The sequence below is a fragment of the Actinoplanes campanulatus genome, assembly GCF_014647795.1.
Lineage (GTDB): Bacteria > Actinomycetota > Actinomycetes > Mycobacteriales > Micromonosporaceae > Actinoplanes > Actinoplanes campanulatus.
The window spans coordinates 403,001-443,813 of the sequence record NZ_BMPW01000004.1; the positions used below are offsets into that span (position 1 = coordinate 403,001).

General features: G+C 69.4%; 36 protein-coding genes, 1 pseudogene and 1 riboswitch (1 of these 38 only partly in view). Of the genes and pseudogenes, 17 read left to right on the plus strand and 20 right to left on the minus strand.

Annotated elements, in window-relative coordinates; genetic code table 11:
- Both IEZ13_RS10550 and bglS read right to left on the minus strand, forming a co-directional pair.
- Positions 1–902, minus strand: the 5' portion of a protein-coding gene (locus tag IEZ13_RS10550) for a LacI family DNA-binding transcriptional regulator (RefSeq protein ID WP_183220704.1). 112 nt of this gene lie to the left of the window's left edge; only the first 902 of its 1,014 coding nucleotides appear in the window; its start codon is at positions 900–902; the stop codon falls past the left edge of the window.
- 189 nt (positions 903–1,091) lie between these two features.
- Positions 1,092–1,865 carry a beta-glucanase gene (gene bglS / locus IEZ13_RS10555; RefSeq protein WP_203833763.1) on the minus strand — a complete coding sequence of 258 codons (774 nt, stop codon included), beginning with the start codon at positions 1,863–1,865 and terminating at the stop codon, positions 1,092–1,094.
- A 439-nt stretch (positions 1,866–2,304) separates the two neighbouring features.
- Between bglS and IEZ13_RS10560 the strand changes: the two genes are divergently transcribed.
- Both IEZ13_RS10560 and IEZ13_RS10565 read left to right on the plus strand, forming a co-directional pair.
- The gene (locus IEZ13_RS10560; protein ID WP_183220708.1) at positions 2,305–2,829 is read left to right on the plus strand and encodes a glycoside hydrolase family 26 protein; all 525 of its coding nucleotides are present in this window, start codon (positions 2,305–2,307) and stop codon (positions 2,827–2,829) included.
- On the plus strand, positions 2,804–3,364 hold the full coding sequence (locus tag IEZ13_RS10565; RefSeq protein WP_229794612.1) for a glycosyl hydrolase: 561 nt from the start codon (positions 2,804–2,806) through the stop codon (positions 3,362–3,364). Before IEZ13_RS10560 ends, IEZ13_RS10565 begins: the two co-directional genes overlap by 26 nt.
- Positions 3,365–3,395: 31 nt before the next feature.
- Here IEZ13_RS10565 and IEZ13_RS47850 read toward each other — a convergent pair whose 3' ends face one another.
- The 3 genes from IEZ13_RS47850 to IEZ13_RS10580 form a co-directional block, all read right to left on the minus strand.
- Entirely contained in the window at positions 3,396–3,554 is a 159-nt protein-coding gene (locus IEZ13_RS47850; protein ID WP_372441859.1) for an ATP-binding protein, read from the minus strand.
- A gap of 110 nt (positions 3,555–3,664) precedes the next feature.
- On the minus strand, positions 3,665–4,735 hold the full coding sequence (locus IEZ13_RS10575) for a cellulose-binding domain-containing protein (protein ID WP_183220714.1): 1,071 nt from the start codon (positions 4,733–4,735) through the stop codon (positions 3,665–3,667).
- A gap of 440 nt (positions 4,736–5,175) precedes the next feature.
- Positions 5,176–6,831 carry a cellulose-binding domain-containing protein gene (locus IEZ13_RS10580; RefSeq protein WP_183220716.1) on the minus strand — a complete coding sequence of 552 codons (1,656 nt, stop codon included), beginning with the start codon at positions 6,829–6,831 and terminating at the stop codon, positions 5,176–5,178.
- A gap of 663 nt (positions 6,832–7,494) precedes the next feature.
- Here IEZ13_RS10580 and IEZ13_RS47455 point away from each other — a divergent pair.
- On the plus strand, positions 7,495–10,689 hold the full coding sequence (locus IEZ13_RS47455) for a tetratricopeptide repeat protein (protein ID WP_183220717.1): 3,195 nt from the start codon (positions 7,495–7,497) through the stop codon (positions 10,687–10,689).
- Positions 10,686–11,009: a hypothetical protein gene (locus tag IEZ13_RS10590; protein WP_183220719.1), complete on the plus strand. Its 324-nt coding sequence runs from the start codon at positions 10,686–10,688 to the stop codon at positions 11,007–11,009. The genes IEZ13_RS47455 and IEZ13_RS10590 overlap by 4 nt, the downstream gene beginning before the upstream one ends.
- Before the next feature lie 132 nt (positions 11,010–11,141).
- Here IEZ13_RS10590 and IEZ13_RS10595 read toward each other — a convergent pair whose 3' ends face one another.
- Positions 11,142–11,780, minus strand: a complete 639-nt coding sequence (locus IEZ13_RS10595; protein ID WP_203833764.1) for a hypothetical protein — start codon at positions 11,778–11,780, stop codon at positions 11,142–11,144.
- Between the two features lie 317 nt (positions 11,781–12,097).
- Positions 12,098–12,715, minus strand: a complete 618-nt coding sequence (locus IEZ13_RS10600; RefSeq protein WP_183220723.1) for a hypothetical protein — start codon at positions 12,713–12,715, stop codon at positions 12,098–12,100.
- Between the two features lie 216 nt (positions 12,716–12,931).
- Between IEZ13_RS10600 and IEZ13_RS10605 the strand changes: the two genes are divergently transcribed.
- From IEZ13_RS10605 to IEZ13_RS10625, 4 genes are all read left to right on the plus strand, one after another.
- On the plus strand, positions 12,932–13,363 hold the full coding sequence (locus IEZ13_RS10605) for a DUF4259 domain-containing protein (protein WP_183220725.1): 432 nt from the start codon (positions 12,932–12,934) through the stop codon (positions 13,361–13,363).
- A 635-nt stretch (positions 13,364–13,998) separates the two neighbouring features.
- On the plus strand, positions 13,999–14,382 hold the full coding sequence (locus IEZ13_RS10615) for a hypothetical protein (RefSeq protein ID WP_183220726.1): 384 nt from the start codon (positions 13,999–14,001) through the stop codon (positions 14,380–14,382).
- 40 nt (positions 14,383–14,422) lie between these two features.
- Positions 14,423–16,753, plus strand: a complete 2,331-nt coding sequence (locus IEZ13_RS10620) for a tetratricopeptide repeat protein (RefSeq protein ID WP_183220728.1) — start codon at positions 14,423–14,425, stop codon at positions 16,751–16,753.
- A 365-nt stretch (positions 16,754–17,118) separates the two neighbouring features.
- Entirely contained in the window at positions 17,119–17,502 is a 384-nt protein-coding gene (locus tag IEZ13_RS10625; RefSeq protein WP_221245503.1) for a VOC family protein, read from the plus strand.
- 174 nt (positions 17,503–17,676) lie between these two features.
- Here the strand turns inward: IEZ13_RS10625 and IEZ13_RS10630 are convergent, their stop codons facing one another.
- Positions 17,677–18,045, minus strand: a complete 369-nt coding sequence (locus IEZ13_RS10630; RefSeq protein WP_183220732.1) for a MerR family transcriptional regulator — start codon at positions 18,043–18,045, stop codon at positions 17,677–17,679.
- 115 nt (positions 18,046–18,160) lie between these two features.
- On the opposite strand from IEZ13_RS10630, the gene IEZ13_RS10635 reads away from it, so the two are divergent.
- From IEZ13_RS10635 to IEZ13_RS10645, 3 genes are all read left to right on the plus strand, one after another.
- Positions 18,161–19,234: an alkene reductase gene (locus tag IEZ13_RS10635; protein WP_183220734.1), complete on the plus strand. Its 1,074-nt coding sequence runs from the start codon at positions 18,161–18,163 to the stop codon at positions 19,232–19,234.
- 239 nt (positions 19,235–19,473) lie between these two features.
- Positions 19,474–20,523 (plus strand): PQQ-dependent sugar dehydrogenase, encoded by a 1,050-nt coding sequence (locus tag IEZ13_RS10640; protein WP_183220736.1) that lies wholly within the window; start codon positions 19,474–19,476, stop codon positions 20,521–20,523.
- Between the two features lie 493 nt (positions 20,524–21,016).
- Positions 21,017–21,370: a helix-turn-helix domain-containing protein gene (locus IEZ13_RS10645; protein ID WP_183220738.1), complete on the plus strand. Its 354-nt coding sequence runs from the start codon at positions 21,017–21,019 to the stop codon at positions 21,368–21,370.
- Here the strand turns inward: IEZ13_RS10645 and IEZ13_RS10650 are convergent, their stop codons facing one another.
- Complete coding sequence (locus IEZ13_RS10650) at positions 21,371–21,985, minus strand: ClpP family protease (RefSeq protein ID WP_183220740.1); 615 nt, start codon at positions 21,983–21,985, stop codon at positions 21,371–21,373.
- Positions 21,982–22,608 (minus strand): ClpP family protease, encoded by a 627-nt coding sequence (locus IEZ13_RS10655; RefSeq protein ID WP_183220742.1) that lies wholly within the window; start codon positions 22,606–22,608, stop codon positions 21,982–21,984. The genes IEZ13_RS10650 and IEZ13_RS10655 overlap by 4 nt, the downstream gene beginning before the upstream one ends.
- A gap of 243 nt (positions 22,609–22,851) precedes the next feature.
- On the opposite strand from IEZ13_RS10655, the gene IEZ13_RS10660 reads away from it, so the two are divergent.
- From IEZ13_RS10660 to IEZ13_RS10670, 3 genes are all read left to right on the plus strand, one after another.
- Positions 22,852–23,196 carry an ArsR/SmtB family transcription factor gene (locus IEZ13_RS10660; RefSeq protein WP_229794601.1) on the plus strand — a complete coding sequence of 115 codons (345 nt, stop codon included), beginning with the start codon at positions 22,852–22,854 and terminating at the stop codon, positions 23,194–23,196.
- Between the two features lie 55 nt (positions 23,197–23,251).
- A riboswitch (cobalamin riboswitch) is annotated at positions 23,252–23,466 on the plus strand.
- Between the two features lie 125 nt (positions 23,467–23,591).
- Positions 23,592–25,988: a ribonucleoside-diphosphate reductase subunit alpha gene (locus tag IEZ13_RS10665; protein WP_183220744.1), complete on the plus strand. Its 2,397-nt coding sequence runs from the start codon at positions 23,592–23,594 to the stop codon at positions 25,986–25,988.
- A complete protein-coding gene (locus IEZ13_RS10670; RefSeq protein ID WP_183220745.1) occupies positions 25,988–26,983 on the plus strand; it encodes a ribonucleotide-diphosphate reductase subunit beta in 996 nt (331 codons plus the stop codon). Before IEZ13_RS10665 ends, IEZ13_RS10670 begins: the two co-directional genes overlap by 1 nt.
- Positions 26,984–27,025: 42 nt before the next feature.
- On the opposite strand, the gene IEZ13_RS10675 is transcribed toward IEZ13_RS10670, so the two are convergent.
- Together IEZ13_RS10675 and gntF are read right to left on the minus strand one after the other, a co-directional pair.
- Complete coding sequence (locus tag IEZ13_RS10675; protein ID WP_183220746.1) at positions 27,026–31,882, minus strand: GAF domain-containing sensor histidine kinase; 4,857 nt, start codon at positions 31,880–31,882, stop codon at positions 27,026–27,028.
- 57 nt (positions 31,883–31,939) lie between these two features.
- A complete protein-coding gene (gntF, locus tag IEZ13_RS10680; RefSeq protein WP_183220747.1) occupies positions 31,940–33,187 on the minus strand; it encodes a guanitoxin biosynthesis pre-guanitoxin forming N-methyltransferase GntF in 1,248 nt (415 codons plus the stop codon).
- Between the two features lie 300 nt (positions 33,188–33,487).
- Here gntF and IEZ13_RS10685 point away from each other — a divergent pair, with 300 nt between their 5' ends.
- Entirely contained in the window at positions 33,488–33,862 is a 375-nt protein-coding gene (locus IEZ13_RS10685; protein ID WP_229794602.1) for a carbohydrate ABC transporter permease, read from the plus strand.
- Positions 33,863–33,969: 107 nt separating this feature from the next.
- On the opposite strand, the gene IEZ13_RS10690 is transcribed toward IEZ13_RS10685, so the two are convergent.
- The 5 genes from IEZ13_RS10690 to IEZ13_RS10710 form a co-directional block, all read right to left on the minus strand.
- Entirely contained in the window at positions 33,970–34,917 is a 948-nt protein-coding gene (locus tag IEZ13_RS10690; protein ID WP_183220749.1) for a TIGR01777 family oxidoreductase, read from the minus strand.
- 173 nt (positions 34,918–35,090) lie between these two features.
- Positions 35,091–35,582, minus strand: coding sequence for a nitroreductase family deazaflavin-dependent oxidoreductase (locus IEZ13_RS10695; protein WP_183220751.1), 492 nt, complete (start codon positions 35,580–35,582; stop codon positions 35,091–35,093).
- Between the two features lie 173 nt (positions 35,583–35,755).
- Positions 35,756–36,130, minus strand: coding sequence for an ArsC/Spx/MgsR family protein (locus IEZ13_RS10700; protein ID WP_183220753.1), 375 nt, complete (start codon positions 36,128–36,130; stop codon positions 35,756–35,758).
- Between the two features lie 69 nt (positions 36,131–36,199).
- Entirely contained in the window at positions 36,200–36,847 is a 648-nt protein-coding gene (gene folE, locus IEZ13_RS10705; protein WP_229794603.1) for a GTP cyclohydrolase I FolE, read from the minus strand.
- Positions 36,844–37,251, minus strand: coding sequence for a hypothetical protein (locus IEZ13_RS10710; protein ID WP_183220755.1), 408 nt, complete (start codon positions 37,249–37,251; stop codon positions 36,844–36,846). The genes folE and IEZ13_RS10710 overlap by 4 nt, the downstream gene beginning before the upstream one ends.
- Before the next feature lie 102 nt (positions 37,252–37,353).
- Between IEZ13_RS10710 and IEZ13_RS10715 the strand changes: the two genes are divergently transcribed.
- Entirely contained in the window at positions 37,354–38,085 is a 732-nt protein-coding gene (locus IEZ13_RS10715; RefSeq protein ID WP_183220824.1) for a helix-turn-helix transcriptional regulator, read from the plus strand.
- A gap of 254 nt (positions 38,086–38,339) precedes the next feature.
- Here the strand turns inward: IEZ13_RS10715 and IEZ13_RS46415 are convergent, their stop codons facing one another.
- Together IEZ13_RS46415 and IEZ13_RS47855 are read right to left on the minus strand one after the other, a co-directional pair.
- Positions 38,340–38,501 carry a hypothetical protein gene (locus IEZ13_RS46415; RefSeq protein WP_203833766.1) on the minus strand — a complete coding sequence of 54 codons (162 nt, stop codon included), beginning with the start codon at positions 38,499–38,501 and terminating at the stop codon, positions 38,340–38,342.
- A 5-nt stretch (positions 38,502–38,506) separates the two neighbouring features.
- The gene (locus IEZ13_RS47855) at positions 38,507–38,680 is read right to left on the minus strand and encodes a hypothetical protein (RefSeq protein ID WP_203833767.1); all 174 of its coding nucleotides are present in this window, start codon (positions 38,678–38,680) and stop codon (positions 38,507–38,509) included.
- Positions 38,681–38,732: 52 nt separating this feature from the next.
- On the opposite strand from IEZ13_RS47855, the pseudogene IEZ13_RS10725 reads away from it, so the two are divergent.
- A pseudogene (locus IEZ13_RS10725) lies at positions 38,733–39,542 on the plus strand (aldo/keto reductase); the annotation flags it as partial.
- An 82-nt stretch (positions 39,543–39,624) separates the two neighbouring features.
- On the opposite strand, the gene IEZ13_RS10730 reads toward IEZ13_RS10725, so the two are convergent.
- On the minus strand, positions 39,625–40,638 hold the full coding sequence (locus tag IEZ13_RS10730) for a sensor histidine kinase (RefSeq protein WP_183220759.1): 1,014 nt from the start codon (positions 40,636–40,638) through the stop codon (positions 39,625–39,627).
- Positions 40,639–40,813: the final 175 nt, after the last annotated feature.

Consider the following 40,813-nt stretch of genomic DNA (forward strand, 5'->3'; position numbering starts at 1 on the left):
GGCTGATGAATCGTGGTCAGTTTCGGATCGGTGTGCAACGCGATCGGCAGATCGTCGAAACCGACCACGGCGACGTCGTCGGGGACCGTGCGGCCGGCGTCGCGCAACACCCACAGCGCCCCCGCCGCCATGTTGTCGTTCGCCGCGAGCACGGCGTCGAGGTCCGGGTGCTCGCTCAGCAGCGCACGCATCGCAGCGGCGCCGCCGGCCTCCATGAAATTCCCAGGCGCGGTGGCATACGGCCGGAGCCCCGCCAGCATGTGCGCCTCGGTGTAGCCACGCCGGCGCTCCCGGCCGACCGCGGTGTCGTCCGGTCCGGTGATCATGGCGATACGGCGGCGCCCGGCACGTAGTAGGTACTCGGTGGCCGCCCGTGCCCCGCCCGCGTTGTCGGCCTCGACGTAGAACGGTGGTGTTCCGTGCATCGGCAGCCCGATGAAGACGGTGGGCAGTCCCGATCGCGCGGCGATGTCGATCAGCGGATCGTCACCGCGCAGCGCCACCAGCATCACCCCGTCGGCTCCCCGGGTCTGTAGGAAGCTCTCCAGCCGCCGCTGGCCGTGACCGGTCGTGGCCAGGCTGAGCACCAGGTGCAGGTCGGTCTTCTCCAGCGCGGTGGACGCGCCCATCATGATCTGGCCGAAGAACGGATCCGCGAACACTCCCGGCCCGTCGCCGGAGACCGCGAGCACCACCACACCGGTCTGGCGAGTCGCCAAGGCGCGCGCGGCCCTGTTCGGCGTGAACCCGAGATCGCGAATCGCCTGCTCCACCGCGTCGCGTTTCGCGCGGCTCACATTCGGCCCGTTGTTGATCACTCGGGACGCCACCGTGCGCGACACCTGGGCTCGCTCGGCGACTTCGTCGAGCGTCGGCGGACGCGACGGGACCGGCGACGACATACACGGCCCCCTCCGCTCGAACCACCACCAGGCTAGCGGGTCGTTTCCGGCGATTCGAGGTACGGCCCGGCCTCATCGCGGCGGTCGGCACACCGGGCATCGAGCCCGACAAGAAACTGCAAACCGGAGGTACGGATGAGCCGACGTGACCTGGCCGCTTGACCGGACGCCACGTCGACTCCGCGACTATCAGTATCTGGTGTACCTGGCCCAGTCATAGGTGGCGGTCAGCTTGGTGCCGGGGTATGTGAAGGGCCCCAGCCAGCTGTCGACCCCGACGCCGGGCCAGAGGTTCATCATGATGCGTTGCGGGTGCGTGGGAAGCGGTCCACGGGAGCCGTTCTCCTGGTGGACGAGCACTCCGTCGACGAACCAGTTGATGGTGCCGCCGTTCCACCACTCGAAGGCGTAGTCGTGGTAGCCGCTCGCGGCGTCGAAGCCCAGGTTGATGACGGTCTCGTGGCCGCCGACGCCGTTGGTGAAGTAGTTGACCTGCATCTGGGTGGTGTTCTTGCCGAGGATCTCTATGTCGATCTCGTCCCACGGCTGGCCGTCGCTGGGCCCGGTGTAGGTGAAGAACGAGGTCACGGTGCCGGGGTTCTTGACGGCCTTCATGCGCGCCTCGAACCGGCCGTACGTGTAGAGGTCGGTGGTGCGATATTCGCCGGCGGCGTACGGCTTGCCGGAGCAGCCGCTCGGGCAGGACTGGGTGTCCAGGTTGAGGCCCATCACGCCGCCGCTGAACCAGACGTGGTCGGCGCGCCAGCCGGCGTTGAAGACGCCGCCGTTGCTGTACCCGTCGGCCTTGTACCAGCGGCCGGTGTCGAATCCGTTGAAGTTGTCGACGAAGCTGGGGCCGATGGCGGCCGCGGCCGGCGCGGTACCGGGCGCCGTGAGGGCGGCGACGGTGCAGAGGATCGCGGCGGCCAGCGCTTTCGGGGCGCGTGATCGAGTGATGGTCACTGACGTCTCCAGTTCTACGGGTTTCGTCATACCGAGATGTCGCGTCGTGCACGACGAACGGGGATGGGGCGATACCGGATCGCAGGTGGCGCGGAAGGGGCCGTGCCGGCGGCTCGGATGGAGGGCGCCCGAGTTCGCAGCCGTGTGGGTTCCGCCGCTAGCTCCAAAGCTGAAACTGGAAGCGCTTCCAGTTCCTTAGATCCAGCGATGTCTATGACGACTTTGTAACCTTGAGGTTAACGTTTGTCAAGCATAGGACCGAACCGTCAGCGCTCTAGCTGTGGTAACCGCGCCCTCGCTGCCCGCCCTCCTGGCCGCCGGTCTTGCGTAGACGGCCCCGGGGAACCCAGGCCTTTACATCGATGAGCGTGAGTCATTATGGTTCGGACGGGAAGCGCTTCCAGTCAGTGTGGAGCGCCCTGACCCCCCGGGAGGCAACATGCGAAGGCGAGCACTGCTCGGCACGGCGGCGGCCGCGGTGGCACTGGCGACGTCCGACGCCGCCGGGCCGGCCGCAGCGGCAGCTCGCAAGGACCGGGTCCCCATCCGTTACCTGGGCATGTTCCGGCAAGAGGACCCTGCGGCGATCGCGGCGAGCGTCAAGAACCTCTACGGCGCCACCCCGGCCAGCGTGATGTGGTTCGACAGTTGGGCGAGCGGACGAGCTTTCCCGTTGGACGAAGCCAGGATGCTCTGGCGGCGCGGCATCATGCCGCACTACACCTGGGAACCGTGGAATACCGCGCTCGGCCCCAACGACCCCGGGCAGATCCACCTGACCGACGTCATCGACGGCACGTGGGACAGGTACATCAGGGCGCGCGCCGAAGAGTTCGCCGCCGTGCGGCTGCCGATCCTGGTTCGCTGGGGGCACGAGTTCAACGGCAGTTGGTACCCGTGGGGCATTGCGAACAACAACGCCGACCCCGTCGCTGTACGTGCGGGCGTACCGGCATGTCCATGACCTCGTCACGGGCGCCGGGGCACGGAACGTGCAATGGGTGTGGGCGTTCAACAACGGATCCTCGCCGGACGCACCCTACAACGACCCGGCTCACGCGTACCCCGGCGACAGGTACGTGGACTGGGTCGGCATCGACGGATATAACTGGGGCTTCGGTCCGTCGTGGGACCCGACCGGCGACCACTGGACGAGCTTCGACGCGACGTTCGCCGCCGCCTACGCCAAGGCCCGCGACGTCGCACCGAACCGTCCGGTGATGATCGGCGAGTTCGCCTCCACCGAGGACGGCGGCGACAAGGCCCGATGGATCGAGGACATGGACGCGAAGCTGAGCTCGGGCGCGTACCCCGATCTCAAACTGCTCACCTACTTCGATGTCACCAAGGAAGAGCCCTGGTCACCGACCTCGTCGCCGGCCGCACTCGCCACCTTCACGTCCTGGACGCGACAGAGGTACATGAAGGGACGCGGCCACGATCTGGCGCGCGTCGCCGGGGACTACGCCTGTTCCCGCGTCCCCACAGCGAGCTTCTAGTCGACCGCGAAGGTTTACCGGCTCTGACTGCTCAAGCGGCCCGGCCTCGCAGCCGTCGGGTCTTGCCGATCCCGGCCTCGCCGGTGACGATGGCCGTCCCCGGGCGGCCTGTCACGGCGGCTTCCAGCGCGCTTGTCAGGACATTCAGCTCACGGTCGCGTCCCACGAGGCGAAGTCGGTCGGAGGGCATTTCTCAGACTGGCACGGACTGTGGGTCGTGTGGTGTCGCCTACCCGGCTCAGGTTTCGAGTGGCCGCCGCCGGTCTCCGTGCACATCGGCGGCGGCCGTCGAGGGCGGTGTCAGGACAGGAAACCTCCGTACGGGCCGTTGAGGATGCCCTGCTTCTGTGCCTGGCTGAAGTGCGTGTTCGGGTAGCTGTAGAAGGAGGCGGACATCGGGGTGCCGTCGGTCGAGGTCGAGTCCGGCAGGCCGAACGCGTGCCCGAGTTCGTGGACCATGCCGCCGTACCATCGGTTCATCGGGCCGTTGATGCCTGCCGCGCCGTCGGCGTCGTGGCCGCTGAGGATGACCCATCCGCCGCCTCCTCCACCGCCGGAGCACGACGCCTCGGCGCTGATCTCGCCGACGTTGACCCAGCGGCTGTCCGGCGCCCGCAGGGAGAGTTTGCGCATCAGCTCCTGCTGCATGTTGAAGACGACCCACCAATAGCACTCGTTGCCGTTCGGCGTGTTCTCGTACCACGAGCGGGGGTGGTCGCCGTTGACGACCTCGACGACCGGGTTGTTGAGGGTGAACGTCTTGCCGAGCTCCTGCCGGTAGTAGCTCTGGGCCTCGCGCATCACGGTGGCGATGCCGTCGACGTACCGCTGGTCGTACGCAACGTCGGTGGGCCGCAGCCAGTAGGCGCGCACGGTGCGCTCCGGCGGTGTGGACGTCGGCGGCGACGAGGTGGGCGAGGTGCTCGGCGAGGCGGTGGGTCCCGGTGTGGTGGCGCCGGTGCAGACGACACCGTTCACAGTGAAGCTCGCCGGCACGGCGTTGCTGCTGTTGTTCCACGAGCCGTTGAAGCCGAACGTCGTCGTGCCGTTGGTGGCGAGGTTCGCATTCCAGCCGGCGTTGACGGCCGTGACCGCGGAGCCGCTCTGCGTGGCCACCGCGTTCCACGCCTGTGTCACCACCTGACCGGCGGTGAACGACCAGCGGAGGGTCCAGCCGGTGAGGGGGTCGCCGAGGTTGGTCACGGCGACGTTGGCGGTGAATCCTCCGCCCCACTGGCTGCCGACGGTGTAGCTCACCCGGCATCCCGATGCGGCGGCCTGCGCGGATGTCACCCCGCCGATCGCCGCTCCGGCGGCGACGGTGGCGAGCGCGGCCGCGACCACGACTGTACGGCGTACCCGCTGATGCATCCTGGTCTCCTTCCGGACTCCGGCCGGGTGGACGTCACGGGGCCGCTCCGAGGCGGTCGAAATCGACGACCATCCATTTGTTGCGCCCCACTCTGGCGTACGAAAACGGTTTCGGCAAGTTTCGGTCGCGCCTTGCGGCCGGCCCCGGATCGCCGCCTGCGGGCGGCGATCCGGGGCCGTTTGGCTCAGCGGTCGCAGTGGCGTCGCGGGTCCTCGGCCTCGGCGCACAGGATTCGGTGGGCGCCGTCGCTGAGCCAGAACGTTGCTCCGCCATGGTCGACAATCCGCATCCTTGCCGCACCGCGGGGCAGGACGGGTTCGATGACGTCACCTGTCTCAAGATCGAAGAGGCGTTGTCTGCCCTTCCACTCGCAGCACGTAGCGACCCGAGGAGGGCCAGACGATGACAACATCGGCCTGACCCACCCACCGGAGGCCACTTACCGGTACTGGTTGTCGAGCAGGCCGTTGATGTACTTCTCGATGTTGGTGTAGCCGGTCGCGTCGAAGTCGCCGCCGGCGTCGTTCGCGGCCGGGTTCAGCCCGTACCGCGACTCCCAGGTGTCGGGCATGCCGTCACGGTCGGTGTCGGGTTGAGCGGTTCCACCGGGGATCGTGCCGTAGCCGTTGTTGTTCAGGCCCGTCGCGGTCTGCGTGCTCCACAGGGCGCCCTTGGTGCCCAGCGACGTCACGTCCGCCACGACCAGCCTGTCCACGTCGTCGCGGGGCACGGCGCCGGCGTTGGCGATCACGTCGGCGTACCCCGCGGCGGCCGACACCGTCGGGATCCTCGCGGTGTCGGCCGAGAACGCCGAGGCGAGCTCGGTGGCGCCACCGCGGACCACGGCGGCCGCGCCGTTCAACTGGCCGTCCCGGTTGCTGTCGACCCAGTTGTCGCGGTTGTAGATCTGCTGGTTACCGGTCTGGTAGTAGTAGTTCGAGGCGCTGGTGGTGCGCGGTCCGGTGATGAAGTAGTTGCCGACGACGTCGTGCAGGAAGTGGCCGCTGGAGTTCCCGGCGGTGTAACCGGCCTGGTAGTTGTAGACGACGTTGTTCACGAACTGGGTGTTGGCCTTGGCCAGCGGGTTGCGGTTGTGGGAGTTCGCCCACAGGTTGCGCCACCACGTGTAGGGGCCGGTCTCGGTGTGCGCGCCGAACTGTTGGCCGATCGGGTTCGCGTCGATCGAATACTGGACCGTGATGTTCGACGCCCGTACCGCGTCGATGTTGTTCCAGGCCCCGAACTCGATCGAAACGTGATCGAAGATCAGATTGCTGGCGTCCAGCCAGTTGATGCCGTTGTTCTTCTGATCGGCGTCCTCGGTGCCCATCCGGAACCGGAAGTTGCGGACGATCACGTTCGTGCCGCCGTTGAACGACACCTCACCGCCCTGTACGCCGATGCCGCCGCCCGGTGCGGTCTGCCCGGCGATCGTGATGTTGCTTTTCACCAGCACCGTCGACGACAGCTTGATGTAACCGCCGACGTCGAAGACCACGATCCGGTTGTTCGCGCTGACCGCGTCGCGGAACGACCCGGTGCCCGAGTCGTTCAGGTTCGTGACGTGGTAGACGGTGCCGCCGCGGCCGCCGGTGGCCGCGGCGCCGTAGCCGACAGCGGTCGGGAACGCCTTGACCGGGCCGGCCGGCGGCGCACTGGTCGGCGAGGTGGTGCCCGGCGAGGTGGTGGTCGGTGTGGTGCCGCCGGTGCACGCGACCCCGTTGAGGCTGAACGATGCCGGGATCGCGGAGGTTCCGGTCGCGTTGAAGCCGACACCGGTGGTGGCGTTCGTGGCGAGGGCGGCGTTGTAGCCGGCGTCCCTGACGCTGACGGCAGAGCCGGACTGGGTGACGGCGCCGTTCCAGAGCTGGGAGATCGTCTGGTCGCCGGGGAAGGCGAAGGTCAGCGTCCAGCCGTTGACGGCGTCGCCCAGGTTGGTGACATCGACGGCGGCGCCGAAGCCGCCCGGCCAGGTGTTGGAGACCGTGTACTTCACCGAACATCCGGCGGCGGCCTCGGCACGCGGGGCGAGGACCAGTCCGGCGGCGGCGATGACGGCGACGGCGGACGTCGCGGCCAGCACGTTACGTTTCATCGGGAACCTTCTCGGGGATCGGGGGACGTTTCTGTCGGGGATGTCGTCTGGTAGGTGCTCCAGGCGCGGCCGGATAACACAAAGGAGAAGCACCTCGGCGGGCACGGCGTGTGCTGGTCCACATCGCGGGTGGGGCGTCCGGCAGTTCGAGGATCGACGCCCAGGCGTCGCTGTCGGTGGGATCCTCGGGATCTGCCGGCAGGTGGAAGATGTTCGGGTTGCCGGGATCGATCAGGGTGGGACCGGATGTGGTCGGCAGGTGCGGCACCCGGCTGACGGTCCCGACGGTGGATTCGTACCAAACGGCTTCCTGGCAGCCTCGCTGATCCAAGTCGTTCTTCCGCTCGCCGCCCTCGCCTGGCTGGCACATGTCCAACGCCTTTGGCGTGCCTGGCCCACACTGCTGAGCGCAACGATCTCGACCGCGACACTGAGCGCGCTGCTGCGGCAACTACTCCGGGTCGCCGCAAACCGGTTCGGCTGAACACGCGCCCGATCGGCCATGCAACGTCACTGCGACTGGCCGGGGAGCACCTCGGGGCCCAGATCCCCGGCGGCGGGGGACACCGCCAGCAGATCCGCATGAGCCGGCGACGGCGCACCATCTGACCGGCTTCGCGTCGTACGGGCCCGCTACCCTCGAACGTCTACGCGGGAGGTGCGTTGGCGCAGCGGATCGTCGTGAACCTCGACGGTGTGGCGCGGCCGCTCGGCGACGACGTGCCCGGCGAGTTGCGGTGGTATCTGGAGGAGTATCTGAGCAGGCCCTATGCGGTCTACGCCGACCGCGGCGAACGGGTCGGGTCGGCGCTCGCGGGCTGGGGCGAGCGACTGTTCGAGACACTCCTGCCGCACGGTCTGCCGGGCACCCGCGGCGACCGGCGGACGTGCGATCTCGTCCTCCGGTCGGGTGATCCGCGGGCGCTCGGCATGCCGTGGGAGCTCATGCACGAACCCGGACGCGACGTCCCGCTCGTGTGTGACGGGGGCACGCTCACCCGTACCCTGCCCGGTTTTGGCCCTCTCGGTGTCCACGATGTCCCGGTGGCCCGGTTGCGGGTCCTCATGGTGATCTCCCGCCCGGCCGGCGCCGCCGACGTCGACTACCGGATGGTCGCCCGGCCGCTGCTGGACCGGCTCGCCTCCGTCGCGGCCGGTGTGGACCTCGTGGTGCTGCGCCCGCCCACCCTGCAACGGCTGGCCGAGGTCCTCGCCGCGGCCCGCGACAGCGGCCGGCCGTTTCAGATCGTCCACTTCGACGGGCACGGTGTTCGGCCGGTGCCCGGCCGGTCACCGGGACTGCTGCTGTTCGAGAAGAGCACCGGCGGCCCGGACCGGGTGCCCACCGAGGCCGTCGGCCGGATCCTGGCCGACGCCGGAGTTCCGGTCGTGGTGCTCAACGCCTGCCACTCCGGGGCGGTCGACGGCGAGTTGGAGGCCACCGTCGCGACCCGGCTGCTTCGTGACGGCGTCATGTCGGTCGTCGCGATGGCCTATGCGGTGTACGCCGTGGCGGCCGCCGAGTTCATGACGGCCTTCTACGCCCGGATCGCGGCCGGAGATCTGATCAGCGCGGCCATGCGGGCCGGCCGTGAACGGCTGCGCGACCATCCGACCCGGCCGACACCGGCGGGCCCGATGCCGCTGGCCGACTGGCTGGTCCCGGTGCACTACGCCCGCCACGATGTTCGTTTCCGCTGCTCACTCGGCTACCGGCCGGCTCCGGACGGGCCGGGGGACGACTTCGTCGGGCGCGACGCGCTCTTTCAGGCCATCGAGTCGGCGTTGCACCGTGACCGGGCGGTCCTGTTGCACGGGATACGCGGGATCGGCAAGAGCGCGCTGGTCCGGGCGTACGCCCGCTGGTGGGTGAACACCGGCGGCTCCACCCACCCGGACCCGGTCGTGTGGCACGCCCGTGGCGAGTGGCCGGTGATCGCCGGCCGCCTGGTGATCTGGGACGGTTTCCGGACCGGCGACGGCGAGGTCCGGCGGCTGGCCCGGGCCGCCCGCGAACACGGCGGATGGTTGATCGTCACCGGCTGGACCTTCCCCGAGACGCTCACCGGGACCCTGCCGGGCATGCGTGTGGGTGGCCTCGACCCGGCCGAGCGGATCGAACTCGCCACCCGGCTGCTCGGCGGCTCCGGCTGGGACACACCACAGACTCTGGCACTCGTCGACGAACTCGACGGGCACCCGCACAGCATGCGGGTGCTGCTCCCGCAGACCGCCGCCACACCCGCCGGCGAGCTGCTGGCCCGGCTCCGTGGCGGGCCGCCCCCGCCGGAGCTGGCCGCAGACGTCGCCACCGGCTGCGCCACACTGTCCGCCGTCGGCCAGCGGCTGCTCACCATTCTCGGCCTCCAGCCGCGGACAGCCGACGTCGCGGTGCTGCGCACCTTCTCCAACCTCGCCGAGACGCCATCCCCGTACGCCAAGGTGTCGGGGTGGCGATGGGCCTGGATCATGGACCAGGCCGCCCGGGCCGGCCTGGTCTCCTTCCTCAGCGGCGACCTGTACGCGGTGCACCCCGCACTGCCCGGCCATCTCGCCGCCGCATGGCCGGCGCCGGACCGTGAGGCCTGCCGCCGCAGCATGCTCAACTCGGTGGCCCGCTACGCCGAGTGGATGATCGGTGAGAACCGCGGCGGGGACGCCGCCTTCGTCCGGGAACTCCTCGCCGAACAGCACCGGGACCTCGACGAGATGCTCGTGTACGCCGCCGAACACGGCCTGTGGCTGCATGTCCTGGCGATCGGCGAGCCACTTCTCGGCTTCTACTCGGCATCCGGGATGGTGGGCAAGGTCCGCGCCCTGGCCCACCGGGTGCACGCCCTGATCGCCGCCGAGCCGGAGCCGCTGCCCGGTCTCGCCCCGACCCGCCGCATGGTGGCCGTCCTTGTCGACCAGCACGACACCGACCACCCGGCCGCCCCCGCCGACATCACCGCCGCCCGGGAACGTCACGAGGCCAACACCACCGGCCCCGCCGACCCGCTCACCACCGCGATGGCCGAGTGTCACCTCGCCGGCCTGGCCCGCCAGCAGGGCCGTCTCGACGACGCGGCCCGTCTGGGCGCTCGTTCACTGGATGCGTTCGAGAAACTGGGTGTCCCGGACGCACTGGCCACGGCCTACCACACGATGGGCATGATCCGTGTCGATCAGGGCCGCTACGACGAGGCCGAGGAATGCTATCGGAAGGCGATCGACCTCGGCGGGGGCGCGGTCACCTGGCACGAGGCCGGCGCCCTTGCCCAGCGGCAGGGCCGCTACGACGAGGCGGAGAGCCGTTACCTGCGCGCGCTGGCGGCCAACACTGACGGCGGCCATCATTCCCGGGCGGTGGGGAACTGCCTGCAACTCGGTCACCTGGCCCTGCAACGGGACCGGGTCGACGTGGCCGAGCAGCACTACCAGCGGGTCCTCGACCTGGCCGAACGAACCAGCGACCAGCCGTCCCAGGCGCGCGCCTACCAGGGTCTCGGCAACGTGGCGCTGCTGCACGACCGCCTCGACGAGGCCGAGCAGTGGATGGGCCGGGCGATGACGATCTTCCAGGAGTTCGGCGACCGCTACGCGATCGCGATGACTCACGGCGCGCTCGGCACCATCGCCGAGGAGCGCGGCGAGATCGGCGAGGCGTTGCGGCACCTGATCCGCGCGGTGAGCCTTTTCGGTCCCTTCCCCGATCCCGCCTCCGGGATCCTGCCGGCCGGTCTACTCCGCTATGCGGTCCTGGCCGGCCGCCGGGACCTGACGGCCGCATGGCGCGAAGTGACCGGAGCCGATCCGCCCGCCGAGATCTGGGACCTGCTGACACAAGCCAAGAACCATGAGAGGGGTACGGCATGAGCGCACCGGAACGGGACATCGCCAGAGCCGCGGGCAAACGCCTTGACGCAGCCGTCGACGTGGAGCTGGCCCTGCTGCCACGCGACGACCCGAACCAGTACGCGGACCCGATCGCCATCGGCGGCCTGATCGTCAGCGCCGCCGGCCTGGCCTGGACCATCGCCGTCGACCTCCGCTCACGCCGCCCCCGCCCACCGGCCGTGGAGATCCACCGCACGATCGTGATCCGCCTGCAGGAGTCCGTAGCGGGCGACGACCCCACACCGGTCATCGAGGCCGTCGCCGAGGAGACGATCCGCCGAGCCGAACTCGACGACTGACATCGCGAGCCCCCGGTCCTCACCGGACTGCGTCGCCAGCGCGGCCGGGCTGCCCCTTGCCGTGGGGAAGGGCTGTCGACGGGTGGAGTCATTGTCATGCCGATGAGAGTGCGTAAGAGCGGATGGAGGCATTCAACCCCGATTGTCATTGCTAGACGAGTCAGAGACCGATGGCGGTTGCCCGTAGATGCCGAGTGCTGTCACGGTGTCGTCGTCGATCGCGCTCGGGTCGATGCTCCAGCGACTGGCCATTGCCATAACGTCGGTTTCGGACGGCGTTGTTTCGTACCAGGCTGTCCACTCATCATCCGACCACTGTTCCCACCCGGGCTCTGCACCGCGAATGCCGATGCCCAATTCGATCTCGTCGGCTGTCGGGGCGCCGACGAACAGCGGCACCTCGCCTCGCTCGCCGATGAAGCAGTAGGCGCGCAACAGCTCACCGTCTACGGCCCGCGCCCAAGCGTGATAGTCCGGAACCCGTTCATTGGCGAAGAACTGCACCTCGCCCAGCTGCCGACTCAGCATTCTAAGCCAGTCAGGGAAGGGCGGCTCCGTCGCATCGAAACCCGTTGGTACATGCAGCCGGCCGTGGGCGAGCGTCCAGCCTGGCACCGGCGCGGCTACGTAGACGCCGTGCTGGTAGGCCCGGTCGGTGCCGGTGCCCCAGTCGAGGAGTTCACGGTCGTGCAAACCAAGTGCGTCGGCGACCTCGCCAGGGGCCCGGCCTCGGACAGCCAGCCACGACGTCTTATAACTGAAGCCTGCCACGCTACCCATGATCCCAAGAGTCTGTTCCGCGGCTGCCCATAGGCATCCGGTTCTGGCAACAGCGTGCAACGTCGGCATGGCGCACTTTCCCATCTGCTTTCACCCGGCGCGCGAGGAGAGGTTAGCCAACGCCGTACATGCCAAGCGAGCGACATCCCGGGACGCACTGTTCTGTAGCCGCATACAAGGTGCGGGCCGGTTCGGCGCCACCCTCACAGGCACGGTCACCAACACTCACCGTAGTTGCCCTCGGTGGTACAGCGGGGCGACCCGACCCGTGACGGAGGTTGAACGGCAAGCTGAGCCGTGAGCCGCGGTCACGGATTCTCGGCGAGGCGGGCCAGCGACGTTCGGGTGCTCTCGACCAGGGCGTCGCTGAGCGCCTCCAGGTCGTCGCAGGGGCGCGACGGCAGGTCGGCGTCGGCGCCGAGGCTGGTGCTGAGCCTCAGGTTTGAGTCGAGCACGTCCAGGTACACAAAGCAGACCGCGTTCCCCTCGAGATTCCTCGCTTGCGAGGCGAGGCGCGCGGATCGTCCCAGATTCGCGACGTCCCGTAGGTTTCCTTCGGTTTCGTTGTATCGCCACCCGATCCACGTGACGGCCGCGTTCGCGCCGTACGTGAACTGCACGGTGCCGTAGCTTCCCCAGGAGCCGTCCTCATTCTCAACGACGTAGGCGCAGGCGCCGGGGTTGGCCGACGGCTGCGGTCGCAGCGCGGGATCGCCGATGCGGGTAGCGACGGCCGAGAGGTCGAGACGGGAACAAGCGTCGGCTGTCTCACGGTAGCGTTCGTCGTTCCATGCGTAAGCGACCACACCGCCCGCGGCGACGAGCGCGAGGATCATCGCGGATGAGAGGGACGCGCCGATCCGTGCCGGCGCGAGGCTGGGCCGGGACGGCGGCGGGTCCCAGAACTCAGTCGAGGTATCGATCACTGCGAAACGGTATGCCATGGGGCAGCGGCGTGTGGACCGGCCTCGACTTCGTCCAAGCGCACAGCGTAGCGACCTTCCAATCGGCCCGCAGCAATCACCTCTCATGCCGCCGAGAAGGCGTGTGATGTCGCCATCCGGGTTCTGCGGGCGGTGCCGAACCGCCTCGGGCCAGCCGTTGTGCGACGATCACTCCGTCGATGCGGAGGTCAGCGACCAATGGGCACCTGGGATGTCGGGCCGTTCGACAACGACGACGCCGCAGACTTCGCCGATGCTCTTGACGACGCGCTGGCACACGTCCGCATAGAGATGATCGGCGCAGTCCTCGAACGCGTCGCCGACCCCGCCGACGACGACTCTCGGCTCTCCGACGCCCCGCGCGCCGTCGCCGCTGCAGCGCTGATCGCGGCCCAATGCCCAGGCGGTGTCCCCGTCGACTCAGGCTACGGCCCGCATACACCCATGCCACAGTTCCCTGCGTACCTCCGCGACCTCGCCATCAAGGCCTTGGACGGCCTCATTGCAAAGCCGACATGGCTTGCTGATGCCTGGAACGCGAGCCCCGACGGCAGCAAATGGCGCCGGACCATCGTCGACCTGCGTGCCGTACTGGACCCGCCACAGCAAGAGACACTCTTCGTTTCTTAATGCGGGGTGTTGACCTCATTTGCCGCCGATAATGTGTTGCGCTTGGCGGGCGCTGCCCGGAAGGGGCGTCAGGGTCGGCTACGCCGCGTGGTACAGGGCGCGATCCCCGGCTCTCACCCCCGGCGGATGTCGGCGATGATCTCCACCCTTCGTGAAGGCTGGTCCGTCATAGCCGGACAGACTTGACAAATTAGATTCCACAGAACCCGCCGGTGGATCGTCGAACGCTCGCAGTCCTGGCTGATGCGCGCCCGTCGCAACGCCCGCGACTACGAACGCCTGCCTGAACACCCCGAAGCCCATATCACGTGGGCAAACATCACCCTGATGACCCGCCGGATCATCCGCGCGGATGATCGACGGGCCACAGCACCTATGCTCATCGCCGCCTGATCAGCAGTTCCGGAGACATGCGGATCGAGGCTGATGAATTCTCTTCTAGATTGCAGCCCTCATGCTGGCGAGCTCCGGCGCCGCGGAATCCTGCACGCCGACACCAAACCCTCGACAGTATCGAGGCCAGCCCCGAAGTGCTCTACAGCTTCCGCTGCCGCGACCAGCCCACCGGCTTCTGATCGAGGCCTCGCCGGCCGGACATCTATCCGGCGCACCGATAGCCGGTTGACATCTACCGGGTGACCGGGGCCGACAACGCCTCCGGGCTCACGGTGTTCGCCCTGCACCGTTCAGGCAGGCGAGACACCGTGGCCGCGGCCCTCAACCGGAGTGACCGTGCTGCACTGGCCGCACTCCTGAAGCCCGCTGAGATCTTCGTCGACATGGCGGTGGTCCGCGAGAGCGGTGCCAGGCGTCCGGAGTCATCTCAGCGTCAAGGCGCCGATGAGACCCGACAGGTCGATCAGCTGGCCGGCCACTGCAGTCGAGCGTTTCGCCGCTACCTGAATCTCGTCGGCCAGTTCCACACGTTGGGTGACTTCCATGCCGCGATCCACGGCCTGCTCGCCCCACCACCCGCATCCTGTCCGTCAGAAGCGGGTGGACCGAAGTCCTCGGCGTGAAGCGAGGCTCCCCGTGACAGCAGATGCGAGTCTCCGCCCGGTGCTGGACGCCGTTGAACGGCGGACGGCCCACTACGCGCGCCGCGGCGACCCCACCGCGATCTTCGCCGACGAGGCCGGTGTCGATGAGGACCGCTGCTTCGACGCCGTGGCCGGCGGCGTGCTGCCACCGGCGATGGCCACCGCTCTCGCCCGTCTCCACTGGTGCCGCTACCTGGCCCGACCCACCGGCGCACACGCGCCCGACGATCTGCGGACCGCGTTGCTGCTGTTCTCCCGCAGCGGCGGCGAGGACGAGGAGGTACGCGCGGACCGTGCGGCCGTCGCGGCGGCCGCGCCAGGCGGACGTGAGTGGGCAAGGCGTCTGAGCGACCTCGGTATCGGTCTGCACACGCGGTTCGAGCGTACCGGCGACCCGGCCGACCTGGACGACGCGGTGGCAGCCGGCCGGGCCGCTGCCGGCACCGCCCTGGCCACCTCCGCGGTTCTGGGCAACCTCGGCGGGTTGCTGGAGACCCGCTTCGCGCACACCGGTGACCTCGCGGACCTGGCCGAGTCGATCACGATGATCCGGGCCGCCCTGCGCGCCGCTCCCACCGGCCACCGGCTGCGGCCGGCGATGGCGAACAACCTGAGCGTCGACCTGCACGCCTACTTCCAGCTGACCGGTGACCTGCCGGCCCTGCAGGAGGCGGTCGAGGTCGGCCGTGAGGCGGTCGTGCTGGCCCCACCCGGCCATCCCGACCGCGGACGAAACCAGGCCAATCTCGGCATCGCGTTGTGGGGCCGGTTCCAGCGGTTGGGACAGATGAAGGACCTGCAGGAGGCGGTCGCGGTGGGCCGGGCCGCGCTCGCCCTCCTACCGCCGGGCCACTCCGACCGAACCGCCCGCCTGATCAATCTCGGTACCGCGTTGACGGCGCGGTTCGAACGGCTGGGCGCTGTTGGCGATCTGGACGAGGCGGTGACGCTGTACCGGGCGGCCGTCGAGGCCACACCCGCCGCCGACCGGTCCGCCGCACCTGGTCACCTGTCCAACCTCGCGTCGGCGCTGCTGACCAGGGCACGGCACACCGGCAGCCGGGCGGCCGACCTGGAGGAGGCCGTCGCCGCCGCGCGGGCCGCCGTGGCGCGCGCCGTCCCGGTCGATCCGGAACGGCCCGGCTACCTGTCCAACCTGGGCGACACCTTGCACACCCGCTACCGGCGGACCGGGAACCCCGAGGATCTCGACGAGGCGGTCACCGCGGTCAGGGCCGCCGTTCGCGGCACACCGGACGGCCACACCAGCCGCGGCAAATACCTGTCCAATCTCAGTACGGCCCTCTGGACCCGGTACCGGCGGGCGGGTGCGGCGACCGACCTGGACGAGGCGGTGACCGCGGCCCGAGCGGCGGTCCGCGCGACCCCGGCCGGTCACAGTGCCCACGGCGTCTGCCAGTCCACCCTGGCCAACATCCTCAGTGACCGGTTCCGGCTGTGCGGCCGGCCCGCCGACCTGGACGAGGCGATCACGGCGGCCCATGCCGCGGCCACGACCGCACCGGCCGGGCACCCGGCACGGGCCGCGTACCTGACAAATCTCGGCGTCGCGTTGCGAGCCCGCTACCAGCACACCGGCCACCCCGCCGACCTCGACGAGGCGATCAACGCCGCGCGTGCCGCCGTCCGCGCCGTTCCACCCCGGCACGCCGACCGGGCCGGGGCCCTGTCGAACCTGGTCGGTGTGCTGCTGGCCGACCTGCAGCGCGGGGCGGCCGCACAGGTACTCGACGAGGCCGAGGCCGCCGCCCGGGCGGCGGTCGACGCCGTGCCCACCGGCCATCCCGACCGCGCCCGCCACCTGATCGCCGCCGCCGCCGTACGGTGGATGCGGTTCGAGCGGACCAGGGACCTTGCGGACGCGCGGACCGCCCTGCGGCTGTGCCGCCGGGCCGCCGAGGAACCGGCCACGTCGCCACCGACCCGGATCGTCGCCGGGTTCAGCTGGGGGGTTCTCGCGGCCTCGACCGGTCAGTGGGCCGGCGCCCTGGCGGGCTTCGAGACGTCTGTCCGGATGCTTCCGCTGGTCGGATGGCGGGGAGTGTCCCGCACCGACCGCGAACGCCTGCTCTCTGAATGGGCCGAGCTGGGCCCTCACGCGGCCGCGTGCGCGATCCGGGTGGCCCAGCCGTCCCGGGCTGTCACGCTGCTGGAACAGGGTCGTGCCGTGCTGTGGTCGCAGCTGCTGGAGACCCGCACCGACCTGACCTCCCTGCGCACGCGGGCCCCGGGCCTGGCAGCCCGCCTGGACGCGGCCCGCGTGGCGCTCGACGACGCCGACACCGTCCCGGCTCGGCCCCTCTGGCACGAGAACACCGCCCAGACCTAGACTCCGGCCGGAACGCCGGCGGCGTCGCGTGCCGCCGTGTCATGCCCTGCTCTTTCTGGCAGGCGGCGACCGGAACGGTCCTGTGGGCCGCGAATCTCGACGGGGCGGGAGTGATGGCTCGACAGAGATGGCGGAGGGGGCGCTCTGATCGCCGTAGCGGTGGTCCTCGTGGGGTACACGGCGTCGCGGCGGCGGACCAACTTCCAGACCGCTACTCCGCACAAGGGCTGCGCGGCGGGCCTTCTCGGAGGAGTAGAACTTCGCGAAGGCCCAGCCGTCGGCGAGGGTGCGGTGGAATCGTTCGATCTTGCCGTTGCTATCTGCAGGGCTGCGGGCGGTGACGTCCGCCGCGTATCGTGCGGCTCGTGACCGCCATCTCTCTGATGCTCGCGGTGCCGGACGCTCCTGCGGCATCCGCCTGGTATCAACGCGCTCTCGGCGCCACCGAGCTGTGGAACCTCGGCTCGGTGATCGGCTTGGAGATAGGAGGGGCGCCGTTCTTTCTGGCCCAGCCGGAAGGAAACCGCTGGGAGAGCCCTGTCGAGCTGGGCACCACGACGGTACGAGTCGAGGTCTTCGTGGACGATCCGGACTCGTTCGCCGGCGGCGCCGCGGCTGCGGGGGCGGATTACCACGATCCGGTACGAGACCATGAAGCGCCGTGGGGGACACACCGGCAAGGGGGCTTCTTCGATCCGTACGGGCATCTCTGGCTCGTGGGCGACAAGTCGCCGCTGCGCCGTCGTTGAGAAATCCGGCCCGGATAGACGCAGTCCACGGCTGCTCATCGAACCGATGATCGCGTCCGGATCTGTCGCCACGTTTTGGCGTCACCGGCGCTGGTCAAGCCACTCGAATCCAGCGCGGATGATCCGCGGACGCTCTCCCGACGCCCCAGCGTCTAGCCCGGAGGCCACCAGTCCTCATCGGGCAGCGAGCCGGGACCGGTGCTCCCGGTTGATGACGATCAGCTGGTCGAGCGCGTCGCGGGCCTGAGTGAGTTCCTCGATGTGTTGCGTGATGCGGTCCCGCTCCTGGTGCAACTGCGTCCAGGCGGCGTCGGCGTTCTGGGCGGTCGGCGAGTCGACGCACGGCAGCAGCTCGGCGATCGTGCGGCTGGAGAGTCCGGCGCCGTACAGCCGCTGGATGAACCGCACCCGCCCGATCTCCTTGTCGGTGTACTGGCGTTGCCCGCTCGGGCTGCGGGTGCTGACGAGCAGCCCCTGCTCCTCGTAGTAGCGCAGGGAACGCACGCTCACCCCGGCTCTCGCCGCGAGATCACCGATCCGCATGCTGGCCTCCTCGCTGTGATCTGCTTCGCACACCTTGCATCTGACGTCAATGTCAGGTCTTAGCGTAGCGGCGCGTCCGGTCGGCGGGCGCGACGCTCCTGGAAGGCAGTGCGTGATGACGACCCTGTTCGACCGGTACCAACTCGGCGAAATGGTTCTGCCGAACCGCGTGGTGATGGCCCCGCTGACCCGGGTCCGGGCCGCTACGGGCGGTCTGGCGACTCCGTCGATGGCGACCTATTACGCCCAGCGGGCCACCGCGGGACTCATCGTGACCGAGGGCGTGCAGCCCAGCATCGTGGGGCAGTCGAACCCCGGGACCCCGGGCCTGCACACCGATGAGCAGGCCAAGTCGTGGCAGCAGGTCACCGACGCGGTGCACACCAACGGTGGGCGCGTCTTCGCTCAGCTCATGCACGGCGGCCGGGTGTCGCACCCGGAGACGACCGGAATGCAGCCGGTCGGCCCGTCGGCCGTCCCGGCAGCCGGCGAACTCTTCACGCCGACCGGCCGCAAACCCGCGCCGGTGCCCCGAGCGCTGGACACCGCCGAGGTGCCCGAACACGCACGTTCCTACGCCGGCGCGGCCCGGTACGCGGTCGACGCCAGCTTCGACGGTGTGGAGCTGCACGGCGCGAACGGCTACCTGATCTCGCAGTTCCTCTCCAGCTCGGCCAACCTGCGTACCGACCGCTACGGCGGATCGATCACGAACCGGATCCGGTTCGCCGTCGAAGCGGTGACCGCGACGGTCGAGGCGGTGGGCGGCCACCGTACCGGGATCCGGCTCTCGCCGGGCGCCGGCATCTGGGGCGCCACGGAGACCGACGTGCCCGAGATGTACGCCGCGCTGCTCGCCGAACTGGCACCGCTCGGACTGGCATACGTCCACCTGGAACTCACCACCGCCGAGGAGGTACTGGTCGGGCTGCGCCGCGCCTGGCCCGGCAGCCTCATCGTCAACCCGGCGTTCCCGATGGGCCCGAAAAAGGCGGACGAAGTGGCCGCGGAGCGGTGGCTGGGGCTGGGCGCCGACCTGATCAGCTTCGGTCGCGCCTTCATCGCCAACCCCGACCTCGTGGAACGGCTGCGGCAGAATCTCCCGCTCGCCGACGACGACCAAGCGACCTGGTACGCGGGCGGCGACCAGGGCTACCTCACCTATCCCACATACCGGCACGAGGCCTGACGCCGGCCTGCCCTACTCCCGCACCCTCGGCTACCCGCAGGTCATCCGGGCCCGGATGACCTGCGATGCGGCCCGCTGAGGGTATAAGTGCCTCGAATCATGCCCTGGCGTCGGCATGCTCGTTCGGGTGCGGGCGAGTCGGTAGAAGTCGGTGCCGGGCCGATGCTGCCACCGCCAAGATTCGCGGTCCCACCGAAAGCGACGTAGATTGACATTTGTCGATCTATTGGGAGGTGCTCATGCACCGTACGATCATCGCGCTGGGCCTCGGAGCCGTGCTGGTGGTGACCGCCCCGCACACCGCCGCCGCCATGGAGCCCGACCTGAACAATCCTCAGGTGGTGGCCAGTGGCCTGACCGTTCCATGGGGGCTCGACTTCCTGCCCGACGGCAGCGCGCTCGTCACCGAACGCAACACCGCCCGCGTCCTGCGGGTGAGGCCGGGCAGTGCCCCGGCCACCGTCACCACCATCGCCGGGGTTTCCCCCACCGGGGAGGCGGGCCTGCTCGGCCTGGCCGTGTCGCCGGCCTTCGAGCAGGACAACCTGGTGTACGTCTACTTCACCTCGGCCACCGACAACCGGATCGCCCGGTTCCGCCTGGACGCGCCCGCCACCCCACAGGTCATCCTCAGTGGCCTGGCCAAGGCGAGCATCCACGACGGCGGCCGCATTGCCTTCGGGCCCGACGGCATGCTGTACGCCACGGTCGGCGACGCGGGCGTTACGTCGAACGCGCAGAACCAGCAGAGCCGCAACGGCAAGATCCTGCGGATGCGGCCCGACGGTGGCGTACCCACGACCGGTAACCCGTTCCCGAACTCCCTCGTCTACAGCCTTGGCCACCGCAACCCGCAAGGCCTGGCGTGGGACCCGCAAGGCCGGCTGTACGCCGCTGAGTTCGGTCAGAATACCTGGGACGAGGTGAACCTGATCGTGGCCGGCGGCAACTACGGCTGGCCGACGGTCGAGGGCAACAGCAACGACACCCGCTTCCGCAACCCGATCGTGGTGTGGAGCACCGCGCAGGCCTCCCCGAGCGGCGCCACCATCGACGGCCAGACCCTGTACGTCGCCGCCCTCCGCGGCCAGCGCCTGTGGTCGGTACCCCTGAACGGCACCGGCGGGGCCGGCACCCCATCCGCACTACTCCAGGGCCAGTATGGCCGGCTGCGCACGGTCGAGCGCGCCCCCGACGGCGCCCTGTGGGTGACCACCAGCAACCGAGACGGCCGAGGCACCCCGGCCGCCACCGACGACCGCATCCTGCGCTTCCCGCCCCGGCCCTGACCACCAGCCCGCGTGATTCTGCCGGGTAGCCCGCCAGTAGTGACCGCAGATGCAGATCGGATGCACATGCGAGGGACGCCTATGTCGACGACAGTCGGTACTCTCAGCTCGAACAGGCACGTTCACCTCATGTGGGGAGATCATTGTGCGTCTGCGAACTGTGGTCCTGACCGTCGCGACATTCGTGCTCGCTACCATCGTGGCCGTCCTCGCCGGCCCGGGTGAGGCCCTGGCCGGTTACACCTGGTCCAACTGAGGCGCGAGGAACCCACCGCCCACGTCGTGTTTGGGGCGGTGGGTTGCCCTGTGCGCGGCCGACGGGTGCGGATCCCTGACGGCCCGTCTACAAGCGCCATCGTCGGCCGGGATCCATTCCGCATCGCCGGAGCCTACGGGTGGATGATCGGAGGCGGTGAACGGAGGCTCCTACGCTGCTGGCAGAACCGGGCTCGATCGGGTGTCGGCCACGGCGACGGCTCACTACCGTCGGCACATGGCAGACGTGACGTACCGACCGCGGCCTCTGTTGCGCACCCTGCTCGGTGAGGTGCTGCGGCGCCGCCGGCTGGAGCAGGAGCGGACCCTTGCCGAGGTCGCCCGGGACGCGTGCGTCTCGGTGCAGTACCTGTCCGAGGTGGAGCGCGGCCGCAAGGAGGCGAGCTCGGAGATCGTGGCCGCCGTCTGCGATTCGCTGGGCATCGGGCTGGCCGACCTGCTGGCCGAGGTGGGGCGCGACCTCACGGCGCATCGCGCCCCGGTTCTCCGGCTGGAGACGGCCCGGCTGCGCCGCGTGGTACACGCGCCGCGCGGCTCCCGGTCCGGCGATGTCGTCCTGCTGGCCGCCTGATCAGGCGGCGTTGAGCCGGTAGCCGCGCGGTTCGCGCCGGGTGATGACCCGATCGGCGAGGCCGTAGGCGACGGCGTCGGGGGCCGCCAAGGTCATCCGGCGGTCGGTGTCCTCCCGGATCCTGGCGATCGAGTGACCGGTGTGCTCGGCCAGGATCTGATCCATCTCGGCCCGGACCTTGGCCACCTCCTTGGCCTCCACGGCCAGGTCCGGCAGCGTGCCGCGGGCCTGGCCGGACGGCTGGTGCAGGGTCACCTTCGCGTGCCGCAGCACCGACCGCTTGCCCGGTGTGCCGGCAGCGAGCAGCGCCGCGGACGCCGACGCGGCCTGGCCGACGCAGATGGTGGCAATGTCGCACCGGACGAAGTGCATGGTGTCGTAGATCGCGGTCAGCGCGCTGAAGGAGCCGCCCGGGGAGTTGATGTACAGGGCGATCTCCTGTTCCCCGGTCGATTCCAGATGGATCAACTGGGCGATCACGACGTTGGCGACCCCGTCGTCGATCTCGGTGCCGAGGAAGATGATCCGGTCCGACAGCAGCCGGGAGTAGATGTCGAAGGCGCGTTCCCCGTTCGGCGTCTTCTCGACGACGGTGGGGATGGTGTAGTGGCTCATGCGTTCAGTCCCATCGGCTGGCGGGTGGTCTCGGGGCGTACGTCGTCGACGCTGTCGAGGACCCGGTCGATGAGGCCGTACTCGAGGGCCTCCTCGGCGGTGAACCAGCGATCCCGCCTGCTGTCGCGTTCGACCGTGTCGATCGGCTGCCCGGTGTGCTCGGCGGTCAGGCGCAGCAGCGTGTGGCCGAGCCGCTCCAGCTGATTGGCGTAGATCTCCACGTCCGCCGCGGTGCCGCCGAACCCGGCCGAGCCCTGGTGCATCAGGATCTGGGCGTGCGGCAGCGCGTACCGTTTGCCGGGGGTGCCTGCGGTGAGCAGGAATTGCCCCATGCTCCCGGCGAGCCCGAGGGCCAGCGTGCTGACGTCGTTGGGGATCAACCGCATGGTGTCGTAGATCGCCAGCCCGGCGGTGACCGAACCGCCCGGCGAGTTGATGTACAGGTTGATGGTGCTGAGCGGGTTCTCCGCGGACAACAGCAGCAGTTGCCCGCAGATCCGGTTGGCGATCGGGTCGTCGACCTCGGCGCCGAGCACGATGATGCGCTGGTGCAGCAGTTGGACGGACAGTTGGTCGTCGACGGACCCGGTTCCGCCTGGCGTCGTGGCAGTGAATGGATGCATGGCTGTTCTCCTCCGGCTCGGCACTGCATGCCGACTCCACCTTCAGCGCGATGGCGCCCGCCGGCCAAGCCGATCTGCGGTCAGCAGATGAGGCAGCACTGATTCCTGGAAGACGTCGTGGCCGATCTGAAGACGTCCAGGTCCTCGAACGCCGCCGGCGAGCCGGGAACCGAACGCCGCGCCGAAGCGACTCATCCGGTAAGGACGGTCGGCGAGAGGGCGGGTCACGGGATGAGATACGGCGTGCAGAGACGGCGGCCGCGGGGCTGGGCACATCCCGACCTCGGTGACGTCGACCTCGGCCGGGTGCTCGACGCCCTCGGCGACCCGGTCCGGCTGGAGGTCGTCCGGCAGTTGGCCGCCGCCGGGGGAGTGGTGCGGGGCGCGTTCGACGTGCCGGTGACCGGTCAGACCCTCTCCCATCACCTGAGGACTCTCACCACCGCCGGTCTCGTACGGGTGAGCCAGGCCGGCCGGTTCCGGTGCTGCGAGCTGCGCGCACGTGAGGTGGAGCAGCGTTTTCCCGGACTGCTGCCGGCGATCCTGGCCAATGCCGGCGGCGGTGCCGTACGCATGATGCCGCCGTGAGAGTGACGGTTTGGACACACCATGTGGGGCTGTGACTTTCCGATGCCGCCCATATATGGTGTTCCCCGCAGCTGGTTCGGCCGCGCCTGTCAGGGTGTGTCCGAGGCAACAGGGAACCCGGTGTGAAACCGGGACTGCCCCGCAGCGGTGAGTGGGAACGACCGCCGTCATGAAGCACTGGGCCCGCCAGGGCCTGGGAAGCGACGGCCAGTAGGCGGCTTTACCCCAAAGCCCACGAGTCCGAAGACCTGCCAGCGCGCCGTGCATCTCAGTTGATGCGCGGCGGTCGAAGGCCGCGTGGGACGGCCGACGCCATCAGCCGGGCCCCTCGTGGGCCGCGGCGGCGTCCTCCTGCGCACCCGAGACCTGGGCCGGCGTGATGAGGGGGACGAGACATGACAGCAGCTACGCAGGATCCGCCGGCTACCGGACTTGTGCCGGAGCAGCGCCGCAATGTGATGCAGGTGCGCAAGCGAAACGGCGATCTGGAGCCGGTCGACGTCAACAAGATCGTCAAGGCGGTCGAGTTGTGGGTCGCCGATCTCGGCGAGGTCGACCCGCTGCGGGTGGCGACCAAGACCATCAGCGGCCTGTACGACGGCGCGACCACCGCTGAGCTGGACAAGCTGTCGATCCAGACGGCGGCCGAGCTGATCGGCGAGGAACCGCAGTACTCGAAACTCGCCGCCCGGCTGCTCGCCGCGTACGTCGACAAGGAGGTCCGCGGTCAGGGTGTCGCCAGCTTCAGCCAGTCGATCCGCTACGCCCACGGCCTCGGCCTGATCGGCGATGAGACCGCGGCGTTCGTGGCCCGCAACGCGCGCAAGCTCGACGACGCCGTGGACGTCGCCGGTGACCTGCGGTTCGAGTACTTCGGTCTGCGCACCGTCGCCGACCGCTACCTGCTGCGCCACCCGCAGTCCCGCCTGGTTGTGGAGACCCCGCAGTACTGGCTGCTGCGCGTCGCCTGCGGGCTGTCCACAGACGCCCGCGAGGCGATCGGCTTCTACCGCCTGATGTCGAGTCTGGCCTATCTGCCCAGCTCACCGACACTGTTCAACTCCGGAACCCGGCACACCCAGATGTCGTCGTGCTTCCTGGTCGACTCGCCGAAGGACGAACTGGACTCGATCTACGAGCGCTACCACCAGGTCGCGAAGCTGTCGAAGTTCTCCGGCGGCATCGGTATCGCCTGGTCGCGCATCCGCGGCCGGGGCGCCCTGATCCGTGGCACGAATGGAAAGTCGAACGGCATCGTCCCGTTCCTGAAAACGCTCGACGCCGGGGTGGCGGCGGTCAATCAGGGCGGCCGCCGTAAAGGCGCCGCATGTGTCTATCTGGAGCCGTGGCACCCGGACATCGAGGAGTTCCTGGAGCTGCGCGACAACACCGGTGAGGAGTCCCGCCGCACGCACAACCTGAACCTGGCGAACTGGATCCCGGACGAGTTCATGCGCCGTGTCGAGGCCGACGGCGAATGGTCGCTCATCGACCCGTCTGACGCCCCGTCACTGCCGGACCTGTTCGGTGACGAATTCACCGAGGCCTACCAGGCGGCCGAGAAGAAGGCTGTCAAAACCGTCAAAGCCCGCGATTTGTACGGCCGGATGATGCGCACCCTGGCGCAGACCGGCAACGGCTGGATGACGTTCAAGGACCGCTCGAACGCGCTGTCGAACCAGACGGGCGAGCCCGGCAACGTGATCCACCTGTCGAACCTGTGCACCGAGATCCTCGAGGTCAACAACGACGACGAGACGGCTGTCTGCAACCTCGGCTCGATCAACCTGGGTCAACACGTCAACGTTGACGGTGTTGACTGGGTCAAGTTGAGGGAGACGGTGCGGACCGCGGTCGTCTACCTGGACCGGGTCATCGACATCAACTACTACCCGTCGCAGCAGGCCGCGGCGTCGAACCCGCGGTGGCGGCCGGTCGGGCTCGGGCTGATGGGCCTGCAGGACGCGTTCTTCACCCTGCGGCTGCCGTTCGACTCGGCCGAGGCCAAGGAACTGTCGACCCGCGTCCAGGAGGAGATCTTCCTGACCGCCCTGGAGACGTCGGCCGAACTCGCCGCCGCGGTCGGCCCGCATCCGGCGTACCCCGAGACCCGGGCCGCCAAGGGCGAGTTGCATCCGGACCTGTGGGGCGCCGAGGTCACGCAGACCGGCCGGTGGGAGGCGCTGCGATCGGCCATCGCCGCACACGGGCTGCGCAACTCGCTGCTGATCGCGATCGCGCCCACCGCGACGATCGCGTCCATCGCCGGCGCCTACGAGTGCATCGAGCCGCAGGTGTCCAACCTGTTCAAACGCGAGACCATGTCCGGCGAGTTCCTTCAGATCAACACCTATCTGGTACGGGAACTCAAGTCCCGCGGACTGTGGACCGCCGCCATCCGCGAGCAGATCAAGCGCGCCGAAGGTTCGGTGCAGGCGATCGCCGAACTGCCGGACGACGTACGGGAACTGTTCCGCACCGCATGGGAACTGCCGCAGAAGGCGCTGATCGAACTCGCCGCGGCCCGGGCCCCGTTCATCGACCAGTCGCAATCGTTGAACCTGTTCATGGCCGCACCGACCATCAACAAGCTCTCCTCGATGTACCTGTACGCGTGGAAGGCCGGTCTCAAGACCAGCTACTACCTGCGCTCGCGCCCGGCGACCCGCATCCAGCAGGCCACCGTCGCGGTCGCGCCCGCTGTCACCGCCCCGGTCTCGCTCATCCCGGCGCTCACGCCGGCCGAGGCCTGTTCCCTGGAAAATCCCGAATCGTGTGAGGCCTGCCAGTAATGCTGCTCGACCCCGGAATGGACCTGACCCTGCGGCCGATGAAGTACCCGCACTTCTTCGACCGCTTCAAGGACGCCATCAAGAACACCTGGACCGTGGAGGAGGTCGACCTGCACTCCGACCTCGCCGACCTGGCCAAACTGTCGCCCGCCGAACAGCACCTGGTGTCCCGGCTGGTCGCCTTCTTCGCCACCGGCGACACCATCGTCGCCAACAACCTGGTCCTCAATCTGTATCAGCACGTCAACTCGCCCGAGGGCCGGCTCTATCTGTCGCGCCAGTTGTTCGAGGAGGCCGTGCACGTCCAGTTCTACCTGAACCTGCTCGACACCTACGTGCCCGACGAGCAGGAGCGTTTCGAGGCGTTCGCCGCGGTCGAGAACATCCCGTCGATCGCCCGTAAGGCCGAGTTCTGCTTCAAGTGGATCGACTCGGTCTTCGACCTGCGCAAACTGGAGACCAAAGAACACCGGCGGGCCTTCCTGCTCAACGTCATCTGTTTCGCCGCCTGCATCGAAGGGCTGTTCTTCTACGGCGCCTTCGCGTACGTCTACTTCCTGCGCTCCCGCGGCGTGTTGCAGGGCCTGGCGTCCGGCACCAACTGGGTGTTCCGCGACGAGAGCATGCACATGGCGTTCGCCTTCGACGTCGTCGACCAGGTACGGGCCGAGGAACCCGACCTGTTCGACGCCACGATGGAGCAGCAGGTCCGCGACATGCTGGCCGAGGCCGTCGAATGCGAGGTCCAGTTCGCGGCGGACCTGCTGGAGCAGGGCGTCTCCGGGATGTCGCTCGGGGACATGCGTGAATACCTTCAGCACGTCGCCGACCGGCGGCTCGCCGCGCTCGGCATCGACCCGATGTACGGCAGTAGGAACCCCTTCGCGTTCATGGAACTGCAGGACGTGCAGGAGCTGTCGAACTTCTTCGAGCGGCGCGTGTCGGCATACCAGGTCGGCGTGACCGGAACCGTCAGCTTCGACGACGATTTCTGACCGGCACTCGAAACGGCCGGGACCCTCGCGGTCCCGGCCGTTTCAGGTGCGGCTCATGTCCGGGTGAGTTCCCACCGTGACAACGGTCGCCGGCGGAAGCGAGACGACGAAGGTCGACCCGTGCGCGGGCGAGTGGCGATAGCGTATGTCGCCGCCGTTGGCGCGAGCCAGTTCACGGACGATGTACAGGCCCAGCCCGGTGCCGGCGACCTTCCCGGCGGTGTTCTCGGCGCGTGCGAAGCGGTCGAACAGCCGGTCGCGGAACTCCGGCGGCACGCCCGGGCCCCGGTCGGCGACGTCGATGGTCACGGGGCCGCCGTCGGAGCCGTGCACGTCGATCGCCTCGACCCCGCCGCCGTACTTGTCCGCGTTGCTGATCAGGTTGGTGAGGATCTGGTCGAGGTGGCCGGGCTGGACGGCGGCGACGAGGTCGGGCGGGCAGGAGACGGTGACCGCGGTGGTGGCGGCGCCGAGCGCGGCCTCGATGTGGTCGGCCACCCGGACCGGGCGCGGGGTCGCGGTGAGCCGGCCGGCGTCGATGCTGACCAGGGCGAGTACCTCCTCGACGATGCCGGCCAGCCGCCGGGCGGCGCCCTGTTGTCTGGCGAGCAGCCGCTCGGCCGACGGTGGCAGGGGATCGCCGGTCAGGACCAGGTCGAGGCTGCCGAGGATCGTGGCCAGCGGGTTGTTGATCTCGTGGCCGAGCATGCCGATCAGGTCGGCCTTGAGCTGGTTGGCGGCCTCCAGCTCGCGGTTGCGGTCGGCGATCTCCGCGGTGCGTGCCCGGACCTCGTTCTCCAGCGAGTCGTAGTGCAGGGCGTTGTCGAGGGAGACGGCCAGTTGCCCGGCGATCAGTTCGACGGTCTGCAGGCGGCTGGTGGAGAAGACGCCGCGTTGCCTGCGGTTGGCCAGGACCAGGACGGCGTCTTCGGCGCTCTGGCAGGGAACCGGGATGACCAGCAGGCTGCACGCCTCGAGACCGGTCAGGTACGGATCCTGCGAGAACCGGTCGTCGCGGGTCGCGTCGGCGACCAGCAGCGGTTGGTGGGTGCGTTCGACGTAACGGACGGCGGACGCCGGCAGGCTGGTGGTGGACGAGCCGGAGACGGTGCGGTCCCGCAGCGACAGATGCACGTCGGTGGCCCCGGTCATCGCGCACAACACATCGATCACCTGCGTGGTCAGCCCGGCGAGGGTGGTCTTCGAGCTGAGCGCCCGCGACGCGCGCAGGATCGCCCTCAGGTCCAGGCGGTCGGCGCCGCTGCCCGGGCCGACGATCGCCGTGTTCCGCAGGAAGGGGTGCTCGGCTTCGAGGCGTGCGACCGGGCCGCCGGCGCCCCAAGCCTGGTACGCGTCGCGCGCCTCGGCCAGCAGCCGGCGCCCGGCGTGCGTCAGCCCCTGCTCCAGATGCAGGCGGGCGGCCCGTTCGGCGAGCAGGGCGTGATGCCATGGGCGGCCCGTCACCTCGTTCAGGCCCTCGTCGAACAGCCGGATCGCGGTGACGGCGTCGCCACCGGCCCGGGCCTTCTCCGCGTCCACGAGCAGCAGCAGCGGCCGGAAGTTGCAGGGCATGTCGGCGGCCCGGCGGGCCAGCCAGTCCCGAGCGTCCGCCGTCGCGGGGGAGGGGTCGCTGAGGCAGCGGGTGACCCGGGCGAGCGCACTGGAGTAGAACCCACGGATCGCCTTGCAGTGCACCATCGCCGCGGCCGAGTGCTCCTCCAAGGCCGTGGTGTCGTCGCTCAGCAGCGCCGCCAGGGCGCGGTCCAGGTGATAGCCGGCGAGTAGGGCCGAGTTTTCGCCGATCTCGTCCAGGTAGGCCGCCTCGTCGAAGTCCTCGCCGTCGAACGGCCCCGGCCCGGCGGTTTGCCCACGCAACACCTGGATCAGCCGCCGGTGTCCGAGAGCCATCAGCCGGGCATGCCAGTTGCCGGTCCGTTCCGCGAAGGCCAGCACCGCCGTGGTCTCCTCGGCGCAGGTCTGCAGCGAGTCCTCGGTCTCCAACAGCAGGACCAGCAACCGCGCCCAGTGCCACCCGGCGATCTGCACGTCGCCGACCGCGAGGAGCTCGTCGCGAACCTGCCAGCAGCCCTCGACGACCTCCTCCAGCGGCTCGAACCAGGGCGCGGCCAGCAACAGGTGCTGGTAGGCGGCCACCGCCGCCGCGTGGTAACCGTGCTCGCGAGCGGCCCGCAGCGCGTGCCCGGTCAGCAGGTATCCGGTGCGGTGGTCGTCGAGCAGCCAACTCGTCACGCGTATGGCCCCGCCCAGAGTGCCGGTCAGCGGCTCGCACACCCCGTTGCGCTGCCACAGCGTGTGTGTTCGCAGCACCAGCCAGGCGTGCAGGTCCGGGTCGATCATGTAGGTGGGCCCCTGCATCCGCTGCAGGATCCGGGCCACCGCGACGATCCGCGGATCGGTGGACTCCCACGTCGGGTAGGCCGGTCCACGGACGGCCACCCAGTCCCGGAGCTCGAGCACGGCGCGCTGGTTGTCCGCGACCAGGTCGGCCGGCGGGGTGATGCCGAACCGCCGCAGCGCGTCGAGCCCGAGAGCGATCGCCGCGGGGCACTCGTTGCGTACGGTCAGACTGTTGATCTGTACGGCGGTGGCGGTGGCAAGGATGAGAGGGTCCGGGGAGCGAGCGGCGAGATCGTGGTAGATCCGGTCAGCCTCGGTGTGCCGGCCCAGGCAGTAGAGCGTGGTGTGCCGGTCCACCGCGATCGCGTCGTCTGCGGCGCTGCCGGCGGCGAGGACCCGGTCGGCGGCGGCCAGCAGTTCGTCGGCGCCCGGATAGTTGGTAATCCGCGCGGCGCGGCGGCCGGCCTGGTGCAGCAGAGCCGATGCGGTCCGGCGCTCGCCGTCGTCGCTGACGAGGCCGGTGACCGCGAGGTACTGCTCGGCGGCCTGCTGCTCGTAGTCGCCGTGTGCGGCCAGGCGGCGGGCCATCGCCAGCCGCGATCGATCCATCTCGTCGGCCGGAACCAGATCTCGGGCTGCCTGCAGGACCAGGTCGTGGCAGAACTTGACCGTGCTGTCCGCGCTGATCAAGCCATCGGCGACGGCGGGAGCGAGGTGTGCCGGGAGGGAGACGGGCGGGGTCGCGGTGGCGGTGGCGAGCAGTTCCGGGGGGACGTTGCTGCCGAGACAGGTCAGCGCGACCAGTAGGCGTCGGGTCGTCGCCGGCTGTTGCTCCAGGCGGGCGGTGAGCAGTTGCGGCAGGTGGTGGCGGGTGACGAAGTTCCGTACCGGATCAGGGTCGAAGTCCCAGCCGTCTTCCGCCGGTGTCAGCAGGCCCTCGGCGCGAAGCCCGTTGATCAGTGCCACGGTGGCGTACGGATTCCCGGAAGTCGCCTCGCCGATCAGGTCGGCGAGCGACTCCGCGGCCGAGGGCTCCAGACGCAGCACCGCCCCGGTCAGCTCGGCCAGCCCGGCCCGGTCCAGCCCGGCCAGCCGCAACGGCGGCTCGGCGAATCCGTCGCGCTCCCAGCGCGCGGCGAGGCCGGCGAGCGGACGGCCGGCGTCGCTCTCCTCGTCCCGGTAGGCGCACACGACCAGCAGCCCGGGGACCGGCCCAGCGGCCACCAGCCCGTCCAGCACCCGCAGCGATGCGCTGGTCGCCCACTGCAGGTCGTCGACCATCATGACCAGGGGGCGGTGCGCCGCCACGGTGCGCAGCAGCGTGACCGAAGTCCCGCTGACCCTGGTCGGCGGGGTGACCAGGTCCAGCGGCTCGGCCGCCTTCTGCCAGCCGAGCAGTATGTCCAGCTCGGGCACCACGCCGGACAACACGTTGCCGACCGGATCCAGTGCGGCGACCAGCCGTTCCCGGTGGTCCTCCAGCTCCGCCTCCGGTAGGGCGAGCAGCAGCTTGGCCAGGTTTCTGATCACCTGTACCGTGCCGCCGGCGTCGACACCGGTGCGGAACTGCTCGTATTTGCCGGCGAGAAACCAGCCACCGCGAGCGGCGATCAACGGTCGCAGCGTCTGTATCAGGGCGCTCTTGCCGATTCCGGCCGGCCCGCTGACCAGCACGGCCCGGCCGTCGCCGGCCAGCGCCCGGTCCAGGGCGGTGGCCAGTGTGCCGATCTGCGGGTCCCGGCCGACCAGGGTGGGCGGTGGCGGCAGGAACAGCGGAAAGTCCCGGTCGCCCGGCGTCCAGTCGCCGTCCGGGTCGGCCGTCCAGCGGGCGAGATCGTGTGCCAGGCCCTCGGCGCTCTGATAGCGCCGGTCCGGGTCCTTCTCCAGCAACCGCATGATGATGTCGCCCAGCCGCGGTGGCAGGCCCGAGGCGGACGGGGTGCCGACGAGGGTGCCGCGCACCAGCTCCAGAGGGTCGTGGCCGGTGACCGGGGGAGTGCCGGTGGCGAGGGTGTAAAGGGTGGCGCCGAGGCCGTAGAGGTCGGTGCGGCGATCGGTGCTCAGGCCGGTACGGCCGGTCTGCTCGGGCGCCAGGAAGCCGAGAGTGCCGACCGGGCCCTCGTCCGGTTCCGGGGCGCCGGTGAGCGCGACGTCGAAGTCGATGAGCAGCGGAGGAGCGTCCGGGCGCAGCACGACGTTGGCCGGGGTGATGTCGCGGTGCAGGACGCCGGCGCGGTGGACCCCGGCGAGTGTGGTGGCCAGGGCGTGTGCGGTGCGGACCAGGTCGGGCAGGGGCATCGGCCCGGCCGGTGGAGGGGTACCGCCGTCATCCTGCAGAACCAGGGTCCGGCGCGCCTGGTGTTCGGCGAGGCGGGGGACGCCGGGCATGCCGGCAAGCTTTTCCAGCACGGCACGTTCGTGCTCGACGCGGCGGATCGCGCCGGCCCCGGTGGCGTGTTTGCAGATCACGCCGGGACCGTCGGACGGGGTGTGGCGGGTCACCTGTGTCCGGTCACTCAGGTACAGCAGCTCCTCAGCCACATATCGGATGATCCCACTTTCCGCATGATTTTTCCCTATATTTACAGCGGCTGGCCGCTAAGCGCGGCGTGCCCGGCAGAGCAGGATCGCGGCGTAGCCGTGGGAACCGCGCTGCGCTGTCGGTATGACCTCGATCCCCTCGTTCACCGGCTCGAAATCGGGCCGCAGGGCCGCTCGGAGGTCGCGTTCATCGATGTCGGCGCCGGGGAAGGTCTTGCCGCCGACCGTGTAGCCACGGCACCGGCGCAGCGCCGCGGTGAGGAAGAGGCCGCCCGGCTGCACCAGGCCGGTGATGTGGCGCATGAACAGTTCCCACGTGGCGCGGTCGCCGGTCGCCGAGTCCGCGCAGTAGGCACTGACCACCGTCGGGTAGCTCCGGTTCACCGGACGAGGATGGTGGGCGTCCACCCGTACAAGAATGGTGATCTTTGCCCTGGTCAGGTCTTCGCGCGCGGTGATCTCGTCGTCGGTCGGACAGGTGTTGCCCTCACACTGCAGGGTGTAGCGGACGAACGGCCGCCAGTCGTGGGCGCCCGGCGCACGCTCGATCCACCGCCGGATCTCGGCCAGGTTCTCCGGCAGATAGTCACCCAGATGGATCTCGGATGCCGTCTCGGCGCACGCGAACACGTGGTGGAGGGTCGGACCGGTCCCGAAGTACAGGATCGGCTGATCGCGTTCGGCGTGGCGCATCGCGTCGACGAGGAACGCGATCGTGGCGATCTCGTCCGGTTCGACGGTGCGGTAGTAGTCGGTGAGGTACTCGGCCGGCACCCAGTCGGTGTCGAACGACGCATGTCCGCGATCCCGGCCGAGAACGGTCCGGGTGAGGCGGGCGAGTGCGCCTTCGTAGCACGCGGCGCCGAGGTTGGCGCCGGCGAGGAAGACGAGTGCCTCGTCGGTGGTGATCGAGTCGGTCGTGACGGCGGCGCCGAATGCGGCCAGGTAGTACGGCACCTCCTTGGCGACCTCGGTGCCGGTGTACGCCACGGCGGCGGCCAGCCGGGCGGCGCGCCCACCGCCGAACCGGCGCCGGGCGACGTCGTACGCCAGCTTGGACAGCACGTTGGTGCTCGCCCCCGTCGCCGCCAGCAGACTCCCGTTCGCTCGCAGGTTGGCGCGCAGCCCGAACACCCAGGCCGTGTAGCTCGCCAGGAGGAACGCCACCACCGTTTGACGGCCGAGGCCGGCGAGCAACCCGGAAGCGACCAGACCGGCGCCGGTGGCCGCCGCCCAGGCGTCCAGCGCGTAGGTGGACGCCACGGTGGCCGCCAGGCTGGCGGCCCAGGCGGCAGTCGGCGACATCCTCGTACCCCTGGCGGCCCTCACCGGCGGAACGGCTGCACCCATCGCTCCTCCTAAGCAGAAAGGTCGTGATGGAGACGGCGGAGGATGCCCGTTGCGTACGTCGCCTTGCCGACAGCATTGACGGCGGGGCGTTGCAGGCCGTGATTAAGGTCTATAACACCTAAACGGCCAGGAATAGACGTTTTGAGGTGTTTTGCCCGTCTTGGTTGAGTAGAGTTGTCGACGTGGTCACCGCATCGCTCCGTGACACCACGCTGGCTGTGCTGACGGCTGCCGGGCTTCTCGCCGGCGCCGCCTGTGGTGGCACCGGCTTCGACAGCCATCTCCGTCGACGTCGAGGAGGCGGCCCGCATCGACGGCGCCGGAATCTTCCGCACCTACTGGTCGGTGGTGCTCCCGATGGCCCGGCCCGCTCTCGTCGCCCTGACCATCCTGTCGTTCCAGGGCTCCTGGAACGACCTCACGCACAGTCTGATCGCCGTGCAGGATCCGGGCCTCTACACCCTGCCTCGCGGCCTCGCCGACCTGGTCACCGGCTCGCTCGGGTCCGGCACTCAGTACCCGCTCAAGCTCGGCGCGTCCCTGCTGACGATCATCCCGGTCGCGGTCATCTTCCTGGTCTTCCAACGCTATTTCGTACGCGGCGCGAACGAGGGCGCCTCCCAAGGCTGAGCCGGCCGGTGCGCATGCCGTAGTCGGGAAGCGCTCGTTCTCGTACCCATCACAAGGTCGTCGAGCATGCCCGACAGTAGACCGGTATCCCGCGTCGGCTGGTCGGCCTATCCGCGGCCTCGGCGGCGGCGCAGCGTCAGGTCCGTGGCCGCGGTTCGCCAATGCGGATAGTCGAACGTGAATCCGGCGTCGGCGAGTCGGCCCGGCACGACCCGCCGGCTCTTCAGGAGCAGTTCGGTGTCCGACCGGAGTGCGAACGCGCCGATCTCGGCCATCCAGGTCGTGGCCGGCAGGCCGACCGGCACCCGCCAGGCCGACCGTAGCTCCCGCATGAACTCTCGCTGCGGCAAGGGGCCGGGCGCGGCCAGATTCACTGCTCCTCCGAGGTCGTCGCGGTCGATCAGGTACCGGATGGCACGGACGAAGTCGTGGTCGTGAATCCACGACACGTACTGTCCGCCGCCGGCGACCGGTCCGCCCAGGCCGAGCCGCGCAAGCCGGCTGAGCACATCGAAGACGCCACCGCGGTCCGGGCTCATCACCATGGCCGACCGCAGGGCGACCTTGCGCGTGTGGGGAGTCGCCGCCCGTTCCTGCGCGGCCTCCCAGTTCTGAGCGATCTCGACGCTGTAGGCCCAGTAGCCGGGCACTCCATCCTCGTCGCCGCCGATCCGACCGTCCCGTTCATCGTTGGCCGCGTCGAACCGGTGTGCATAGATGGTTGCGGTGCTCATCTGCAGCCACACCCTGGGTGGCCGGGTCGCCTGGGCGATGGCGTCGCCGACGACACGCGCCGACTCCACCCGTGAGCTCATCATGGCCTCGAGGTTCTCCGCGGTGTACCGGCAGCTCACGCTGCGTCCCGCCAGGTTGATGACGACATCGCTGCCGTCGATCTCCCCGGCCCAGTCGCCGAGCGTCGAGCCGTCCCAGTAGACCTGACGCCCACCCCTGGGGGAGCGCGTCAGGACAACGACATCGTGACCTTCCGCCGTCAACGCCCGGTCCAGGATCGTGCCGACCTGCCCGGTCCCGCCGGGAATGATGACCTTCACTTGGTCCGCCGTACTTGCGGAATAGCCGCGCCGGCGGCCTTCAGATAGATGGTGTCCATGCCAACCTCCGGTCTTGAGCGATTGCTCAAGACCGGAGGGTACGACGTTTTGAGCGCCCGCTCAAGTTGCAAGACGTGGGGATCGAACGCATGGCGAAACGTGGAGACATCGCTTTAAAGCCACTCAGAGTAGGAGAACGCAACCATCGGCATGCTCGCCATCATCGCAGCGCGACCGTTCTCTGTTCCGTCGTAACCTTTGCCCATCGATGTGAGTAGCCGCCGTGCCGTCCGCGGATGCCGCTTCTCGTAGCGAGCAAACCTCTGGGCCGCCTCCCGTCCATCCAGCATTCGCTGGTGCGGTCGCCAGCGCCGGTTCCTCACCTGCACCTGCTCGGCAGGCTGTTCGGTGATGTTGCGGTACCAATCCGCATGCGGGCCCGTACCCGAGCAAATGATGTACTCGTCTGTCTCCTGATCGTGCTCGACGACCTCGACCGGTGTCTGGAACACGCGACCTGAGACGCGGCCGCGATGAGTCAGGAGCAGAATCCGTTCACCCATGATGAACCCGAGCCGGGCGCGGTAGAGGTGGACGGGTAACCGAAGGAGTCGCTTCCACATCCCGGTCGGCTTCTGTCGAAAGTTCCAATTCTTCAAGCTCATCGGACAAGCCCTCGATCGAACGGGTCAACCTTGGACACGCGTCGGTCCATTCAAACGTCACGGGCAACGAGCGGTCCAGACGCGACTGATCGCGGCTCGACCGCACACCGTGCCGGGGAATGGCTGACCGCCGTCCCCGGCGCATGCCGTTGTGGAGAAGTCGGCGGGTGGGCTCAGTCGTTTCCGGGGGTGCGTTTCAGCGCCTCGTGAACCGCCTCGGGGGTGCGCGCCACGGCGGCCGTGCCGTCCTCGGCGGTGATGATCGGGCGCTGGATGAGTGCGGGGTGCGCGGCCATCGCCGCGAGCCACCGGTCCTGGCTCGATGCGTCACGGGGCCACTCCGCGATACCCAACTCGGCCGCGACCGGCTCGCCGAGCCGGGCGATGTGCCACGGTTCCAGACCCAGGCGATCCAGCACCTCGCGCAGCTCAGCGGTGGTTGGTGGCTGCTCGAGGTAGTGCCGCACGGTGTACTGCGCGTGTTCGGCGTCGAGGATCGACAGCGCCGACTGGCACTTCGAGCAGTCGGGGTTGATCCAGATTTCCACGGTCTACTCCTCGTTCGTTGAGGGTGTTCATCGTCCTCCCTGAGCCGGGTGCGCGGGCGGCCAGGGCCGTCACTGGCGCAGACCGGTGAGCGCGAAGAATTCGGCGCGGGTGGGCGGGTGTTCGCGGTGCAGGCCGAGCAGCGCCGAGGTCGTCGTCCGGGCGCCGGCGGCGCGTACCCCGCGCAGAGACATGCACAGGTGCTCGGCTTCCAGGACGACGGCGACGCCCTTGGCGTGCAGGGCGCGCTGCAGGCAGGTGGCGATCTGCTGGGTGAGCCGTTCCTGCACCTGCAGGCCACGGGCGTAGTGCTCGACGACCCGGGCGAGTTTGGAGAGGCCGACGATCCGCTGGTCGGGCAGGTAGCCGAGGTGGGCGACCCCGTGGAAGGGCAGCAGGTGGTGTTCGCACAGCGACCGGAACGGTACGTCGCGCACGAGCACGAGTTCGTCGTACCGGTCGTCGTTGGGAAAGGTGGTGAGGACGAACGGCTCGGGCGTCAGCAGTTCGGCGTAGGCGGCGGCGACGCGCCGCGGGGTGTCGGACAGGTGCTCGGAGCCGACGTCCTGTCCGAGCGCGGTCAGCAGCGCCCGGACGGCGCCGGTGGCCGCCTCGAGATCGATGGGTGTCACGGCGCGGGCGAGCCGCAGGTGCGGTGGGTCGGCGACCGGGCCGGGTTCGCGCGTGTTCGTCAAGGCGGTGCGGGGCATGGTGGTCATCGCGCCACGCCGGCCGCGAGGCGCGCCAGCGCGAGCGCGCCCAGCAGCAGGCCGAAGTCGCGCAGCGCCACGTCGTAGAAGTCGCCGAGAATCAGCAGGTTGACGATGATGCCGCCGAGCCAGGCGGCGACGAGGTAGCCACCGAAGCGGGGCAGCGCGGCCACGGCGAGGCCAGCGGCGATCTCGATTGCTCCGACCGCCAGCATCGCCTGGTGGGCGGTGCCGGGCACCAGCGTGTCGATTCCCGGGGCGAGGTATTGCTCCCAGTGCGTGAGCAGCCCGGCGAACTTGTCCAGCCCGAACAGGATCGGCGCCACGGTGAACCCGATGCGGAGCAGCCAGAACGCTTGGATAACCGGGTTCTCCCGGACCTGGCCGGCGAGCGTGGGGGAGGTGCTGGTCATGACGGCTCCTTCTAAAGGAAATTTCTTTGTACGTTAGAAGCGGCCGTCTCTTTCGTCAACTTGTGTGTCCGATAGAATCGGGGCATGGTCCAGGAGGTGGCGATGTCCGAGAACTTTGCGGCCGACGTGGCCAGCGTTGCCGCGCTCGGTGATCCCGTCCGCAGGCAGCTGTACTGCTTCGTGGTCGCGCAGGGTGAACCGGTCAACCGAGAGACGTCAGCGGCCGCGATCGGTGTCGCCCACCATGTCGCGAAATTCCACCTCGATCGGCTCGTCGCCGACGGCCTGCTCGACATCGAGTACCGCCGTCCACTCGGGCGCGGCGGTCCGGGCGCCGGCCGCCCGGCGAAGTTCTACCGGCGCGTGCAGCGTGACATCTCCGTCACGCTGCCCGAGCGCCGCTACGATCTGGCGGGGCTGGTCCTGGCCGAAGCGGTCACCGTGGCCAACCGCGACGGGGTGTCCCTCGACGCCGCCTTGCGGGCCGCCGCACGCACCACCGGGCAGGCGCTGCTGCAGAACCATCCCACCTCTGAGACACCGGGGGATGGCGGCGAGCGGGACGTCGTGACCGCCGTGCTGGCCCACAACGGCTACGAGCCGCGCACCGTCGACGGCGAGACACTGTTGGGCAACTGTCCCTTCCGCAGCCTCGCCGCGCAGTACACCGAGCTGGTCTGCGGGATGAATCTCGATCTGATCGACGGCCTGCTGGAAGCCGACGGCCCGCGCGGCCGCTGCGCCCGGCTCAACCCCGGCCCCGACCGCTGCTGCGTCACCATCACACACGACCCGCGAACGGAGCTCCGCGGGCGTACCGAAGAAGGACATTGACATCTGCCCGCCCTGAAAGGGGCTGGGATTCCACTGGGTCGCCCCATGCGGCCCGCGAAGCCGTGTCCGCGCCTATCGATGATCGTTGTGGCGGTCATGGCTGACCGGGCAGAAGCTATCGATGTGTCGGCGCAGTTCCGGGAGCAGCTCCACCGATGCATGACCCGACGGGCGGACGCCTTGTTCGAGCTGGTCGACGCCCTATGGTGCACCGGCGGGCCCGTTCCCCACAGTTGGAGCGGAGCGAAGGTTGATTACGGATTCGGCGTGCTCGTGCTGCTGCTGTCCGCTGCCGGGAACAGCCGTTGAACCGCGGCGACGATCGCTGCCCGGCGTGCGTCCATGAAAGCGGTGTGGTCGGTGTCTGCCGGTGTCACGGCGTTCGGAAAGGCCCAGGCGGTGGCGATCTGGCTCACGAAGGTCAGGATGTCTCCGGTGCCTGGAACGGGTCGTCAGGTGGCGTTTCTCCGGGCGGTAGTTCCAGTTGGCCCCACATCATCAGCCGGTGTCGCTGCGGGTGGCGGCTCAGGTGGTCGTGCACTCTCCCCGCGTACCCGGGCAGATCGGCCGGGTCCATGTGCACCGCCTCGGCCATCGCCGCGAGTTCGCGGGCGGCGATGAACCGGTAGAGCTGCTACGAACTCGGTGTCACCCACTTCGACACCGCTCGCATGTACGGGTGGGGCGACGGCGAGAAGCTGCTCGGGACCGCGCTCGCCCGATCCGCGACCAGGTCACCATCGCCACCAAGTTCGGCATCGAGTCCGACCCCGCCACGATGTTCCGCGCCGACTCCCGCCCCGTGGATCCGCAAGGTCGTCGACGACAGCCTGCGCAACCTCGGCGTCGACTACATCGACGTGCTCTACCAGCACATGGACGACCCGAACGTGTCCGTCGAGGACGTCGTCGGCGTCATGAAGGAATACGTCGACGCCGGCAAGGTGAAGTACCTCGGCCTGTCCAACACCACCCCCGACAACGTCCGGCGAGCCCACGCCGTACACCCCATCGCCGTGCTCCAAACCGAGTACTCGATCTTCGCGCGCAGGTCGGAAGCCTTCTTCCCCGTACTCGAAGAACTCGGCATCGGACTCGTCGCCTACTCGCCGCTGGCCCGCGGCTTCCTCAGCGGCGCCGTCAAACCCCGCGACCAGCACGCCGCCGACGACTTCCGCCAATACATCCCCTGGTGGGCGCCGGAGCACTTCGACGCCAACGTCGCCATCACCGCCGAGCTGACCAAGCTCGCCGAGGGCAAGGGCACCACCCTGGCCCAACTCGCCCTGGCCTGGCTGCTCGAGAAGAAGGACTACATCGTCCCCATCCCCGGCTCCCGCAACCCCGAGCGCGTCGCCCAGAACCTCGCCGCAGCCGAGGTGAAGCTGACCGCCGACGACCTCGCCCGCATCGACGAGATCGCCCCCAACGGCGGCGTCAGCGGCTACCTCACCTGACCGTCCACCACAAGCGCACGGGCCCACACGGGTAGCCAGTCTGCTTCAGCGGGTGGCCGTTCGCGTCCCTGGGCCGCGGGGGTCAGGCTGCCGGCAGGCGTACCTCGAACTGGCAGCCGGGGCCGATGTTGCGTACGCCGACTCGGCCGCCGTGGGCCTCGACGAGGCCGCGCACGATCGCGAGGCCGAGGCCGCCGCCGCCGGATCCGTCAGTTCCCGGTGTGCGGGCGCGTTCGCCGCGGAACGCGACGTCGAAGACCCGGCCCAGGTCGCTGTCGGGAATGCCGCCGCAGGTGTCGGAGACGGCCAGCCACACGCTGCTGTGTTCGCGACCGGCGGCGATATGCACGGTCCCGTCGGCGGGCGTGTACCGGACAGAGTTGATCAGCAGGTTGCTGACGATGCGGGTGAGTTCGCGTTCGCCGGCCCGCACGAGCGGCCAGCCGCTGTCCGCGGCGACCAGCCGGATGCGCCGGCTCGCGGCGAGCGGGGCGACGCCGGCGATGGCGTCGGACACGATCTCGCTCAGCGGCACGGTGGTGGGTACCAGATGCAGCGCGCCCGCGTTGATCCGGGACAGTTCGAACAGATCGTCGACGAGCTGGGTCATGCGGTCGGTCTCGATGCGGATCCGCCGGTGGTATTCGTCGACGGTGGCCGGGTCGTCGATGACGCGGTCCTCGAGGGCCTCGGCCATCGCCCGTAGCCCGGCCAGTGGGGTGCGCAGGTCGTGCGACACCCAGGCGACCAGTTCCCGCCGTCCGGCCTCCAGGCGCCGTTCGCGCTCCCGGGCCGCCTGCGCCCAGACCGCGGAGGCGGCCAGCCGGCTGCCGAAGACGGCGCCGACCGCCAGGCTGATCACCGCGGAGGCGGCGACGGTGACGAGGACGACCCACAGGTCGTGGGCGGACAGGAACATCGCCTGGGCGACCGTGGCGACGCCGGCGACCACCGCGAGCACGGTGACGGCGAGCAGGACCAGGACGTGGACGAGGATGGACCGGCCGCGCAGCAGGCGCAGCGCGCCGGCTCCCGCCAGCCCGACCACACCGGCGGCGGCGAGTGCGTAGAGCCCGATGAGCATCGTGTCGTTCACCGGGCATCAAGGGCGGAAGCCCGGTCCGTCGGGGCCGGGAGGAAGCCTGGTACGGCGCGGGGGCGTGTCGTCATGGCATCTCCAGCATTGAGGCATATCTTCAATAAGTGATGGTGACCGAGTTGCTGAAACTCGCCCCGACGGGCGAGCAGGCCGCGATGCTGGACGCGACGAT

Excerpts from the sequence above, each read along its gene's own strand:
- IEZ13_RS10560 (WP_183220708.1), top strand. The coding sequence starts at position 2,305 with ATGCGAAGGCGAGCACTGCTCGGCACGGCGGCGGCCGCGGTGGCACTG.
- IEZ13_RS47850 (WP_372441859.1), bottom strand. The coding sequence starts at position 3,554 with ATGCCCTCCGACCGACTTCGCCTCGTGGGACGCGACCGTGAGCTGAAT.
- IEZ13_RS10575 (WP_183220714.1), bottom strand. The coding sequence starts at position 4,735 with ATGCATCAGCGGGTACGCCGTACAGTCGTGGTCGCGGCCGCGCTCGCC.
- IEZ13_RS10580 (WP_183220716.1), bottom strand. The coding sequence starts at position 6,831 with ATGAAACGTAACGTGCTGGCCGCGACGTCCGCCGTCGCCGTCATCGCC.
- IEZ13_RS10590 (WP_183220719.1), top strand. The coding sequence starts at position 10,686 with ATGAGCGCACCGGAACGGGACATCGCCAGAGCCGCGGGCAAACGCCTT.
- IEZ13_RS10605 (WP_183220725.1), top strand. The coding sequence starts at position 12,932 with ATGGGCACCTGGGATGTCGGGCCGTTCGACAACGACGACGCCGCAGAC.
- IEZ13_RS10630 (WP_183220732.1), bottom strand. The coding sequence starts at position 18,045 with ATGCGGATCGGTGATCTCGCGGCGAGAGCCGGGGTGAGCGTGCGTTCC.
- IEZ13_RS10635 (WP_183220734.1), top strand. The coding sequence starts at position 18,161 with ATGACGACCCTGTTCGACCGGTACCAACTCGGCGAAATGGTTCTGCCG.
- IEZ13_RS10640 (WP_183220736.1), top strand. The coding sequence starts at position 19,474 with ATGCACCGTACGATCATCGCGCTGGGCCTCGGAGCCGTGCTGGTGGTG.
- IEZ13_RS10645 (WP_183220738.1), top strand. The coding sequence starts at position 21,017 with ATGGCAGACGTGACGTACCGACCGCGGCCTCTGTTGCGCACCCTGCTC.
- IEZ13_RS10650 (WP_183220740.1), bottom strand. The coding sequence starts at position 21,985 with ATGAGCCACTACACCATCCCCACCGTCGTCGAGAAGACGCCGAACGGG.
- IEZ13_RS10655 (WP_183220742.1), bottom strand. The coding sequence starts at position 22,608 with ATGCATCCATTCACTGCCACGACGCCAGGCGGAACCGGGTCCGTCGAC.
- IEZ13_RS10665 (WP_183220744.1), top strand. The coding sequence starts at position 23,592 with ATGACAGCAGCTACGCAGGATCCGCCGGCTACCGGACTTGTGCCGGAG.
- IEZ13_RS10670 (WP_183220745.1), top strand. The coding sequence starts at position 25,988 with ATGCTGCTCGACCCCGGAATGGACCTGACCCTGCGGCCGATGAAGTAC.
- gntF (WP_183220747.1), bottom strand. The coding sequence starts at position 33,187 with ATGTCGCCGACTGCCGCCTGGGCCGCCAGCCTGGCGGCCACCGTGGCG.
- IEZ13_RS10695 (WP_183220751.1), bottom strand. The coding sequence starts at position 35,582 with ATGAGCTTGAAGAATTGGAACTTTCGACAGAAGCCGACCGGGATGTGG.
- folE (WP_229794603.1), bottom strand. The coding sequence starts at position 36,847 with ATGACCACCATGCCCCGCACCGCCTTGACGAACACGCGCGAACCCGGC.
- IEZ13_RS10710 (WP_183220755.1), bottom strand. The coding sequence starts at position 37,251 with ATGACCAGCACCTCCCCCACGCTCGCCGGCCAGGTCCGGGAGAACCCG.
- IEZ13_RS10715 (WP_183220824.1), top strand. The coding sequence starts at position 37,354 with ATGTCCGAGAACTTTGCGGCCGACGTGGCCAGCGTTGCCGCGCTCGGT.
- IEZ13_RS47855 (WP_203833767.1), bottom strand. The coding sequence starts at position 38,680 with ATGGCCGAGGCGGTGCACATGGACCCGGCCGATCTGCCCGGGTACGCG.